The sequence below is a fragment of the Paraburkholderia sp. JHI2823 genome (assembly GCF_038900695.1).
In the GTDB taxonomy this organism is placed as follows: Bacteria; Pseudomonadota; Gammaproteobacteria; order Burkholderiales; family Burkholderiaceae; genus Paraburkholderia; species Paraburkholderia mimosarum.
Genome location: NZ_JAYMRY010000025.1, coordinates 1 through 57,671, shown reverse-complemented (window position 1 = coordinate 57,671; position 57,671 = coordinate 1). Strand labels below are relative to the sequence as shown.

Here is a 57,671-nt window from a genome sequence, read left to right as displayed (position 1 = left end):
ACGCGCGGCTCGTCGACCAGCTCGCGAAGGCGGGCGCGGCTGCCGTCGTCTACGATGTGCTCTTCACCGAATCGTCGCCTGACGACGCGCGTTTCGCTCAGGCACTGCGCGCGCGGCCCGCGTTCCTGCCCATCCTCCTCACGCCGGCCGACGATGCCGGCCAGCGCGACGCCGTGCGCCCGGTCGCGCCGCTTGCCGAGGCGGCGGCGGGCATGGGCCACATCAACCTCGAAGTGGACAGCGACGGCATCGTGCGCAGCGTCGCGCTCTTCGAAGGCGATGCGCGGCAGCGCTGGCCGCAACTGATGGTGCCGCTCTGGCGCGCGGTGCGCAGCGGCGCCGTCGAGCTTGCACACGGCACGCCCGCGGCCGCGCACGGCGACGAGGTCCTGCGCGCGGGTGCGCCCGGCAGCGAGTCGCGCTTCCTGATTCCGTTCGGCGCGAATTCGCAAACGTACCGCAAGGTGTCGTTCGCCGACGTGCTCGAGGGCCGCGTACCGCCCGAGCGGTTGCGCGGGCGTGTGGCGGTCGTCGGCGTCACGGCCTCGGGGCTTTACGATCGCTTCGCCACCCCGCTTTCGGGCACGCTGGGGCCGCTGCCCGGCGTCTACATTCACGCGGTCGTGCTCGATACGCTGCTCAACGGCACAGCCATTCAGCCCGTTGCGCCGCTCGCCGTCGTGCTCGCCTCGTTCGTGCCGCTCGCGATCCTGCTGGCGGGTTTCCTCGTCCTCTCGCCGCTGCGCACGCTGCTGCTGCTCGCGCTCCTGATCGCCGTCTCGCTCGGCACGAGCGCTGGCATGCTGCATGGGGCGCGGCTCTGGCTTCCGCCCGTGCCCGCGATCGTCGCACTCCTCATCGTCTATCCGGCGTGGAGCTGGCGGCGCCTCGAAATGACCATGGCGTATCTGCGCAAGGAGTTGCGCCAGCTCGCCGACGAACCGTACTTGCTGCCCGAGGCGAGCGCGCCGCGGCGCGAATTCGCGGGCGACGCGCTCGCCCAGCAGATGGCGCTGATGGCGCAGGCCGCGCAGCGGCTGCAGGACATGCGCCGCTTCGTATGGGACAGCCTCGATTCCGTGCCCGAGCCGATTCTCGTCGCCGATCTGCGCGGCGTCGTGCTGATTGCGAATCACGCATCGCGCGAGTATTTCGCGCGTCTGAACGTGGGCGCCGCGGAAGGGCGCGCGATGCAGGATGTGTTCGGCGACCTTGCAATTGTCAAGCCGATCGACCCGGGCCCCGAAGCCATGACGTTAGCGCACGCGAACTGGCCCGCGCCGCTCGACCCGGCGCGCAGCGAGTTCGCGGAGCTGATGGAACGGGGTGTCGAAGTGCGCGCGCGCGACGGCAGCGACTACCTGCTGCGCTACGCACGCTGCACGAACGCACAAGGGCAGGCGGTGGGCTGGATCGCGGGTCTCGTCGACGTGACGGCGCTGCACGACGCCGAGCGCCAGCGCGAGGATGCGCTGCGCCTGCTCTCGCATGACATGCGCTCGCCGCAGGCCTCGATCGTCGCGCTCGTGGAAACCGAGCGGGAGCGCGGCGCGCTGGCCTCGGAGCCCGTGCGCGGCGTGATGGAGCGCATCGAGCGCTATGCGCGCCGCTCGCTCGAGCTCGCCGACGACTTCGTTCAGCTCGCGCGCGCCGAGTCGCAGGTCTACGCGCTCGAACCCACGAGCCTCGCGGAACTCGTGATCGACGCGAGCGACGAAGTCTGGCCGCAGGCGCGCGCGAAGCGCATTCATATCGACACGGCGTTCGAAAGTGAGCAGATGGGCTGGATCAACGCGGACCGGTCGCTGATGACGCGCGCGCTCATGAACGTGCTGAACAACGCCGTGAAATACAGCCCCCCCGATACGCGCATAGTCTGTACCATCGCGCTTGACGAGCGTCAGCCCCCGCACGTGATCTGTTCGATCCGCGATCACGGCTATGGCATTGCGCAGAAAGACCAGGCGCGGCTGTTCGAGCCGTTCCGGCGCTTTCACGCGGGCCCGCGCCCGGAGCTGAGCGGCGCCGGGCTCGGCATGGCGTTCGTGAAGACAGTCGTGACGCGACATGGCGGCGACGTGCACGTGGAGAGCGAGCCGGACAAAGGCACCACGGTGACGATGTCGCTCCCGGCGTTCGACGCGCCGGTTTGAGCCACGCGGGTCGAGTCACGGCGGCTCGAACCGCACCCGAGCCGCACCCGATCCGCGCTCGAATTGCCCAACCGCACGCTGCAGGCCGCCCGCCGGCGGCAACCCGATGGAGTGTTCCGTGAAGACCCTGTTGTCGATATGCCTCTTACCGCTGCTCGGCGCCCTGGCCGGATGCGCGGGCGTGACGACCGATATCGCGGCGAGCGGCGGACTGCCCGGCCAGGGCGTCGCTGCCGCGAACGCCCCTGCGACCTACCATCTCGCGCCGACGCCGGCGCAGGCCGAAGCGGGCGAGATACTGCCGTATCAGACGCTGCTGCGCGACGGCCTCGCTCAACGCGGATTCCAGGCTGGAGCGCCCGAGGCGGCACGCTATCTGGTCTCGGTGGCCTGGGCCACGCGTCCCGCCGACGTGAAAGTCATCGCCAACGATTGCAATGGTGGCTGCGAGTCTGCGGAAGGGCCTGCGTTCCCCTGGTTCGGACGGCCCTACGTTCACACGCTCACGCTGCGCTTTTTCGCACTGCCCGATGGCGCCGAGGTCTACAAGGTGAGCGCGATCAAGCGCGACCGCAATGCCGACGCGCAGCAGGCGCTGCCGTATCTCGTGGCGGGCGCGCTGGCACGTTTGCCGTACGCGGGCGCGCAGCAATGGCGCGTCAAGCTGAAGAGCCCGGCTGATGCGGGCGCAGCAGCGCCGCAGATGCCCGAAGTGCTCTCGGTCTCGCCGGTCGTTCCGCAATAGCCGAGGGGCGTGGCGCAGGGTCAATTTTCCCCAGGTCGCGCCGTTGCCGCGAGCGCTATGCTGACGCCCGTATCTGCCGCAACGGCTGCGCGCAGACATCACCGGAGTCGCTCATGTTCGATCACATTGGATTGCGCGTGCAGGATCTCGCACGCAGCGTGCAATTTTACGAGGCGCTGCTCGCGCCGCTTGGTATCGTGGTGTGCATGCGCGACGACACCTATGCGGGACTCGGTCACCCCGACGAGCCGAAGCTCTGGCTGCATGCCGTACCCGCCGACTCGGGGCTCGCGCCGCGCGGTGCGCACGTGGCGTTCGCGGCGCCGAGCCGAGCGGCAGTCGTTGGCTTCTACGAAGCTGGCCTGCGCGCAGGGGCGAAGGACAACGGCAAGCCCGGCCTGCGTCCCGACTATAGTCCGGACTACTATGCGGCATTCCTGATCGACCCCGACGGCAACAACGTCGAAGCCGTGTGCTACGCACGCGAAGCGTGAGCTAGCGTCATGTGCCGGGCGTTGCGTTCGCCGCCCGGGCGGTTTCGGAGGCCGTGTCGTCTTGCGGCCAGCGATTCTCGAACACACATTCGCCGAGCGCCCGGCGCTGTGCCCACTTCTCCATTTCGAGCATCGGCTGCGGATAGAACGCGTCGACCTGGCCCACGCACAGTATCGCCACGGGCTTGGCGCCGGGCGGCATGGCGAGCAGGGCGCGCACCTCGTCGACGTCGAAGATCGAGACCCAGCCCATGCCGAGCCCTTCGGCGCGCGCCGCGAGCCACATGTTCTGGATCGCGCATGCCACGGATGCAAGGTCCATCTCCGGCAGCGTGCGCCGCCCGAAGACGTGGGCTTCGCGCCGGTCCATGAGCGCGACCACGAGCACCTCGGCGCACTCGCGCATGCCCTCCACCTTGAGCTTCATGAACTCGTCGCGGCGTTTGCCCAATGCATCCGCAGTGGCGATGCGCTCGCGCTCGACCGTATCGTGAAGCTGCTCGCGCAACGACTTGTCGGTGATGCGCAGGATGCGCCACGGCTGCATGAAGCCCACGCTGGGCGCATGGTGCGCGGCGTCCAGCAGGCGCGCGAGCGTTGCGGGATCGACCGGTCCGGGCACGAAGTGCCGCATGTCACGCCGCTCGTAGATGGCGCGGTAGACCGCCGCGCGGTCGGCTTCGTCAAAGGGCTGTGCCATGAAAGAGTGCGGCCGCGAAAGCCGGGTTGGAGGGCAAGTAAGCGTGCATATAGGTCGCCGCGATGGAGCCGTGGCGATAGAGCGCCTCGCCATGCGCGCCTGTTTGCGCGTGACGCGCAACGAGCGCGGGTGCGACCGGCGTGGTGACGCGCGAGTAGTGAAACGTGTGCCCGCGCAGCGCGCCATGTGCCCCATCGAGCTGCTGCATGCCGAGCGCCGCGAATCGTTTTTGCATGACCGCCTCGCCGGGCAACAGGCCGAGCATGGGCGTGCGCGTGCCTGCCACGTCGGTCAGTGCGTCGAGCAGATACAGCATGCCGCCGCATTCGGCGACGAGCGGCTTGCCCGCCGATACATGCGCACGCAACGAAGCCGCGCTCTGCGCATTGCGCGCCAGCATCGAAGCATGAAGCTCCGGGTAACCGCCTGGCAGAAAAATCGCATCGGCGTTGGCGGGAGCGGGCTCGTCAGCGAGCGGCGAGAAGTAGCTCACGCTCGCGCCCATCGTTTCGAGCAACGCGATGTTTGCGGGATAGAGAAACGAAAACGCGGCGTCGCGTGCAATCGCGATATGACGGCCGTCGAGCAGGCGCGGAATCGTTACGTTATCCGAAGGATAGGTGAATGCGATCGGGGGCGGCAAATCGGCGAGCGTGGTTTGCGCGAGCGCGTCGGCGGCGCGCTCGATACGCGCGTCGAGGTCGTCGATTTCATGGGCCTGATGCAGGCCGAGATGACGATCTGGCAGTTCCATCATCTCAGCGCTTGCCACGTGTCCGAGCCAGGGCGCATCGGCGGGCAGCGCTTCCTGCAGCATTTGCGCATGGCGCGCCGAGCCCACGCGGTTTGCCAGCACGCCGTGAAACGGCAGCCCGGGCCGAAAACGCGCAAGGCCGAACGCGATCGCGCCGAACGTCTGTGCCATCGACTTCGCGCTGACGACAGCCGCTACTGGCACGCCGAACGTGGTGGCAAGATCCGCGCTGCTCGGCGTGCCGTCGAACAGGCCCATCACGCCTTCGATGAGAATGAGGTCGGCTTCGCGCGCGGCCTGTGCGAGCAACTTGCGGCACGCGTCTTCGCCCACCATCCACAGGTCGAGCGAGAGCACGGGCGCGCCGCTCGCACGCGCAAGGATCATCGGATCGAGAAAGTCGGGGCCGGTCTTGAACACGCGCACGCGTCGCCCCGCGCGCAGGTGCAGGCGCGCGAGGCCCGCCGTGAGCGTGGTCTTGCCCTGGCCCGAGGCGGGCGCGCTGATGAAGAGGGCGGGGCAGGCAAGCTTTGCGCCCATGCGCCTAGAACTCCACGCCCTTTTGCGCCTTCACGCCTTGCTCGCGATACGGATGCTTGACGAGCCGCATTTCCGTGACGAGATCGGCGGCCTCGATGAGCGCCTCCGGGGCATGGCGGCCCGTGATGACCACGTGCACGTGCGGCGCGCGCGACGCGATCACGCCGAGCACTTCGTCGAGCGGCAGGTACTCGTACTTGAGCACTGTGTTGAGTTCGTCGAGGATCACCATCGCGTACTCGCCGCTCTCGATCATGCGCTTCGCCTCGTCCCAGCCCTTGCGCGCGGTGGCGATGTCGCCGTCGCGATTCTGCGTGTTCCAGGTGTAGCCGTCGCCCATCGTCACGAAATCGCAGTGCGCGACGCTGCCGAGAAAATCGCGTTCGGCCGTGTGCAGCGCGCCCTTGATGAACTGCACGACGCCGAGCTTCATGCCGTGGCCGAGCATGCGCACGGCCATGCCGAACGCGGCCGTGCTCTTGCCCTTGCCGTTGCCCGTGTTGACGATCAGAAGGCCTTTTTCGAGCGTCGCGGCGGCCTGCTTCTTCTCGTGGCCCTCGCGGCGGCGTTGCGTCATGCGTTGGTGCGATTCGGGGTCGGTTTTCATCGTCGGGTGTCGGCTTTTTGTGATGTGAATGAGGCGGTGTTCGATGGCACATTCGCGATGCGGTGCTGCGCGATCGCGACCGTTACGCCATCGAGCGCGATCTTGCTGCGCACGAGGGGACCGCCGTTGGCCGCGAGCCTGGCGCACGGTTCGCACACACCGTCGACACCGTACCGTGCTTGCGCGGCTGCGCAAGGCGGCGCTTGCGTGCATGTCGCGGCGATTTGCTCACGCGTGTAGGCGCACAGCGGTAGTGCATGCGCCGCACAAAATGCCTGCAATGCCGACTCGCCGGCTTTGGCGTCGAGCGTCGCAACGGCCGTTACCCGCTCGAGCGGCCACTCGCCGAGCGCGGCGCGCACCGCGGCCTCGACTTGCGCTAGCGTCACGCCGCGCCGGCAGCCGATGCCGACCACGAGCAGCGGCGCGCCATCTGCGGTTTCGACTGGAGCGGACGGCGAGGCGAGATTCACAGGCGAGAGCGTCGATCGAAGGCGTGAGTCGAACAGAGAAGACAGGCGGCAAGGTGAGCGTGCCCGGCCGCTGCCGGATGCGCGCTACGATAGCACAGGCCCTGCGGCCCACGCCTTCCTTGACGCGCAGACGCCCCGCGCCTACACTCGCACGCACTCTGGTGCTCGCGTGCGCGATTCAATACTGCGCGCGCAGTTAAACGGGAATCAGGGAGCCATCCCGCCTCGGGCACGGCCAACCTGAACTGCACCCGCAACGGTACAACGAGCGCGGCGTTCGAACGAATGCCGCAAGCCGCTTCCATGCTTCAAGCAGTCCACGCCACTGCGCGATGCAGCCGCAAGGCCGCTCGCGCGGGAAGGCGAAGCGGCGTTTCGTCAGTCCGGATACCGGCCAGATACGTGGGATTCGCGCTGCGGGGATGCGGTGCCGGGTCCGTGATTTTCATACGTCAGCCGGGCGTGGCCTGGTGCGTCTCTGGCCGTTCGTCCCTGCAGGGTTGTCTGAATCGTTACGCGTGACCGCACATGCAGGCAGACGTGCGTTCTCGCAATACGACGCCCTCATGAACGGCCAACGCGACGCACACATAGCCCCGCTTGTCGCCTGGCGGCACAGGAGCACTTCATGCAAATGCGCAAGACTCCGGTCACGATCGTGACGGGCTTTCTCGGCAGCGGCAAAACCACGCTGCTGCGTCACATTCTCCAGCACGCGGATGGCTTGCGCGTGGCGGTCATCGTCAACGAATTCGGCGAACTCGGCATCGACGGCGAAATTCTGCGTGGCTGCGGCATTGGCTGCGACGAGAACGGCAACGAAACGCAAGGCCAGCTCTACGAACTCGCGAACGGGTGCCTGTGCTGCACTGTGCAGGAAGAGTTCTTTCCGGTGATGGAGCAACTGCTCGAGCGCCGCGGTGAGATCGATCACGTGCTGATCGAAACCTCGGGTCTGGCGCTGCCCAAGCCGCTCGTGCAAGCGTTCAACTGGCCGTCGATCCGCAACGCGTTCACCGTCGATGCGGTCGTCACCGTCGTGGACGGTCCCGCGGCGGCGAGCGGCCAGTTCGCCGAAGATCCGCAGGCCGTGGACGCGCAGCGCCGCGCCGACCCGAATCTCGATCACGAGTCGCCGCTGCACGAGCTGTTCGAAGACCAGCTTTCGTCTGCCGATCTCGTCATCCTCAACAAGACCGATCTGCTCGACGAAGCGGGCCAGGACGCGCTCGTCGCCGCGCTGCGCGAAGAACTGCCGGCGCAGGTGAAGATCGTGCGCGCGCAGCACGGCAAGCTCGACCTGCATACGCTGCTCGGGCTCGAATCGGCTGCGGAGGAGAGCATTCATCTGCGCCACGATCATCATGGTTCCGCCGACGATGCCGATCACCACCACGACGAGTTCGATTCGGTCGTGGTGTCGGGCGCGGCGGCTTCGCGCGAGACCGTGATCGAGGCGCTGCAACAACTCGTCGACGCGCACACGATCTATCGCGTGAAGGGATTCGCCGCGCTGCCGGGCGCGCCCATGCGTCTCGTCGTGCAAGGCGTGGGCCGCCGTTTCGACAGCTATTTCGACCGCCGCTGGAACGCGCAGGAAAGCGCGGCGCAGCCGCTCGCGAGCCGCTTCGTGCTGATCGGCGAAGACCTCGATGGCGCGACGCTGCAGCAGGCGTTCGACGCGGCACTCGCGAACGTGCAGACCGCGGGCGCCAAGTGAGCGCACATTCGCGCGCACATCGCGCAATGCTTCGTACTTCGAAACGCTGAGCGACACGAGGCCGCAACATGCATTTGCTGCGCACCACGCCGGGCGGTTTCGTCGACGACACGCAGGGCGTCATCCGCATCGATCAGCAGCCCGCCGAGATCGTCGTGCTCAGTTCGGCGGACACGACGCTCGCGCTGCTCGCGAGCGTCGTGCCGCGCCTGCCCGCAGGATTCCCGGGCGTGCGGCTCGCGAACGTCACGTATCTGCGCCAGCCCGCCTCGGTGGACTTCTACGTCGAGGACGTCTTGCAGCACGCGCGCGTCGTCGTGGTCGACCATCTGGGCGGCGAGACGTACTGGCCGTACGGCATCGAGCAGGTCGTGTCGCTGGCGGAGCGCCGCGGGCAGCTGCTCGCGATGTTTTCCGGCGACCTTCAGGAAGACCCCAATCTCATCGCGAAGAGCCGCGCCGAGCCCGAATTTTGCCGCCTGCTGTGGCGTTATCTTCGTGAGGGTGGCGCGGCCAACGCCGAATCGTTCCTGCGCGCGCTCGCGTGGCGCGCATTCGAATGGGGCAGCGAGCCCGCGCCGCCCGTCGTGCTGCCGGCCGCCGCGCTCTACTGCCCGCAGCGCGACGTCGCGACCATCGACGAATGGCGCGCGCGTTGGCAACCCGGCGCGCCCGTCGTCGCGCTGCTGTTCTACAAGGCGCACTTGCAGGCCGCCAACACGGCTGCATTCGATGCGCTGATCACAGCGCTGATCGAACGCGGCATGAATCCGCTGCCGCTCGCGATCACTTCGCTCAAGGACACGCTGAGCCGCGACGTGCTCGATCAACTCGCGGCCGAGCACGATGTTGCGCTGGTTTTGAACACGACGGCCTTCGCGGCCTCGTCGCTAGACGACCCCGAGCCGCTCGCCCTGGCCGGCGACGCCCCCGTGCTTCAGGTGATCCTGAGCGGCGGCAATCGCGAAGACTGGGTGAAGGACAACCACGGTCTGAACTCGCGCGACATCGCCATGCATATCGCGCTGCCCGAAGTGGACGGCCGCGTGATCACACGCGCGATCAGCTTCAAGGGGCTTGCGTACCACTGCAAAGAGACGCAAGTCGATGTCGTGCGCTATCAGCCCGATATCGAACGCGTCGCGTTCGTCGCGGAACTCGCGCGCCGCTGGTGCCGCTTGCGCAGCCTGCGCAACGAAGAGAAAAAACTCGCGCTCGTGCTCGCGAACTACCCGATGAGCGAAGGACGCATCGGCAATGGCGTGGGGCTCGACACGCCGGCCTCGGTGGTCGGCATCTTGCGGATGTTGCGCGACGAAGGCTATCGCGTGGCCGACGTGCCGGAAGACGGCGACGCCCTCATGCGCATCCTCACGCAGGGCGTGACCAACGATCCCGATACGCGTGCGCTGCGTCCCGCGTGGCAAAGCCTGCCGCTCGACGACTATCGCGCGCGCTTCTCGCGGTTGCCCGTCGAGGCGCAGAACGCGCTGATCGCGCGCTGGGGCGCGCCCGAAGACGATCCCACGGTGCGGCGCGGCCGCTTCATGATTGCGGGCTGGCGCTGCGGCCAGGTGTTCGTGGGCATCCAGCCTTCACGCTCGCGCGGCGACGACACCTACGCGAACTATCACGACGCCGAACTCGTGCCGCCGCACGCGTACCTCGCGTTCTACTTCTGGCTGCGCGAGACGTTCGGCATCGATGCCATCGCACACGTGGGCAAGCACGGCAATCTCGAGTGGCTGCCGGGCAAGAGCGTGGCGCTCTCCGACACCTGCTGGCCCGACATGGCGCTCGGCCCGCTGCCGCATCTCTATCCGTTCATCGTCAACGATCCGGGCGAGGGCAGCCAGGCCAAGCGCCGCGCCCAGGCCGTGATCGTCGATCACCTGATGCCGCCGCTCACGCGCGCGGAGAACTACGGACCGCTGCAAGACCTCGAACGGCAAGTCGATGAGTATTACGAAGCATTGATGGTGGACCCGCGCCGCGCGAAACTTTTGCGCCGGACCATACTCGCGACGATCATCGAGCATCGCCTGCATGAAGAACTGAGCGTGGCGGCACCGCAGGATCAGGCGGGCGAGGACGAGCTGCTCACGCGCGCCGACGCCTACCTTTGCGAGCTGAAGGAAGCGCAGATACGCGACGGTCTGCATACGTTCGGCGCATCGCCGCAAGGGCAGCAGCGCCGCGACACGCTGCTCGCGCTCGGCCGCTATGCGTGCGGCGACGGGCAGGGCGCGAACGCGGGCCTCATCGACGCACTGGCGCGCGACATGCGCATCGATCATCTGCTCGATGCGGCCACCGTGGATTGGGCCGCACCCTGGAGCGGGCCGCGACCGCCGCTGCTCGCCGGTGTGAGCGACGCGCCGTGGCGTCACGCGGGCGACACGCGCGAGCGTCTGGAAATGGTCGCGGCCACGCTGATCGAAGGTATCTGTTCGGTCGATCGAGACGATGCGGCAACGCTGGCGCTGCCGCACGCGGCCAAGGTGCTCGCGCGTTTGCGCGACGACGTGCTGCCTCGCCTCGACGCTTGTGGCCGCGAGGAGATGCGCCAGCTGCGCCGAGGCTTCGAAGGCCGCTTCGTGCCGCCGGGGCCGAGCGGCTCGCCTTCGCGCGGCCGTCCCGACGTGCTGCCCACGGGCCGCAACTTCTATTCCGTCGATACGCGCGCCATACCGACACAAGCCGCGTGGGCGCTCGGCATGAAATCGGCGCAGCAACTCGTGGAGCGGCATCTGCAGGAGCACGGCGATTATCCGCGCGCGGTGGGGCTCTCCGTGTGGGGCACGGCGACGATGCGCACGGGCGGCGACGACATCGCCCAGGCGTTCGCGCTGATCGGCGTGCGGCCGAAGTGGGCCGCCGGCAGCCAGCGCGTGTCCGACTTCGAGATCATGCCGGTCGAGGCGCTAGACCGGCCGCGCATCGACGTGACGCTGCGCGTATCGGGCTTCTTCCGCGACGCGTTTCCGAACGTCATGCATCTGTTCGACGCGGCGGTGCAGGCCGTAGCAGAACTCGACGAGCCGGCGCACCAGAACCCGCTGCGCGCCCGCGTGCAGCAGGAACGCGACGCGCTCCTCGCGAGCGGCATGGCGGCGGACGAGGCGCGCCGCCGCGCGGGCTGGCGTGTTTTCAGCGCGCGTCCCGGGGCGTACGGCGTGGGCCTGCAGTCGATGATCGACCATCGCCAGTGGCAAACCGACGCCGATCTCGCGAACGCGTACCAGGCTTGGGGCGGCTACGCGTACGCGCAAAAGAGCGCGGGCGACGAAGCGGGCGACGCGTTTCGCGCACGTCTTTCGACGCTCGACGTAGTCCTGCAGAACCAGGACAACCGCGAGCACGATCTGCTCGATTCGAACGACTACTACCAGTTTCAGGGCGGCATGGCCGCGGCGGCGCGCCACTTTTCACAGGCGCAGCCCACGCTCTATCACGCGGACCACAGCAATCCCGCCGCGCCGCGCATCCGCCCGCTGCACGAAGAGATCGCGCGTGTGATCCGCTCGCGTGTGGTGAACCCGAAGTGGATCGACGGCGTGAAGCGCCATGGCTACAAGGGTGCCGCGGAAATGGCGGCGACCGTCGATTATCTGTTTGGTTATGACGCGACTGCGCGCGTGGTGGGCGACCATCAATACGCACTGGTCGCGAACGCCTACGTCCACGACGACGACACCCGCGCGTTCATGCAGCGCCACAACCCGCACGCGCTGCACGCGGTGTGCGAGCGCCTGCTCGAAGCGATCCAGCGCGGCCTCTGGCTGGAGCCCGGCGAGCATCGCGCGCAACTCGAACAACGTCTGCTCGAAGCCGGGCAACAACTGGAAGGATCAGGACCATGAGCGCAGCGTCCCAGCGTCCCGCGTTTCCCTTTACCGCACTCGTTGGCCAGGCGCTGCTCCAGCGAGCGCTGCTGCTTGCGGCGATCGACCCCGCGATCGGCGGCGTGCTCGTGAGCGGGCCGCGCGGCACTGCGAAATCGACGGCGGCGCGTGCACTCGCGGCGCTCTTGCCCGAGGGCGCGTTCGTCACGCTGCCGCTCGGCGCGAGCGAGGACAAGCTGATCGGCACGCTCGACCTCGAAGCCGCGCTGCGCGAGAGCGCGGTGCGCTTTGCTCCCGGGCTGCTCGCGCGCGCGCATGGCGGTGTTCTGTACGTGGACGAAGTGAACCTGCTGCCCGATGCGCTCGTCGATGTGCTGCTCGACGCGGCGGCGAGCGGCGTGAACACGGTGGAGCGCGATGGCGTTTCGCATACGCACGACGCGCGTTTCGTGCTGGTCGGCACGATGAATCCCGAAGAAGGAGAGTTGCGCCCGCAACTACTCGATCGCTTCGGCCTGATGGTCGAACTCGGCACACCGCACGCGGCAGCGGAGCGGCAGCGCATCGTCAAGGCGCGTCTTTCGTTCGACGCCGATCCGCAGGCCTTTTGCGCCGCGCATGCGCCTGAACAGCACGCGCTCGCGCAACGCATCGCGGCGGCGCGTGGGGCGCTCGGCGCGCTCGCGTGGAGCGATGCGGTGCACGAGCGTGTAGCGCAGCGTTGCATCGAGGCGGCGGTGGACGGCTTGCGCGCGGACCTCGTGATGCTGCGGGCGGCGCGCGCGCTGGCCGCGTTCGAAGGCGCGGATGCGGTGAATCCGGAACATGTCGATCAGGTCGCGGATTGCGTGCTCGCGCATCGGCGGCGTGCGACTGCTGAGCCGCAGCGCTCGTCGTCTGCTGGCGAGCCGCCGCCCGCGCGCGGCGAAAAACAGGCGCAAGCCATGGCCGCACCGGATTCCGATTGGGGCGAGCTAGCGCCCCAGCCCGTCGCCGCGAGGCCGGTCAAGGGCGTCATCCCACTGCCCGCAAAAAAACGCTGAGCCGTCGGGCAAAGGCCGCCGCCTTCTCACAGGGCGGCGCTCGACGGCGAGAAGGCCCGGGAAGCGGCGCCGCACGAATGGCGCGGCACGGCACCCGTATCGCCTGGCCGCCCACCCTGGCGGCCAGGCGCGCCGACCCGTTGCAAGCGCAGCATTTTCGCTTCGCGAAGCGCGACACGGGTACCGGCGCGATCCATTGCTTCGTGCTCGATTGCTCGGCCTCCATGCTGGCGCGCGGCCAGCTTGCGCTCGCCAAGGGCTTGCTGATCGCCTTGTTCGATCGCGCCCGCGCCGAGCGGGTGGAAGTGGCGTTGATCGCATTCGGCGGCGCGGGCGCCGAACTGCGTTTCGGGCCCGCGGTGCCGCGCTGGTGGAACGAGCGCTGGATCGAGCCCATCGGCGGGGGCGGCGGCACGCCGCTCGAAGCGGGCATGGCCCGCGCGGCGCAATTGCTGGAGGCGGCCGCGCGCCGCGATCCGGCGCGTGCGCGCCATCTCTGGCTCTTCAGCGATGGCCGAACGACGCAGTGGCCTGCACGGCCGCGTCGAGCGGACCACGTCACCGTGATCGACTGCGAATGTGGCGCAGTACGTGTGGGGCGCTGCGAGGCACTCGCGCAGGCATGGGCCGGGGAGTGCCTCGACGCGCAGGCGCTGCTCGCCTGAAGCGAAAAAAAGCGAGCGCCTGAAAACGCGCGTCAGCGCATGCTGCCGGTCCAGTAGAGCACGTCGTCCTGACGATCGAACACGTAGACCTTCATCGCCATCTGCTCGGCGGGCGTGAGACGGTCCAGTTCGAGTCCGAGCGTCGCGGGCTCGCGATCACCCGTCTCCGTCTGCAGATTGCGGATGATCGCCGTGGTTTCGATCCGCGTATCACCTTCGCCCGTCTGCAACTGGAATGCGATCCGCAGCCGTTCGCCGACCTTGCCGAGCGCCCACGGCGCGCTGATCGAAAGGCCGAGCGCGCTGATGCCGCGCGCGAGCGCCACACCGTCATAGCTCGCGCCGGTCTCGCCGATGCCATAACGCACGGGAAACCGCGCTCGTACGCGAATCGAGCGGCGTTCGCGCAGGCGGCGAATGTTGGCGGGCTTCGAAAGCACGAGATAGTGGAGCGGCGACGGGCAGATGGCGTGCACGGTGCATACGAAGCGATACACGGCCTGGCTCGCGATCGCGACGATCTCGACGTTTTCGCCAGGCGTGATGGCGAGCGGGCGCCCGTCCGCATACGGCGTCGTGACGAAGAGCGCTTCGTTCGGCGCGAAGCCGATCAGACGGCACTGCTGCATGGGCGCGCTGCTCGAACCCATTTGCGGACGCAGGCCCATTAACGCGCCGATCGTCAGATGCAGGTCGCGCGTACCGGTGGGAGCATCGGCTGCGTTGGCGGTTGCCGCGTCGTCAGGCGCCGCGTCGGCTCGCTGCACGTCGCCGCGATGCGGCGCGAAGTGCAGGAACAGGAAGTCGCGCTCGGCCTCTCCCACGAGCACCGATCCGGCATCGAGCAGCAAGGTGCCGTCGCCGTCGACAACGGGCCAGACGAGCGGCGCGCCCACCGGGACGGCGTCGGGCGTGAGCGGGGCGATATCGGTTGCGGCAGGGGTGGCTTCGGTTTCGGCTTCAGCTTCGGGGGTGACGTTGGTCATCGGCGCTTGGTATGGCAATCAGGTTGACTTTGCGGGGTCACATGCTTTTACGGCGCGCCAGCGCCGAAATTGAGGGTGTGCCGCACGAGACGAAGGCATGCGTATTGAGCGAGGGCCGACGGCCCCGTTGTTCGTGCCTGACTTGAACGTTGAACGCGTGCGCGCGAGCTTTTATTCGCCCCCGGCTTCGCGCTTGAATTGCACATCGTCCCGATACCAGCGCGGCGTATAGATCCACTCGCCGCCGTCGCCGCGAGCGAACCCGCGCGTAGTCGACGAGCCGACGATCACCATCGTGCGCATGTCGACGTCCGCGGAACGCAGTTCGCCGAGCGTCATGGCGCGCAGCGTCCCGCCGGGGCGGCCCACGTCGCGGCCCAGCACCACGCGCGTCTGCGGCGCTCGCTCGCTGCGCACGATCTCCAGCGCGCGGTCGAGCTGCCAGGGCCGCGCGCGCGAAATCGGGTTGTAGAACGCCATCACGAGATCGGCCTGCGCCGCATGCAGCAGGCGCTGTTCGATCACGCTCCACGGTTTCAGGTTGTCGGAAAGCGAGAGCATGCAGAAGTCGTGGCCGAGCGGCGCGCCCGCCTGCGCCGCTGTAGCGAGCGCCGCGGAAACGCCCGGCACGATCGTCAGCGCGACGGCGTGCCAGCGGGCGTCGTCCGAGCCTTCGAGCGCTTCGAGCACGGCGGCCGCCATGGCGAACACGCCGGGGTCGCCCGACGAGACCACGGCCACGCGCCGTCCCTCGCTCGCCATCTCGAAGGCGTGACGGGCGCGCTGCAGCTCTTCGCGGTTGTCGGTGGCGTGGCGCTGCTGGTCCGCGCGAAACGGGCCCGCCATGTCCACATAGGTTGCGTAGCCAACGATATCGGTGGCGTCGTCCAGCGCCGCGCGCGCGGCGGGCGCGAGCAGATCGGCGCGGCCGGGGCCGAGACCCAGCACCGTGAGCTTGCCGCGTGCTCGACCCAGCGTGTGCGGGTCGAGCGGCGCGGCGGCGCAGGCTAGTGCAATGCCGTCTTCGTTCGACGTGTAGCGCTCGATGTCCGCGCCGAGGTCGAGCGCGGAAAGCACGGCTTGCGGCGTAGGGTCCGCGCCGTCGACGAAGCGCAGCGGCACGCCGAGTTCCGTGGCCGCCTGCGCAAGCGACGCATCGCGCATGTGCGACGAAGGCGCGACGAGCGCCGCGAGCGCGAGCGGCGCGAGGCCGTGTGCGGCCAGCGCACGGCGCACGCGTTCGGCGATCGCTTCGCGCGGCGCGCCGACGGCCGCCACGATGCTGCGCGGATGGATCACGAGGACGGCGGGATTGCCGTCCCAGGCCTGCGCGCTCACGCGGATGGCATGGCGCGCGTCCCCGTCGCGCGGCAGATCGACGTTTTCGAGCCACGGCGCATTGCCGGCGACGCGCGTGGACGCGCCCGCGAGCAGGTCGGACACGAAGCGCTTGCCTTGCGCGAGGCTCGCGAGCGCATAGCCCGCGGGCGGATTGAGCAGGCAGGTGCCGAAGCGCAGTTCGCCGCTCGTCGTGATGGCGGGCGCGACGGCGAGCGCCGCGCCGATCTCGCGCGCCATGACGTTCACGCCGGTCAGGCCGCCAAGCAGCGGCACGACGGCGCTGCCGTCCTCGGCGAGCGCGAGCACAGGCGGCTCCGCGCCCTTGTTGGCGAGCAGCGGCGCGAGGCAGCGGATCACGATGCCCGCCGCGCACAGTGCGACGATGGGCGCACCGCGCGCGTAGCATTCGCGCAAGTGCGCGCCGAGTTCGCTGAACGCAACATCGCCCTGTACGCGGCCTTGCAGCGCATGGACCCGCGCGCCCGCATAAAGCGCCTGCACGCGCCGCGCCGTGGCGAGCGCGCCGGGGCCGAGAATTACGATGGCGGGCGGCGTCACGACTGCCATTTCACCCCCGGTACGACGAGCAGCGAGAAGTAGGGCGAAGCCATCGGATCGACTTCGTCGAGCGGCACGATGCGCTGGTTCGACATCGTTGCGCGCTCAACATAGTGCGCGCGGTGCGCGAGACCGAGCTCGCCCAGCACGCGGCGGACTTTTTCGAAGTTGCGGCCCAGCTTCATGATGACGGCGGCGTCCGCGTCGGCGAGGCGGCGGCGCAATTCGTCCTCGGGCAGCACGCCCGAGAGCACGGCGAGGCTCTGGTTGCGGTAGACGAGCGGCACGCCCAGCACGGCCGTGCCGCCCAGCATCGAGCACACGCCGGGCACGACTTGCGCCTCGTAGCGCGCCGCGAGCCGGTCGTGCAGATACATGTACGAGCCATAGAAGAACGGATCGCCTTCGCAGATCACGGCCACGTCGCGTCCCGCGTCGAGATGGCGCGACACCATTTCCGCCGCGCCGTCGTAGAAGTCCGCGATGATCGCTTCGTAAGAGAGCGGCGGCTCCAGGGCTTCGGTCGTCACGGGGTACACGAGCGGCATGCGTTCCTGCTGCGCTTCGAGATGCGCCTCGACGATGCCGAACGCGTTGCCCTTCTTGCCCCTGGCCACGAAAAAGGCGACCACGGGCGCGGCTTTGAGCAGCCGCACTGCCTTGAGCGTGAGCAACTCGGGGTCGCCGGGGCCGACGCCGATGCCGTGCAGAACGCCTTTGCGGTTCATTTATTCGGTCTCCGAAGCGAGTGCGTTGACGGCGGCGGCGGCCATCGCGCTGCCGCCGCGGCGGCCGTGCACGACGACGAAGGGCAGGCCATGGCTTTCGGCGGCGAGCTGCGCCTTGGACTCGGCCGCGCCGACAAAGCCCACGGGAAAGCCCAGGATGAGCGCGGGACGCGGCGCGCCCGCGGCGATCATGTCGAGCAGATGAAAGAGCGCGGTGGGCGCATTGCCGATCGCGACCACGCTGCCCGCGAGGTGCGGCCGCCACAATTCGAGCGCGGCCGCCGAGCGCGTGTTGCCCATCTCGCGCGCGAGGGTGGGCACGGTGGGGTCGTCGAGCGTGCAGATCACGGCGTTATGCGCGGGAAGGCGGGCGCGCGTGATGCCGTAGGCGACCATCTTCGCGTCGCAGAGAATCGGTGCGCCGTTCGCGAGGGCCGCGCGGCCCGCGAGGCCGGCGCCCGTGGAAAACGCGAGGTCGGCGACCACGTCCACCATGCCGCACGCATGAATCACGCGCACGGCGAGTTTTTCGAGGTCGGCGGGAATGCGCGAGAGGTCGGCTTCTGCGCGGATCGTCGCGAACGACTCGCGATAGATCGCGTGGCCGTCGCGGATGTAATCAGACATCGTGGGTGCTCCGGGGCTGCTGGGCGAGTGCAAGCGCAGCAGCTTCGATCGTCAGGTTGGGCGCGAGGAGTTGACCAAAGCGCGGGCCAAGGCCGGCTTTGCTGTCTTCACGCCGGTAGAGGTCGTAGCGCTCCGGCGCGCTTGCGAGCAGCGTGAACGGCGCGCGATGCGCAGCCGCGCAGGAGCGCTCGCAGCCGCTCAGGTGGACTTCCGTATCGTCCGGCAAGAGCGTGGCGAGACGCAGTGCGTCGGCTTTCGTGTCGGCGCGGCTTTTCGCGCAGCCCGTCGAGCCGGTGCAGGCGACGAGGCGTGCGAGCGGGTCCGCGTTCGCGCAGACGAGGCCGAGCGCGCGCAGGCGTTCGAGCGTGGCGGGCATGGCGTGTCCGGCCACGTTGGGCAGCAACAGGCCCTGCCAGGGCGTCACGCGCAGCGTCGCGTCGCCGTGTTCAACTGCGAGGTCGGCGAGCGCATGCAGTGTGTTCGAGTCGATGCGGCCGAGTACGGGCTGAGCGCCCACGTAGCCGCTGCCGTCGGCGTGGAGCGCGTGAGCGCCGAGGCGCAAGCGGGCATCGCTCGTGGCGCCTCGCCATGCGTGCGACGGGGCGTCGTCGCGCATCAACGCGAATTCGCCGTGCTCGCGCGCGCGTTGCAGCAGCGCTTCGAGCGAGTGTGCGGCCAGTACGTCGCGCATGCGTGTGGCGTTCGCGTTAGCGAGATCGAGGAACGCATGGAGCAGCGCGCGGATCGATGTGCAGACTTCTTCAACAGCGAGCGCGCCAACCGGCGGCTCGCTTGGGCAGCCTGCAAGGCCCAGAACGAAGCGCACCGTCGCGCCATGCTTGCGCGCGGCGAGCCAGATGTCGTGCGGATGCTCGAGCATCGCAAGACGCTCGCCGCCGTCCAGTTGCAGCGCGAACTTCGGCGAGAGCGCGGCGAAGCGCGGCTCGCGCTGCATCATGTCGATGAGCGCCTGGGCGAGCGCTGTGGTGTCGCTCGCGGCGTTCGGATCGAGCCCCGCGAGCGGGCTCAGCATCACGTTGCGCAGTTCGTCGGCGGCGCAGGCGCGCTCGACCGGGCTCGTGGCGTCGATGCCGGCGGGGCCAAGGCCCGCCACGATCAGCATCGCGCTCAACGCCGCTTCCTCGCCCGCGCGCACGCCGCGAATCTGCACGTTCGCGCGATTGGTCAGTTCGAGCACGCCGCTTGCGTGCGCCCGCGCGGCATCGGCGAGGGCGCGCGAGTGCGCGGCGTTCAGCACGCCGCCGGGGAGACGGATGCGGCACAGGCCGCCGTCGCGCGCGGCGACCACGCGCACGAGCCCGGGGCACGCCGAAGGGCGGACCGCGGCGAGCGCAGCGAGAGGCAAGACGGGCTTCGTTTCGTGTTTCAAGGGAATACCGGGTAATCGACGCGCGAGAGCGGCGCGCTGCCCGCGGGGCATGCGGGCAACGGCTGCGGTATCGGTACACCCCGCCCGATATGGCTTCGCACGAATAGTCGGCCGGCAGGTCTCCTGGCTCGCAGGTCGTGGACCGCATCGGCCTTCCCGGTGAAGCCAGTGGCTCGGGTGGATGCGGTCTCGCTGCTCACAGTCGCGGGGGCGGCCACAGCTTGCTGTGTTCCCTTTTATGCCTCAAGGCTTTTGGGCCTTAAAGGCGCCGGCGGACACGGTATTATGCCCGTTTTCAGGCGCGCTCCGCCCCGCAATCGGGTCGCGGGGCCGTGGCTGCGCAGAGAATCGGGCAACAGCGCGAGCAAAGGCGGGAGAACGAATGCAGGGCATGCAGGCATGGCTGACTGTGGTGGGCATAGGCGACGACGGCTATGCGGGGCTCGGGCGCGACGCGCGGCGCGCACTCTTCGACGCGGCCATCGTGACCGGCGGCGCGCGCCATCTCGCGATGCTGCCGGCGCGCGTGCGCGCGCGGCGTGAGCCGTGGCCGCAGCCCTTCAACGTCGAGGCGCTGCTCGCGCATCGCGCGTCGAACATGCCCGTATGCGTGCTCGCGAGCGGCGACCCCATGCTGTTCGGCGTGGGCGCGACGCTCGCGCGGCGCCTGGCACCCGGCGACATGCGCGTGTTGCCCGCGCCGTCGTCGCTCTCGCTCGCGGCGGCGCGCATGGGATGGGCGTTGCAGGACACGGCGATGGTTTCGCTCGTCGGCCGCCCGCTCGATGCGCTGCGCCGTCATCTCCATGCGCGCTCGCGCGTGCTCGCATTGAGCGCGGACGGGCGCACGCCGGCGGCGCTCGCCGCGCTGCTCACCGAGGCGGGCTTCGGCGCGACGCGTCTTGCCGTGTTCGAGCACGTGGGCGGTCCGCTCGAGCGCCGCGTCGAAGGCCGCGCCGATGCCTGGCACGTCGACGAAACCGCGGCGCTCAATCTCGTCGCGTTCGAATGCGCAAGCGACGCTGCCCACACCGGGGCGCGCGGCTGGACGCTCACGCCCGGCCTGCCCGACGACGCGTACCGCCACGACGGCCAGCTCACGAAGCGCGACGTGCGTGCGCTCACCCTGGCGCGTCTCGCGCCCACGCCCGGCGCGCTGCTTTGGGACGTGGGTGCGGGCAGCGGCTCGATCGGCATCGAGTGGATGCGTTCGCATCCGGCTTGCCGAGCGATCGCGATCGAAGCGCACGCCGGGCGCCAGCGCTTCATCGAGCACAATCGCGCGGCGCTGGGCGTGCCCGGTCTGCAACTCGTGGCGGGCCGCGCGCCCGAGGCGCTCGCGGGGCTCGCCACGCCCGACGCGGTGTTCATCGGCGGCGGCGTGACTGCCCCTGGCGTGCTCGAGGCATGCTGGGCGGCGCTCGCGAGCGGCGGCCGGCTCGTCGCGAACGCGGTGACGCTGCAGAGCGAAGCGACGCTGGTCGCGTGGCGCGCGCAGCATGGCGGCACGCTCACGCGCATCGGCATTGGCGAGGCTCAGCCGTTGGGTGGCTTCGACACATGGCGTCAGGCCTTGCCCGTCACGCTCTACGAAGTCGTCAAGCCATGACGGCGCGCATCCTGCTGCTGGGGGGCACCGGCGACGCGCTGGCGATCGCCCGTACGCTCGGCGCGCCGCACATCTACTCGCTCGCGGGCCTGGGACGCGTGCCCGCTGATCTCGCCTGCGCGGTGCGCGTGGGCGGTTTCGGCGGGGCGCTGGGGCTCGCACGTTTTCTCGCAGAAGAAGATATCGCGCTCGTTCTCGATGCCACGCATCCCTACGCCGCGCAGATCAGCGCCAACGCGGCGCGCGCCTGCGAAGCCGCGCACGTGCCGTACTGGGCGCTGCGCCGCGCGCCCTGGCAGCCGCAGCCAGGCGACGACTGGCGCATGGTGAACGGCTGGGCCGGCGTAATCGAAGCGCTCGCGCCGTTCGCGCGCCCGCTCTTCACGCTCGGGCGCGAGCCGCTCGCGCATCTCGACGAAGTCCCCGAGCGGCAGCACTGGACGATTCGTTGCCTCGACGCTCACCCGGGCCATGCGCGCGCCCGCGTGATCGACGCGCGCGGGCCGTTCACGCCGGAAGGCGAGCGCAAGCTCTTCACCGAGGCGTGCATCGATGTGGTGGTCAGCAAGAACAGCGGCGGCGCAGCGACCGAGGCGAAGCTCGCGGTCGCGCGCGAAATGGGTCTGCCCGTGGTGATGATGCGGCGGCCGCCGCTGCCCGATGCGCAGCGCGAATTCGCGTCGGCGCAACAGGCGATCGACGCGCTTGCGAACGACATTCAGCGGAGTCTCAACGCATGACAGTATTCTTCATAGGCGCGGGTCCGGGCGATCCCGAACTGATCACCGTGAAGGGCCAGCGTCTCGTGCGCCATTGCCCGGTCATCCTTTACGCCGGGTCGCTCGTGCCGCCCGCCGTGCTCGAAGGCCACCGCGCGCACAAGGTGGTGGACACCGCGCCGCTCACGCTGGACGAGATCGTCGGCTTGCTCGAAGATGCCCACGCCCAGGGGCTCGACGTGGCGCGCGTGCATTCGGGCGACCCGTCGCTCTATGGCGCGATCGGCGAGCAGATCCGGCGCTTGCGCATGCTCGGCATTCCTTACGAAGTCGTGCCCGGCGTGACCGCGACCGCCGCATGCGCGGCGGCGCTCGGCAGCGAGCTCACGCTGCCCGGCATCTCGCAAACGCTCATTCTCACGCGCTACGCCACGAAAACGTCGATGCCCGAAGGCGAGCAGCTAGGCGACCTCGCGCGGCACAAGGCGACGCTCGCGATCCACCTGGGCGTGCGCCATATCGCGCGTATCGTCGAGGAGTTGCGGCCGCATTATGGCGAGGATTGCCCCGTGGCGGTGATCTATCGCGCGAGCTGGCCCGACGAGGAACGCGTGACCGGCACACTCGCGGACATCGCCCACAAGGTGCTGGCCACCGATATCGAGCGCACGGCGCTCATTCTCGTGGGCCGGGTGCTCGCGGCGGACGGGTTCGCGGATTCGACGCTGTATGGGGCGTCGAAGCGGTAGGCGCTACGAAAGCGCACGCAAGTGATCGCGCAGCTTGTCCACTTCGCCTTCGGCAAAGTCCTTCTCGATTTCAGCATGCGTTTGCTGCCATAGCGGGAACGCCTCGTTGAGCAACTGATGCCCCTCGGGCGTCAGGCTCAGCAGGCGACTGCGCTTGTCCTGCGGATCCGACTCGATGACCACGAGCCCGCGCCGCTCCAGCGGCTTGAGCGCGGCCGTTAGCGTGGTGCGGTCCATGGCCAGCAGCGACGCCACATCTTTCATGCCGGGCGGATACGGCCGGTTCAGCGACATCAGCAGCGAAAATTGGCCGTTCGTGAGATCGAGCGGACGCAGCACGTCGTCGAAGATGCGCGCAAGGTTGCGCGCCGCCCGCTGCATATGCAGACACAGGCAGCAATCGCGCACCAGTAGCGTGGTTTCGAAGGGAAGTTTCTTTGCGCGTGCCATGTTGAAATTATGTTGATATCAACCTATGCTGTCAAGGCCGGACGGGCGACATGGCGTTGCTCCCGGTTTTCAGACGAGTAGACGGAGGACACATGAGCGATCAGAAGCTGTTTCTCGCTGTTTTTCTCGGCAGCAAGGATAACGCGCGCATGAAGGCGTGGTCGGCGCTTCCCGAAGCAGAGCGGCATGCACGAGAGAAGGAGGGCATTGCGGCGTGGCATGCATGGGTCGAAAAACACAAGGAGTCGATCACCGACTTTGGCGGACCGCTCGGCAAGACGAAGGCGATCGGCGAAAACGGCATCGTGGATGCGTCCAATGCGCTGACGGGCTTTACGGTCGTGCGTGCCGCATCGCATGAAGCGGCGGCGAAGATGTTCGAAGGCCATCCCCATTTCTCGATTTTTCCGGGCGAGTCCGTCGAAGTGATGCCGGTTCTCCCGATACCGGGCGCATAAGCCTTCGGAGACTCGCGATGAAGCTCTACGGATTTGCCGGCACCCGTTCGCAACGCGCGTTATGGGGCCTCAAGGAAGTCGACGCCGATTTCGAATTCGTCTCGGTCAATCTGCTCGAAGGCGAGCACAGGCGGCCCGAATACCTGCGCCTCAATCCAGCTGGCAAGGTGCCGGTGCTGGTCGACGGCGACCGCGTGATTCCCGAATCGGCCGCAATCGTGCTGTATCTCGCGGACAAATATCCCGGGAAGCGGTTGATGCCCACGGATCTCGACGAGCGCGCGCAGGTGTATCGCTGGACGCTGTTCGCGGTTACCGAACTCGAACAGCCGCTCTGGCGAATCACGCGGCACTCGTTTCTCTATCCGCCGGAAAAGCGTCTTGCAGCCGATATCGAACTGGCGCGTGAGGATTTCAGGAATATGGCCACGGTGCTCGAAAAGCATCTGGAAGGGCGCGAGTTCCTCGTCGGCAACAGGCTTTCGGCTGCCGATTGCGTGACCGTCTACCTGATGGACTGGGCCAACGAGGTGCAGCTTCTCGATGGGTTCCCGCGTTTGCAGGCCTATCTCGAACGCTTGTATGCAAGGCCCGAAGCGCCGCAACGCATTGCCGAAGCACGCAAAGCTGCATAACAAAAAAACAGCCCAATCGGCACATGCCGATTGGGCTGCTTCGTGATGCGAAGCGTTGTTCAATGCGCCCGCGCTTGCTCCACATGCGCGCGTGGCTGCGTCACCATGCTCACCACGGCCAGCACGATCACATTCACGAACAGCGCGAGGAACCCGATGTTGATGTCCTTGAGCGCATCGGGTGCGAACGGAATCAACTGGGCCACGCTCAAGTGGGTCAGTGTCGTGACGATCACGACGAGCACCCCCGCCACGATGCCGCAGAACGCGCCTTGCTTCGTCACGCGGTTGCGCGTGGAGAGGCTGCATATCATCGCCGGGAACAACTGCGTGACGAAGTTGTAACCCATCAGCAGCAGCGCGACGATGGTCTCGCCGCCCCTCAGCGTGAAGCCTACCGCGACGAGCGCGATCACCGGCACGAAGCAACGCGCGAGTTTCGCGACTTGCGCATCGTCAGCGCTTTTCGCGAGGCCGCCGCGATAGACGTCGTTGGCGAGCAGCGTGGAAGCCGTGGTGAGGATCATGGAGCCCGGCACGAGCGCGGTGAGGACGCCCGCCGCGCCGATCACGCCCACGAACCACGGATCGAACGTTTGCAGCGCGAGGCGAAAGAGCGAGAGGTCGATGTCGGAGCCCTTGAGGCCCGGCACCTTGAGCACGGCCGCGAAGCCGCAGAAGAACACGAACAGCAGGATGAGCTGGTAGAGGGGCAGGATCATCGCGTTGCGGCGGAAGATGCGCGCATCCTTCGCGGTGTACACCGACATGAACGTGTGCGGCCACATGAAGAAGCCAAGCGCCGTGAGCAGCACGGTGGACTGGAACCAGGTCACGCTCTGGCCGCGTGCCGGGAAAGTGAGGAAGCCGGGCTTGGCCGCGTCGATGGCGCGGAACATCTCGCTCAGGCTGCCATAGTGGTGAATCGGCAGATAGATGCCGAGGAACACCGCAATGGCGAGAATCATCGTGTCCTTGACGACCGAGTTCCACGCGCAGCCGCGCACGCCGGAGACGATCACGTAAGACGTGACCACGGCCGCGCCGATCCAGATGGCCGCCGTGGAGGAAATCGCGCCATAGGAGGCCGTCGTCACGATGATGCCGAGGCCCTTCAGTTGCAGCACGAGATACGGCACGAGGGCGAGCACGCCCACGCACGCCACCAGCACGCCCAGCGCGGGGCTTTGATACTTGCGCGCGAAGAAGTGCGGCTGCGAGACGAGCCGGTGCTGCTTGGCGAAGCGCCATACGGGCGGCAGCATCCAGTACGAGAGGATGTACGCGAGCGTGCCGTAGGCAAGAATGTAGTAGACGGGCGCGCCCTTGCCATACGCAAAGCCGCTGCCGCCGAGGAACGTGAACGTCGTGTAGATCTCGCCCGCCATCAGCAGGAAGACGAACGCGGTGCCGAAACTGCGTCCGCCTACCGCCCACTGCTCGAGACTCATGTCGTGCCCGCTGCGAGCGCGCATGCCGAGGAAGAGCGCCACGACCGTGATTGCCGCGATGATGAAGAGGGCACTCATGAGCGCACCTCCGCGTCCGCCTCGCCCGAAAGCCGGTTGGCCGGATCGAGCCGGTAGACGATCCCCATGATCGCCGCGGCCAGCACGACCCACATGACGATCCACGCCAGCACGAGCGGCATGCCGAGCACGAGCGGCTCGGTGCGGTTGACGAACGGCACCCCTAGCAGGATGCCGATAAAAGGCAAGGCAGCGAGCAACCTCAGTGACATGGCAACTCCTCTTGTAATTGAGAAGAAAAGAAACGTCGCGCCTGGGTGCGAGGCAGTCCACACTACGCTTGCGAACGCGCCCCGTAAAGTTGCCAAAATTAATGAAGACAGGAGCGGAAGGTCGCCGAAAGCATTGGTGCATTGCGCCATTTTTTCGATCCCGCGCAACATCGTCGAGCCACGCCTGGCGCCGATCCGGCTACACTTCTCGCCAACCCGGCGCGCCGGTTGCGCATGCCTTCAACGGATCGACTTCATGATCGAAAGCCTGATTTCAGACATCCTGTTCGGTTTCATCGGACTCATCAGCATCATCAATCCCTTCAGCGGTGCTTTTGTTTTTCTCGATCGCACCGCCACGCTCGACGACGAAGGGCGCCGCCTGGTTGCGAGGCGCGTGGCGATCAACGCGTTCTTCGTGCTGCTCGCGGCGTTTTTCGTCGGCACGCCCATCCTGCATTTCTTCGGCATCTCCATGGAAGCGCTGCGGATCGGCGGCGGCCTCGCCGTGGCCGTGGCCGGCTGGCAGATGCTCAACGCGCCCGAGCCCGAGCCGGCGCCGGTCGATCATCCCGTCAAGCCCATCAGCCCGGGCGCGGCCGCCGGCAAGGCGTTCTTTCCGCTCACGATTCCGCTCACCACGGGGCCAGGCTCGATCGCCACGGCCATCGCGCTCAACGCCAACCGTACGCACAAGCTTTCGGCGTGGCTGCTGTCGAGCGTCGCGTCGATCGTGATCTCCACGCTCGTCATGTTCGTCATCTATTACGTGTACAGCCGCGCCGCGAGACTTTCGCAGTACCTCGGTGTGGATGGCACGCGCGTGGCGATGCGCGTGTCCTCGTTTCTGCTCCTGTGCATCGGGGTGCAGATCATACTCACAGGCCTCGACGGCTTTCTCACGCCCATCGCCGACCTGCACGCCGCGAAATAGCGGTCATCAAGCAGGGCACGAAGCAGGGCATGAAGCCGGCCGACTCATAGAGGCGTCTTGCCGAAGGAGACCACGATGTGCCGCTGGCTCGCCTATACCGGGAACCCCGTGCAGCTCGAAACCGTGCTGTTTCACGCGCGCCATTCGTTGATCGATCAGAGCCTGCATTCGACCAAAGGCGCGACCACCACGAATGGCGACGGCTTCGGGATGGGCTGGTTCCAGGACCCGCACGACATTCCGTTTCGCTACCGCAGCGTGCATCCGGCATGGAACGACCGCAACCTGCGCGAACTCGCGCGCGCGGTTCACGCGCCCATGTTCATCGCGCATATCCGGTCGGCCACCGACACGCCTGTGCAGGAGACGAACTGCCATCCGTTCCGCCACCGGCGCTGGATTTTCGCGCACAACGGGCTCATTCGCAGCTATCCGCTCCTGCGGCGCGACCTGCTCGTCGCGATCGATCCGGAGCGTTTCAACGCGCTCGAAGGTTCGACGGATTCGGAAGCGATGTTCTATCTGGCGATGACGTTCGGCCTCGAATTCGACCCCGTCGCCGCACTCGAACGCATGGCGGGCTTTGTCGAGGCCACGGCGAAAAGGCACGGCGTCGAGCCGGCGCTCAATATGACCGTCTGCGCGTGCGATGGCGAGCAGATCGTCGCCGCGCGCTATTCGAGCGAGCGCAATTCGCGCTCGCTCTTTCACACGACGGCGTTCAGTCATCTGCGGGAGCTTTATCCCGACGATCCGCGCATCGCGGCGGCGGGCGACGACGCTTATCTGCTGGTTTCCGAGCCGCTGGGCGACCGGCCCGAGGTATGGGCCGAGGTGCCCGAATCGACGGCCATCGTCGTGCGCGGGCCCAGGGTCGAATACCGGCCATTCGTGCCGATCGCGCCGTAGCCCGACGTGAGGCGACGTGACGCGACGCAAGGCAATGTAAGGCGCTTCAGGCGCTCCGGCGCCGGAGCCTCGCCGCCGCGAGAGCGAGCACCTCGTCGAACAGCGTGACATCCACGGGCTTCACGAGATGCATCTCGAAGCCGGCCTCGCGCGTGAGTTCGATGTCGGCGGTCTGGCCGAATCCCGTCATCGCGGCGAACAAGGTTTGCGAGAGCGGGGGCAGCGCGCGCAGGGCGCGGAGGGTTGCATAGCCGTCGATTTCGGGCATGGCGATGTCGATGAGCGCCACATCGGGTGTGAAACCGTCGACTTCGTTGCAGGCCTGTGTGGCGCCATAGGCCACTCTTACGTCGTGCCCCTTGAGTTCGAGCAGCATGGCGAGGCTGTCCGCCGAGTCGCGGTTGTCGTCCACCACGAGCACGCGCAGCGGCGGGATGCCGGCCTCGGCCAGCGCGGCAAGCTCGGCCGTATCCGGCGCGAGCGGCGGCTGATGTGCGGCATGCGTGGTCTCGCGCGCGAACGGCAGGCGGATCGTGAACGTGCTGCCCTTGCCGGGACCGTCGCTCCGGGCGGAAATCGTCCCGCCATGCAACTCGACGATCGAGCGGCACAGCATGAGGCCGATGCCGAGCCCGTTGTCCGTGGGGCCCGGCACTGCGCGGTCCTGGCTGAAGAGGCCGAAGATCGACTCGTAGGTTCCGGGCCGCAGCCCGCGGCCTTCGTCGCGCACCTCGATCTGCACGGCGCGCGCGACGGGGCGCACGTCCACGACGATGCGGCTGTCGTCGGGCGAAAATTTCGAAGCGTTGTGCAGGAGGTTCTGCAGCACCTGCACGAGGCGCGTGTGGTCGCCCATCATGACGAGCGTCCCGGCGGGCATCTGCACGTCAACTCGCTGGCCGCGCGACGCGGTGAACGGCCGCGCGGCGTCGATCGCGTGCGCGACCACTTCTCGCAGGTCGAGCGGCGCCTCGCGCAGTTCGATCTTGCCCGACGTGATGCGCCCGACATCGAGCAGGTCGTCCACCAGCCGCGTGAGATGCGCGATCTGGCGGTCGATCATCTCCTGTGCCTGTTCGATTTCGGGGCTCGGCGCTTTCGCGAGGCGCATCGTGGCCACCGCGTTGCGCACGGGGGCGAGCGGGTTGCGCAACTCGTGCGCGAGCATCGCGAGGAACTGCTTCATCTGCTCACTCGAATGCTCCAGTTCGGCGGTGCGCCGGCTTTCGGTCATGTCCCGCGTGACCTTCGCGAAACCGGTGTGCCGGCCGCTGCTGTCGTGCACCGCGGTGATCGTGACATTGGCCCAGAACATCGACCCGTCCTTGCGCACGCGCCAGCCTTCCGTCTCGACGCGGCCCAGTTCCTTCGCGCGGCGCAGTTCGCGTTGAGGCCGGCCGGCGGCAATTTCCTCGGGTGCGTAGAACACGGAAAAATGCTGGCCGACGATCTCGGCTGGCCGATAGCCCTTGAGGTTGGTCGCGCCGCTATTCCAGCTCACCACGACCCCTTGCGGATCGAGCATGAAGATCGCGTAGTCGCTCACGCTTTCCACGAGCAGGCGAAAGCGCTCTTCGGAAAGGCGCAGCGCCTCGACCTGGCGGCGCTCGGCGGTGAGGTCGCGCGTGACCTTGGCGAAGCCCGAAAGCGAGCCGTCGCGTTCGTGCAGCGCGGTGATGACGACGTTGGCCCAAAATGTCGTGCCGTCCTTGCGCACGCGCCAGCCTTCGTCGTTGAAGCGGCCATGCAGCGCGGCCTGCTCCAGCTCGTGCTCGGGCCAGCGGCGTGTCCTGGCTTCCTCGGTATAGAAGCGGGAGAAATGCTGGCCGATGATTTCGTGCGCCTCGTAGCCCTTGATGCGGGCCGCGCCGCGATTCCAGCTCGAGACGTAGCCGCGCGTATCGAGCAGGAAGATCGCGTAGTCCTCGATCGGCTCGACGAGCGCTTCGAAGCGGCGTTCGCGATGGGCTTCCGGTGTGGTGCGATGCGGGGTGGCGCGGGCGTCTAACGTCGTCATGGTCCTCGGTTCTGTCATGGGGCCTGGTCCTCGGTAACAGGCGCTGGCCGCCTGAACGGACGGCGGCGCGGCGGAACCTGCGCTTACCATGCGCGCTGCCCGGAGCGGTCATACTTTTCGGCCATTGCCGGGATGCCTGCGCGCACGTGGCGTTCCGCGCGGCGCACCTGGCGCGTGAGCAGCACGACGTGCTGCGGCACCACGCGGCGGGCGCGCAAGGTCCAGAACGCGCCGCGCAGCAGCGCTACGCCTGCTGGCCCGAGCGAGCGCTGGCGCGCGAAGACGGCGAGTGCGCGGCCGGTGGCGGCAATCGCGTCGCGCACGGGCAGGCGCATCCATGCGACCCACGCGGCGTTGCGCGCAAGCGCGCATTGCTGCTTGCGCGTGAACCAGCGATACAACGGCTCGCGATGCGCGAGCGCCTGCTCGCAATATACGATCTGATGCCCGGCCGAGAGCATGTCGAGCGCGGCGAGTTCTTCCGCGCCGCCGTGCGAGAGCCGCTCTTCGTAGCCGCCGAGCGCGCGGAAAACGCCTGCGCGGAAAATGCACGCGCCGCCCATGAAGTTCGCAAGCGCCGGGCCGGCGAGACCTTCCGCGCCCGGCGAGGTCGCGGCGAGCATCAGGCAGGCCGGGTGGATCTCGCGCTCGTCTCCGCTCACCACGCGCGCGTTGAGCACCGCGACTTGCGCGTGCGCGTCGAGCAGTTGCGCCGCGCGTGTGAGCGCGCCCGGCGCGAACCAGGTGCTGTCCTCACAGCAGGCTACATATTCGGTGCGCGCGAGCAGGACGGCGCGATTGAAGCCGGCCATGCCGTGATCGCCCAGCGACTGGACGATGCGCACCTGCGGAAACAGCGAGCCGAGCAGGGACACGGTCAAATCAGTCGAGCCGTTGTCCGCCACGATGACGTCCGGGTGCTCCGGGAGCGCGGTGAGGCGCGCAACGGTATCGACGATTTGACGCACGTGGTTGCGCGTGAGGACGACCACCGTCACGCGGGGCGCGCTGGAGGGTCCGGGGGCAGGGGCGGAGTCGTTCATCGCAACAGGCGGCGCGAGCCGGTCGGTGGAGTTGTCGAGCTGACCTGTGTCAGCATACGCCGATGGCGTGCCATATGCAGCACAGGCTGTAACGCCCGCGGTGGCTGGGCGCAGCAGCGCTGCTGCAGGGCACTGCGCAGGATTGCGCAATTTTCGCGCCCGCTGGACAGTGTGGGCGGCATTCAAGGGGGCGCGTTCAGCGCCCTGTCCAACCGCTGATGCCGCTGCTCAATCGCGAGCGCAGACCTCGTCGAGGTGGCCGAGCAGGTCGGCGGGATCTTCGTACACGCGCAGCGCGCCCGCGCGTTCCAGCTCCTCGGTGCCGTAACCGCCCGACAGCAAGCCGATGCCCAGCGCGCGGCAGCGCTGGGCCGCAAGCATGTCCCAGACGCTGTCGCCCACCACGAGGCAGCGCTCGACCGGCACGTTCAGCCGCAGCGCCGCCGCCACGAACAGGTCGGGGTCGGGCTTGGCATGGCGCACTTCATCGCGGGTGACGACGGTCGTCACGGCGGGATCCACGCCGAGCGCCTGCAGATTCACGGACGCCGTGGCGATGCGCCCGCTCGTCGCGATGGCCCACGGCACCTGCGCGGCGCTGAGCGTATCGAGGAGCTCGCGCGCACCGGGCAGCGGGCGCACCTGACCGGCGTAGCGGCGGTAAGCTTCGGCGTGTAGTTTCTGCAAATGCGCAATGCGCTCCGGCGAGATGGCCGCATGCGTCTCGCGTAGCAACTGGTTCATGAAGAGCCCGCCGCTCATGCCGATGCGGCGGTGGATGCGCCAGACCGAAAGCTCGATGCCGTCCGCGTCGAGCGCCTCCTTCCATGCGAGCACGTGCTGATAGACGCTGTCGACGAGCGTGCCGTCGAGATCGAACAAAAAGGCCGATTCGTTGCGCATGGGAAGCTCCTGAGCCAGCACGAGGATGAGGCTGCGGTGACGCAAAAAGTGTACGCCGGAGTCCGTCTACCCGCGCCGAGGCGGGCGCTCTCACAAAGCGTCGAGAGTCAAGGGGCGCTCGCGGGCGCGCCCGACGACGCTTGCGCGCCTTGCGCGGCCGCGGCTCGCGGATACATCTGCAGCAGCACGCGCAACACGCCATTGGTCCAGCCAAAGCCATCCTGCAGCGGATATTCGCCGCCACCCGCCGAAGAGGCCTGGGTCGCCGAGGCGCTCACGTCATACTTTTCGACGAGCTTGTGCGTGCGCTGATAGTAGGCGAGATTCGTCGCGATCCAGCGCGTGGCGATTTCCTGCGCGAGATCCTGCTCGCCGTAGCGGCGCAGCCCCATGATCGCGAGATATTGCAGCGGCGCCCAGCCGTTCGGCTCGTCCCATTGCTGGCCCGTCGCGATCTGCGTCGTGGCGAGCCCGCCTGGACGCAGCAGCCCGTCGCGCGCCGCGGCGGCCACCTCGCGCGCCTCTTGCTTCGTCGCGACGCCGGCGTAAAGCGGGTAGACGGTCGCCGCCGTGAGCCGGTGCGTGAGCGTGTGGTGCGCGACGTCGTAATCGCTGTAGGCATGCAATTGCGGATCCCACAGCACGCGGTGGATGGCGTCGGCGCGTTGCTGCGCGCGCTTCGTCATCGATGCGGCCTCGCGCGCGTCGCCCTTCAGGCCGTAGGCCTTCGCGAGCGTGCGTTCGAGTATCGCCATCAGCGAATTGAGGTCCACCGGCGCGAGCGAGGTCACCTCGATGGTCGCGAGCGTGCGGCCGTCGGCGAGCCAGCGCGAGCTATAGTCCCAGCCGGTTTCCGCGCCCGCGCGCAGGTTGCGCCAGAGATCCGGGGCGTCGCGCTGCGGCGTGGCCCGCGCCGTGAGGAGGTCCTCGCGATACGACTCGTCGCGCGGCCGGTTGCGCGCGTCCCAGTAGCGGTTGAGCAGCGTGCCGTCGGGCAGGCGCACGACGTGGCGCGTGGCCCGGCCGGGCGCGAGCGTTTGGGCGCCGGCCATCCAGTAGTCGTATTCCTTGCGCAACTGCGGCAGGTAACGCAGGTAGACGGCGTCGCCGTCCTTGTCGGCGATGAGGCTCACCATCTGCGCAAAAAACGGCGGTTGCGAGCGGCTCAGGTAATACGTGCGATTGCCGTTGGAGATGTGTCCGTAGCGGTCGATCAGCGCGGCGAAGTTGTTCAGTTCGTCGAGCGCGAGTGCGTGGCGGCCGCTTGCCTCGAGCCCCAGCATGATGAAGTACGAGTCCCAGTAGTAGACCTCGTTGAAGCGGCCGCCAGGCACGACGTACGCATGGGGCAGCGGCAGCAGCGACGAAGCGTGGTTCGTCTGCGCATCGGGGCGGCGGCTCAGCACGTTCCAGAGCGTGTCGATATGGCCGACCGCGTCCTGCTTCGGATCGGAAACGTAGTGATCGTCGATGTGCACCGGGGCTGCGAAGTATTGGTTCACGAACCGCGTGAGCGCCGCCTTGCGCTCATCGGCGTCTCGCTCGCCCGCGTGCTGCTGTCGCCAGCGGTCGTAGGCCGCCGTGATCTGGGCGGGGTCCGTGTTGGGCACCATGTCGGCAAACGTCTTGCTGTCCGGAAAGACCCGCGCGAGCTGGACATCGTGATAGAGGCGGCCGTAGAGGTCGGCGGGCGTCGCGGGTTGGCTGTCGTTCGTGGCGGCGTGCTGCGCCGGTGAGCGGACCGGTTTCGCCGATGTCGATGAGCTTTGTAATTCCGGCCCGCTGTGCACGGGTGCGGACGCAGCCGGTGCATCGACGGCATGAGCGATTGGCGCGGGAGGCGCCGCGAGGCAGAACACTGCCGCGAAGGTGACGGCGAAGGAGGCGGGTTTCGTTGCGAATGCAGGTGGCTTGCAGCGGAACGGAAAAGGCATGGGCTGGAGGGTCGTGGTGGGCGAGGCGCGCGCTTGCGGCGGATGATCGAGCGAGGCAAAGCGTGCCGATGGAGCAATTGCCATTCCGCGCGGTCTGGCGGTTTTTGATGGGCTATTCGAAATCGGGATAGTTCTTATTCGTCATATTGCGTTGCGCGATAACGGTGTCAGCGGTGAAACTTGCGAAAAATCAATTCAACGCCGCATCAGGAGACATGACATGCGCACCCAGGTTGGCATCATCGGCGCGGGGCCCGCGGGCCTGCTGCTTTCCCATCTTTTGCATCTGCGCGGGATCGACTCAGTCGTGCTCGAACTGCGTGGCCGCGAGCAGATCGAATCGACCATTCGCGCCGGCGTGCTGGAGCAAGGCACGATGGACCTGCTGACCGAAGCCGGCGTTGGCGAGCGCATGAAGGCCGAAGGCGCACTGCATCACGGCTTCGAGCTCGCGTTCGAAGGCAAGCGCCGCCGCATCGATCTCACTGGTCTCACGGGCAAATCCATCACCGTCTACGCGCAGCACGAAGTGCTCAAGGATCTGGTGGCCGCGCGCGCGGCGGCGGACGGCAAGCTCTTCTTCAACGTCTCGAACACGTCGATTCACGGCATCGAAAGCGATACCCCCTCGATCCGCTTCACGCACGAAGGCGAAGCGCACGAACTGCACTGCGATTACGTGATTGGCTGCGATGGCTTTCACGGCGTCTCGCGCGCGGCCATTCCGGCGTCGCTGCGCCAGGACTACGAACGCGTGTTCCCGTTCGGCTGGTTCGGCATTCTCGTGGAGGCGCCGCCCACCTCGGACGAACTGATCTACGCGCGCCACGAACGCGGCTTCGCGCTGATCAGCACGCGCTCGCCGAACGTGCAGCGCATGTACTTCCAGTGCGATCCGAAGGACAACGTCGAGAACTGGTCCGACGATCGCATCTGGGCCGAATTGCATGCGCGTGTCGATTCGCTGGAGGGGCACCAGGTGGTGGAAGGCAAGATCTTCCAGAAGAACATCGTCGGCATGCGCAGCTTCGTTTGCACGACGATGCAGCATGGCCGTCTCTTTCTCGCGGGCGATGCTGCGCACATCGTGCCGCCCACCGGCGCGAAGGGCCTGAATCTGGCGGTGTCGGACGTGCGCGTGCTGACCGCCGCGCTCGTCGCTTTCTACAAGGAGAGCCGCACCGATCTGCTCGACGCCTATAGCGAAACGGCGCTGCGCCGCATCTGGCGCGCCGAGCATTTCTCGTACTGGATGACGCGCATGATGCACCGTCTCGACGATGCCTCGCCGTTCGAACAGCGTCTGCAGGTCGCCGAACTCGAGCACGTCACGACGTCGCGCGCCGCCGCGACGGCGATGGCCGAGAACTACGTGGGCGCGGTGGCGGTGTGATGTCCGCGGTCTGAGCCGGGATTGCAGTCAACGCAATGGCCGCGCGAGTGTTGCACTCGCGCGGCCGCTGCGCGTTGAGGTTGCCTGCGAGGACGCCCGGCCCTCCCTTCAAATCGCCGTGAGCGGTGCAACGCGCAGTTCGTTCGCGAGCCGATGGAGACGCCCGGCAGGCGTCTTTGCCGATCCGTCACGGGGCCGAGTTCGCGCAGCGCGGCCGCGACGCCTTGCTTGCCGCCCGCGATCACGTCGGCCGCGGGCGGCTACATCTTCGGCACGATGAAACGCAGCGTCACCGACACCACGATTGCCCACGGTGAGCAGATGTGCGCGGCGGCGGTCCGTATGCCGACGTGTCGCGGGAGACGCTCAGCGCTGCAACGCGCGGACAGCGGTTGCACGAAGGCGGGGAAGCGGCGGAGGTCGAATGCGTTTCAACCGGCGCTGCGGCCGGTCAAAACGCGACGCGGGAGACCGCGATGGTACGAAAACCCGAAAACCCGTGAAAAACCGGGGATGACGCTCGATTATTGGCTGGCGCCAGCGGCGGCGTTGGCTTTCTTCTGGGCGTCCTGCAGATTCTGCGGATAGTTCGGGTCGTTCTGCGACGGCTTGTAGCCCGCATCTTCCAGCTTCTTCAACTCGGCGTTGTTCTTCGCGCGAGCGGCCTTGCGTTCGGCCTTGTGCTGCGCTTTGGCTTGCGCCTTGGCCTGTTGCTTCTGTTCCTTGGTGAGCGGTTGCGAAGCCGCTGCGGCGGCCGGTGCGCTGGCCTCCGTCTGTGCGAATGCCGGCGCGGCGACGCCGATCAGGTATGCGGCAGTGGCCGCGGCGAGAGTCAGCTTGCTGGTGATGGAGCGCATCGATTTCCCTAATGATTGGTTTGAACGGCTTGCCCAGGGCTGGGCGGATGGGCGCCGGTGCGACTGCGAGCTTGCATCGGTACGCCCGTCGACCAATGTAAACGATCCGCGCCGGGGACGGTAGCAAGCGCTGACCCTGGCTAGACGGCGATCGTGGCAACGCCGGGCGCCCGGGCTCAGAGCCTCGCGGCGGCCGCCGCGACGATGCGTGCACGTTCGGCCAGCGACGCAGCTGATTGCGCGCGCAACCGTTCCACGACTGCGGGCGGCGCGCTAGCCGGATCGCCCGCATCGAACGGCGGGGCGGGCGCGTATTCGAGCTGGAGCTGAAGCGCCTGGGCGGCTTCGTCGCCGATCAGTTCGGCCGCGAGCGTCAATGCGAAATCGATGCCCGCCGTAATGCCGCCGCCGGTGAGCACGTTGCCGTCGCGCACCACACGCGCTTTCACGGCGATCGCGCCGAGCGGCTCGAGCAACTCGTGGAAGGCCCAGTGCGTGGTCGCCCGCTTGCCGCGCAGCAGGCCCGCCGCGCCGAGCACGAGCGAGCCCGTGCAGACCGAGGTGACATAGCGCGCCGTGCTCGCCTGGCGGCGCAGGAACGCGAGCGTGTCGTCATCGGGGATGAGCTGGGAGACGCCGCTGCCTCCCGGCACGCAGATCACGTCGAGCGGCGGGCAGTCGCCGAAGGTCGTGTCGGGCTTGAGCACGAGGCCGGTGCTCGAGCGGACCGGATCGAGCGTCTTCCAGACGAGCCGGGCCTGGGTGTCCGGCATCGAGGCAAGCACGTCATACGGACCGGTGAGGTCGAGCTGTTGCACGTTGGGAAAGACGAGAAAGCCGATTTGCAGCGCCATGAGGATCCCCGGGTCAAGGTGTGAGCATCGAGAAAACCGGCGGCGTGCCGGTTTGTCGATCACCAATGTAGCCTTGCGCGCATGCGCGACCCTGCCAAAAGCCGCGCAAAAACTGTCGCCCGAAAGATGTGCAAGCGGCCAGGAAGCCACACTCGGAAAGTGTCCAGCGAGATGCGCGGCGCCGCGGGTTTGAAACTCAGGCGGGCAACTTGCGGAACGTCACCGCAATGCGGTTCCAGCCATTGATCGCGATGATCAGCAGCGTGAGGTCGGCGATCTCCTGATCGGTGAAATGCGGCTTCACGCGTTCCCATACCTCGTCGGGCACGTGGGTTTGCGCGAGCAGCGTGACCGATTCGGTCCATTCGAGCGCGGCGCGCTCGCGCTCGGTGAAGAACGGGGTTTCCCGCCACACCGAAACGGTGGCGAGCCGGCGATCGGTCTCGCCTCCCTTGCGGGCATCCGCGGCATGCATGTCCACGCAGTATGCACAGCCGTTGATCTGCGACGCGCGCAGCCGCACCAGCTCCGCCAGCGGCTTTTCGATCGAGCCTTTGCTCGCGCGCTCTTCGAGCGCGATCATCGCCTTCGTGCCTTCCGGGCTGGCCTTGAAGAAATCCAGACGTGCCTGCATGACCGTTCACCTCTCCAGTTGAATTGAGTTGCGCCGACGCAATGGATCGAAACCTGCGCATTGCATCGACCACGGCTGCACTTTAGGCGTGACGCTGGCGCGTTCATATAGCCATTCTGGCAATATTTCGGGTGACCACTTTCCTTCCCGCAGTCCGCTACCTGCCGCGTCATCATGGAACTCCACGTCACCGTGTCAGGCCGTCGCGATCTAGCCGGCCAGATCTACCGCCAACTGCGCGACAGTATCGTCGATGGCCGGCTTGCGGGCGGCACGCGCCTGCCGTCCACGCGGGATCTCGCGTTGCAACTCGGCGTTTCGCGCAAGACGACGCTCGACGTTTTCGAACGGTTGCTCGCAGAAGGCTATCTGAACTCGCGGCGCGGCTCCGGCACTTTCGTGGCCGATACGCTCGAACGCCTGCCCGCGCGCGAGCGCGGTCATCCCAATGGGCAGATCCGCGCGGCCACCGCGGCTTCCATTGCCGCCCGCACAGCGGCGCCCGGCAAGCGGGCGCCGCGCGCCGTGCAGGCCACCCCGTGGTGGCATGCACAGGCGCGCATCGACGCGCTGCCGCGCCGCGATGCGCGGCTCGCTTGCGACTTCGCGGGCGGCATCACCGACAAATCGCGCTTTCCCTTCGACATCTGGCGGCGCTGTATCAACGACGCGTTGCGCGTGCAGGCGCGCGGCCTCGGGATGTATCGCGAGCCGGCGGGCGAGGAGAAACTGCGCCTCGCGGTGTCGCGCTATCTTGCGTTCAATCGCGCGGTGCAGAGCCCCTGGCAGGACGTGATCGTCACGCAGGGCGCGCAGCAGGCGCTCGACCTGCTCGCGCGCGTGATGCTCGCACCGGGCGACGTGGTCGCCGTCGAAGACCCGGGCTATCCTCCCGCGCGCGACATCTTCGCCGCGCTCGGCGCGAAGGTCGTGCCGGTGCCCGTGGATGGCGAGGGTCTCGTCGTCGAGCGGTTGCCGAGGGCCGCGCGGCTCGTCTACGTGACGCCTTCGCATCAGTTTCCGCTCGGCATGCCGATGAGTCTCGAGCGGCGCGTCGCGCTGCTCGAATGGGCGCAGGCGCACGGCGCGCTCGTGATCGAAGACGACTACGACTGCGAATACCGCTTCGAGGGGCGCTCGCTGGAGCCGCTCAAGAGCCTCGACAACGCCGGTCTCGTGGCCTACGTCGGCACGTTTTCGAAGACGATGTTCCCCGAGCTGCGCGTGGGCTACATGGTGCCGCCCGCAGCGCTTGCCGGCCCGCTCGCACGCGCGCGGCAGATCGGCGACGCCTACGGCTGCGTGCTCACGCAGACGGCGCTCGCCGACTTCATGCTCGACGGCCATTTCGCGCGCCATTTGCGGCGCATGCATCAGACGTATGCCCAGCGCCGCGACGTTTTGCTCGCGCACCTGCGTGGCCCGCTAGCGCCGTGGCTCGAAGCGGTCACGCCGAACACGGCCGGGCTGCACCTGGCGGCGCGGCTCGTCGCGCCGCTCGACGCCGCGACGGTCGTGCAGGCCGCGCGCGGCGCATCGGTCGGACTGCATCCGCTCGCTCCGTTTCATCTAGAAGCGCCTGTACAAAGTGGTTTTCTGTTCGGTTACGGCGGCGTCGACGCCGAGCGTATCGATGCTGCGCTGACGTCGCTCGCCGCGCTGCTGCGTTCGCTTTGACTGCATCGTGTCGGCGCGCTGCCGCCGGCATGGCAGTCGGAATCGTGCAAAAACACCCTGCGCAAAGCACTTTTCTGACGACGAGCTTGCGCGCGGCGCGGGCGAAAGGGAGGCATTCGAGCCGCTTGCGCGTGTCGCACGTGCACGTTTACCCCTGTAAACAGGCGTCGAAATGTGATCGGGAGTCTGCGCCGCGCAACAAAATCGTAACGACAACGCAAAAGCTTCACGCAAAACGCTTGCGCGTATGTAGAATCCGCCGTTGAAGCACGTGCATTCCGCAGTGCTTCTTCGATTCACTGACCAACACTGGTAGGAGAAACATGCCGACTTCCGCAAAGAAAGTGGCCGCAAAAAAGGCAGCAGCCCCGGCCAAGAAGGTTGCCGCAAAGAAAGCGCCCGCCACCAAGACGGCCGCAGCTAAGAAGGTCGCCGTGAAGGCGTCCGGCGCACCGACGCCGATCAAGGACACCTTCACGAAGGCCTCGCTGGCTACCCACGTCGCTGAGCGTGCAGGCGTCGAGCCGAAGGCAGCCAAGGCTGTGCTCGCCGCGCTGGAAGACACGATCCTCGGTTCGGTCCACAAGAAGGGCGCCGGCGAGTTCACGCTGTCGGGCCTTCTGAAGATCGTCGTGCAGGCCGTGCCGGCGAAGAAGAAGCGCTTCGGCAAGGATCCGTTCACGGGTGAAGAGCGCTGGTTCCCGGCCAAGCCCGCATCGGTCCGCATCAAGGCGCGCGCCCTGAAGAAGCTGAAGGACGCAGCAGCAGCCTGATCGCGCTGAGTGCGCTGGAGCCGCGACCTTCGGTAGCGGCTACCGTCAGTACCCAAAAATCCCCGTCGGCGACGAGCCCGCGGGGATTTTTCGTTTGGTGCGTGCAACGGGTGCCGAAGTGTGCTGCTATGCTCTTATGTTATATAGCGATATCGATAAGATGACGCCAGATATGCAGCACGTAAGTCGCCGGAAATCGCTTATTGGCGGTGTCACCTTCCATAGACCCATAACATAACGATATGTCCGCAGCCGACCTCAGTTTGCGCCAGGTTGAAGCCTTTCGCGCGTTGATGCAGTGGCGCACGGTCACGCGCGCGGCGCAGTCGCTGGGCATTTCGCAGCCCGCGGTGAGCCGCTTGCTCGCCGATTTCGAAGCGAAGATGGAACTCGCGCTCTTCGAGCGGCGCCAGGGCCGTTTGCTGCCGACGGTCGAAGCGCATGCGCTGCACGACGAAGTCGAGCGCGCGTTCTTTGGCTTCGCGCGCGTGGCCCAGGCCGCGGCGCAGATTCGCGCGCAACGGCGCGGCGTCGTGCGCGTTGCCGCTTCAGCGGATCTATGCGCGGACTTCCTTCCGGGCGTTGCTTCTGCGTTCGCTAACGAGCACGAAGGTGTCGAGTTGGAACTGCTGACGGGAGATGCGGCGCAAATCGCCGAGCGGGTGGCCGCGCAACGCTGCGATCTCGGCTTCGTCGCGCAGGCTGTCGCGCATCCCGGCGTGCGCCTGGAGTGTCTCGGGGAATGGCCGCTGCGCTGCATCATGCCGCGTGGACACCGGCTCGCTCGCAAGCGCGTGATTCATGCCGAAGACTGCGCGGGCGAACGTTTCATTTCGTTTGCCGCTGCGAGCGAGTTGCGAATGGGCATCGACCGGCTGTTCGCCGAAAGCGGTGTGACACGCGAGCTTGGCGTCGAAGCGGCGCTGGCGCAATCGATCGTGGCGATGGTGGAAGCGGGAACGGGCGTGGCGCTGGTGGACGCGCTGACGGCCCAGCACGCGAGTGCACGCGTGAGCGTGAAGCGCTTCGCACCCGCGCTGCCGGCCGCACTCCATGTCGTGCGCGGTGCGCAGCGGACGGCGACGGCGCTGGGCGATGCGTTCGTGCGGCATGCGGTTGCTGCGCTGGCGCGCGTGCGTTGAATCGTCCGCTCGATTGTGCGCCTGTACGAGGCGCGGGCGAAGCGAGAGGCATTGCGGGCCCCTACGCGTAAGTCTTCTAAATTCCAGCGCCCATAAAAAAACCAGCCAGGGCTTGCGCCCGAGGCTGGTTGTGCAGCGTATGGTTTTTAGCTGCGTGGTCTCGCTCGCTTCGCCGGAACGGCTCGTCAGCCAGTTCCGGCGCCGGGCCGAAGCCCGGAGTAAAGCGTTGCTTAGAACTTGTGGCGGATGCCGAGGCTGACCATCGTCTGCGAGCTCGTAGCCGAGTTGTAGCCGTACGAGCCGATCGAAGCGCCTGCGATCGACGTCGTGGTCGCGCTGTCGCGCTGCGTGCCATTGGCGTGCTGCCAGGCCGCCACAGCGTACAGGTCGGTGCGCTTCGACAGGTTGTAGTCCGCGCCGAGCGAAATCTGGTTGTACGTGTTCGACACGTCGCCAGCGCCGTGCGTCCAGGTGTAGCCGAGGCCGAGCAGCGTGGCCGGGTTCAGCTGGTAGCCGACGAAGCCGGCTGCGACGTTGAATCGTTCGTTCGACGGGAACGCGGAAGCGCTGTCACGACGCATTTGAACGTTGCTGTAGCGGCCGCTGAACGTGAACGGACCAGCGACGTACTGCGCAGCGATCTGGCCGGTGCCGACCGACTTGGCCGAAGCGTAGGCCGCGTTGATCTGGCTGCCGTTCCAGAAGACGTTATCCGACGTTGCGCTCTGCGACCAGCCGCCGAAACCCTTGGCTGCGCTGGCTGCGCGGGCTGCCGGCGACGACGAGTTGTCCATCATGAAGTAGCCGCCGGCTACGTTGAACGAGCCGATGCCGTACGTGGCGGCTGCGCCCCAGCTCTGACCCGAGCCCGTTGAGCCAGCAACGCCGCCCAGCGCGTACATGCCTTCGAACTGGAAGCCCTGGATGTTCGGCGAGACATACTTGATGGCGCTGCTCGTACGCGAGGTGTTGTCGTTGTTGTCGACGTCACCGGGGGTTGCGAACGTGCTGCCGAAGTAGTTGTCGGCGGTCAGCGGCTGGACCAGATCGACCAGCGGGTCGTACTGGCGGCCCAACGTGACCGTACCGTACTGATCGTGCGTGACGCCAACGAATGCTTGACGGCCGAAGATCGCCTGGTTGCCGTTATAGCTGCCCATAGCGCCGCTGTTGATGTTGAAGCCGCTTTCCAATTGGAAAATTGCCTTCAGGCCGCCACCCAGATCTTCCGTACCCTTCAGGCCCCAACGGTTGCCAGACAGGTTACCGCCAACGAGGGCGACCAGGTTCTTGTTTTGACCTTGGCTGTTCATCGTGTGGTTGACGTACTGGATCGATTCATCGATCACACCATAGAGCGTCACGCTGTTCTGGGCGTGCGCGGTGCCGGCTGCGGCCAGCAGGGCCACCGAGAGGGTCGAGAGAGCGACTCGTTTCATTCTGTTTTCTCCACGCTGAAGATTGTGTAGTTGTTGCGCGATGGAGAATAACGCAGCAGGCCAATGCACCAGAACTGAAAAAAAAAGTTTGTAGCAAAAAGCTGACACCACCCACGATCCCTTGCCAGGCGGGCGCTGCGTCGATTATGGCAATTTAGGAAATATTGGATTGTTGATCGCCCATTATTGCTGGTTTTGATAAAAGTTCCGCAAATGGGCGTTATTTTTTAGGCTGGGCGCGGCCAGCGGCAGCCTGCGCGGCCGGGCCGGCGATCGTCCGAGGGTGGCGTCCGCCGGCAACGGTCATGGCGAAGGCGGCGCTCGCGGCCAGCAGCACCGAGCCCCACGGATGGCGCTTGACATAGCGGTCGGCGGCCGCCACGCTGCGGCCCGCCTGCACCAGCGTGAGCGCGGCGGCGTAAGTGGCCGTGTCCTCGATCCTGATGACTGAGCGGCGGATTCGCAAGCCCGATCCGGGCCGCTCGACGCCTCCTCCATGCGCGCTTGCGCGCCCGACTGAGGAAAGCCGCGTTTCCGATAGTGTCGATTTGTCTGCTGAAACGACGGCGGCAGGGCGACGCGTCCCGGCCATTCTGGACGCGGCATGGCTTCCGATCGGCACGGCCGGTGCCGGCGACGTAGCCGGATCACTGCTCACCCGCGCCCCATCTTGCCGCTGGCCAATGGTCGAGGCAGCGAGGACCGAAGCGAGCTTGGCGCGGCTGCCGGGCGGCGTTTCCGTCAGGAAACCCCACGCGCCGCGCGGGTCGTGAATCCGTGCGCGCGCCGCCGAGAACTCCGCGCCCAGCAGCAGCACCGCCGCCGAAAAATACAGCCACATGAGCAGCACCGCCAGCGAGCCGGCGGCGCCGAATGCCGTCGCCATGCCTGCGTGCGCGAGATAGAGCGCGAAGAGTTTCTTGCCCGCCGTGAACAGCACGGCCGCGACGGCGCCGCCCACCATCGCGTCGCGCCACTGCACGCTGGCGTCGGGCAGGAAGCGCAGCAGCGCGGCGAACGCCACGGCCAGCACGGCGAGCCCCACGGTGAGTTGCAGCAGGTTGCCGATGATCACGAACGGCGAGTTGCCCCAGAGCCATTGGCCCGCAAAAATGATCGCCGTGTCGAGCACGAGCGAAACGATCAGCAGGAACGCCACACCCAGCACGAGGCCGAATGAAACGAGCCGCACGCGCACCAGCGCCATCACGCTGGAGGTGCGCGCCGCGTCGGGTGGCCAGACGATGTTCAGGGCGGAATGGAGCGATGAAAACGTTGCGGACGCGCCAATCACGAGCAGTGCCAGCGAGACGATCGCGGCGACGCCGCCCGTGCTGCCGGCGCGGTGCGCGTGCTGCACGATGGTGGTGACGGCCGCTGCTGCGTCGTCGCCCAGCACCTTCTGGACCTGGCCAAACAACTCGCCGCGCGCGGTGGCGTCGCCAAAGAACCAGCCCGCCACCGCGATCACCATCACCAGGGTAGGCGCCAGTGAAAATGCCGAGTAGAACGCAATGCTCGCCGCAAGGGACGGGCAGCGGTTGGCGATGAACTGGCGCAGCGCGCCGACCACCCACGACGCTTCCTTGCGCGCGGCGGACTGCAGTCTTTCGGTGGAAAGCGTTGACATGATGGCGCGCCCCGCGGTGGCTTCGTTGCGTTAAGAGATGGCTGGTTTGTCCGTCTAATATTAGCAAGCACGGTTCCCGGGCCAGGTCGCCGGTACATCGGGTTGCGCACCCTCAAGCTTGCCGGCATCCTGCGCGATCCGTCTCCCAAAACGTCATATACTTAAAAAACCCACAACCAGAAGCCGAGGACGAATCATGCTGCAAATGTCCCGGCGTCAGTTCCTCAAGGTCACGGCAACGTCGCTGGCGGGTTCCAGCCTCGCGTTGATGGGTTTCGCACCCGACAACGCGCTTGCCGAAGTCCGACAATACAGACTGGCGCGCACCACTGAAACCCGCAATACCTGTCCGTACTGCTCGGTCGGTTGCGGGATTCTCATGTACGGTCTCGGCGATGGCGCGAAGAACGCGACGGCGAGCATCATCCATATCGAGGGCGATCCCGATCACCCCGTCAATCGCGGCACGCTGTGCCCGAAGGGCGCGAGCCTGATCGATTTCATTCATAGCGAGAGCCGCCTGAAGTATCCCGAGTACCGGGCGGCCGGCTCGAACGAATGGAAGCGCATTTCGTGGGACGAGGCGCTCGACCGTATCGCGAAGCTGATGAAGCAAGATCGCGACGCGAACTTCGTCGAGAAGACCGCCGACGGCAAGACCGTGAACCGCTGGTTGACCACGGGTATGCTGGCCGCATCGGCGAGCAGCAACGAAGTCGGCTATCTCACGCACAAAGTGGCCCGCAGCATGGGCCTGCTCGCATTCGACAACCAGGCGCGTGTCTGACACGGCCCGACGGTGGCAGGTCTTGCCCCGACGTTTGGCCGTGGTGCGATGACGAACCATTGGGTCGACATTCGCAATGCGGACGTGATTCTGGTGATGGGCGGCAACGCGGCCGAGGCGCACCCGTGCGGCTTCAAGTGGGTCACGGAGGCGAAGGCGCACCGCAAGGCGCGGCTCATCGTGGTGGATCCGCGCTTCACGCGCACGGCATCGGTCGCGGACTTCTACGCGCCGATCCGCACTGGCACTGACATCGCGTTCCTTGGCGCCGTGATCAACTATTTGCTCACGAACGACAAGATCCAGCACGAGTACGTGAAGAACTACACCGACTTCACGTTCATCGTGCGCGAAGACTACGCGTTCAACGACGGCATCTTTTCCGGCTACGACCCGCAGAAACACGCGTACCCGGACAAGTCGTCGTGGAACTACGAGATCGGCGACGACGGCTTCGTGAAGACCGACGACACGCTGCAGGACCCGCGCTGCGTGTACCAGTTGCTCAAGCAGCATTACTCGCGCTATACGCCCGAAATGGTCGAGAAGGTGTGCGGCACGCCGAAGGACAAATTCCTCAAGGTGTGCGAAATGCTTGCAAGCACGGCCGAGCCGGGCCGCGCGGGCACGATCTTGTACGCGCTCGGCTGGACCCATCACTCGACCGGCTCGCAGAACATCCGCACCGGCGCGATGGTGCAACTGCTGCTGGGCAACATCGGCATTGCGGGCGGCGGCATGAACGCGCTGCGCGGCCACTCGAACATCCAGGGCCTCACCGATCTCGGGCTGATGTCGAATCTGCTCACGGGCTACATGACGCTGCCGTTCGAGGCCGAGCAGGACTACGACGACTACATCAAGAAGCGCGCAGCGCAGCCGATGCGGGCCAACCAGCTCAGCTACTGGCAGCGCTACGGCGCGTTCTTCGTGAGCTTCATGAAGTCGTGGTGGGGCGACGCGGCCACGAAGGACAACAACTGGGGCTATGACTGGCTGCCCAAGCTCGACAAGCCGTACGACCTGCTGCAAACGATCGAGCTGATGAATCAAGGCAAGATCAACGGCTACATCTGCCAGGGCTTCAACGTCCTCGCGTCCTCGCCGAACAAGGCCAAGACCGTCTCGGCGCTCAGCAAGCTCAAGTGGCTCGTGATCATGGACCCGCTCGCCATCGAAACTTCCGAGTTCTGGAAGAAGTATGGCGACTTCAACGATGTCGATACGGCTTCGATCCAGACCGAGGTGTTCCGCCTGCCCACCACTTGCTTTGCCGAGGAAAACGGCTCGCTCGTGAGTTCGAGCCGCGTGCTGCAGTGGCACTGGAAGGGCGCGGAGCCGCCGGGCGAAGCGAGGAGCGACCTCGAAATCATGTCGGGCTTGTTCCTGCGCATACGCGAGGCGTACCGGAAGGACGGCGGCAAGCTGCCCGACCCGATCGTCAAGCTCGACTGGCCCTATTCGGATCCGGCGAGCCCCGCCCCGGAAGAGATCGCGCGCGAGTACAACGGCAAGGCGCTCGCCGACCAGACCGACCCGAAGGACGCCACGAAGGTGCTCGTGAAGAAGGGCGAGCAGCTTTCGGGCTTCGCGCAGCTCAAGGACGACGGGACGACCGCGAGCGGCTGCTGGATCTTCTGCGGCGCGTGGACCCAGGCGGGCAACCTCATGGGCCGGCGCGACAACTCGGACCCCACGGGCATTGGCCAGACGCTCAACTGGGCCTGGGCCTGGCCGTCCAATCGCCGGGTGCTTTACAACCGTGCGTCGTGCGATGCGGCGGGCAAGCCCTTCGATCCTTCCCGCAAGCTGATTGCGTGGAACGGCAGCGCGTGGACCGGCCCGGACGTGCCCGACTTCAAGATCGACGAAGCACCGGACCAAGGCATGGGCCCGTTCATCATGAATCCGGAGGGCGTGGCACGCTTCTTCGCGCGCGACGGCATGAACGAAGGACCGTTCCCCGAGCATTACGAACCGTTCGAGAACCCGCTCGGGTATAACCCGTTCCACCCGAACAACCCGCTCGCCACCAACAATCCGGCCGCGCGCGTGTTCCCCGACGACCGCAAGACGTTCGGGACTGCGCAGCAGTTCCCGCATGTCGCGACCACGTACCGCCTCACCGAGCATTTCCACTTCTGGACGAAGCACGCCCGCCTGAACGCGATCATCCAGCCGCAGCAGTTCGTCGAGATCGGCGAAGTGCTGGCGAAGGAGGTGGGCGTGGTGGCGGGCGACCGCGTGAGGGTGACGAGCAATCGCGGCTACCTGATCGCGGTGGCGGTAGTGACCAAGCGCATCCGGCCGCTCAACATCGACGGCAAGACCGTGCACACGGTCGGCGTGCCGCTTCACTGGGGCTTCAAGGGGCTCACGCATCCGGGCTATCTGACGAATACGCTCACGCCTCCCGTTGGCGACGGGAACTCGCAGACGCCCGAGTTCAAATCGTTCCTCGTGAAGGTCGAAAAGGCATAGGGGGACGCGAACCATGGCATTGCAATCACTCGACATCAAGCGCGTGTCCGCCACGACCACGCCGTCGCCTGGCGTGCGCGAGCCGGCTACCGGCACGGTCGCGAAGCTCATCGACGTGACGAAGTGCATCGGTTGCAAGGCGTGTCAAACCGCGTGCATGGAGTGGAACGAGCTGCGCGACGAAATCGGCTTCAATACGGGCGTCTACGACAACCCGCACGATCTCACCGAGCACTCGTGGACCGTGATGCGGTTCGCCGAACGGGAGAATCCGGACGGCAACCTCGAATGGCTGATCCGCAAGGACGGCTGCATGCATTGCGAAGATCCGGGCTGCCTGAAGGCTTGTCCCTCGCCGGGCGCGATCGTGCAGTACACGAACGGCATCGTGGATTTCCATCAGGAAAACTGCATTGGCTGCGGCTTTTGCATCGCGGGGTGCCCGTTCGATATTCCGCGTCTTTCGCGGAAGGACCGCCGTGTCTACAAATGCACGCTCTGTTCGGACCGCGTGGCCGTGGGGCAGGAACCCGCTTGCGTGAAGACCTGCCCGACTGGCGCGATCGTGTTCGGCACGAAGGAAGACATGAAGCAGCATGCGGCCGAGCGCATCGTGGATCTCAAGGAGCGCGGCTTCCAGAACGCCGGGCTCTACGATCCGCCTGGCGTGAGCGGCACGCACGTGATGTATGTGCTCCATCACGCGGACCAGCCCTCGCTCTATCACGGCCTGCCCGAGAACCCGCGCATCAGTCCGATGGTGCGGCTGTGGAAAGGCGCGGCCAAGCCGATTGCGCTAGGCATCATGGCGCTCACGGCGCTGGCCGGATTCTTCCATTACACGCGGGTCGGACCGAACGAAGTGACCGACGAGGATGAAGCCGCGGCGCGCGACGAGGCGCGGCGCATGCGTGGCGAATCACCCGAGGAGCGCAGCGATGAAATACGATGAACCGCAATTGATCGAGCGCTACACGCCCAACGAGCGCAGCAATCACTGGATCACGGCGATCAGCTTCATCCTGCTCGCGCTCTCGGGCCTCGCGATGTTCCATCCGTCCATGTCCTTCCTTTACGCGGTGCTCGGGGGCGGGCAGTGGACGCGCATTTTGCATCCGTTCATCGGCGTAGTGATGTTCGTGTCGTTCCTGATCCTCGCGCTGCGTTTCTGGCATCACAATTATCTGGATCGCGACGACATCCAGTGGATGAAGCAGATGGGCGACGTGCTCAACAACCGTGAAGACAGACTGCCCGAAATCGGCCGCTACAATGCGGGACAGAAGCTGTTATTCTTTGTGATGGTGGTTTGCCTCGTGCTGTTGCTCTTGAGCGGCATTGTGATCTGGCGGCGATATTTCTCGTTGTATTTCCCGATCGAGATCATCCGGCTCTCCTCGCTGGTGCATGCGATAACGGCTTTCGTGCTGATCTGCGGCATCATCATCCACATCTATGCTGCTTTGTGGGTAAAGGGATCGATCGGCGCGATGACGCGCGGTTACGTGACCTGGGGCTGGGCCCGAAAGCATCATCCGCGCTGGTTCCGCGAGAGCATCAAGTAACGCACAGGCTGCGCGCCGCCTGCCGCGCCGTTTGGCGCTAAGGCAGCGGCGGCGCGAGCGGCAAACCGCCGGCGCCCGCGAGGGCACGGCGGTTTTTTATTTGCGAAGCCGTTCTGGAGCAGACCGTCGTGACGCAACGCATTCTCGACCCGCAGCAAATAGAGACGCTCGATCCCTCGGCCATACCGCGCATCCGCCTGCCCGAGCGTTCCGCCTTTTTCAGCACGCGCGCCGCGCGGCTTCGGCACCTCGCTGACCATAATCCCATCGGTGGCTATGTGCGGCTGATGGCAGTGCTCGTCGACGCGCAGCAGCAAGCGCTCGAACACGTGAACGCTGCGTTGCCCGTCCGCGAATCGATCGAAAGCGCGCAACGCCATTCGATGCCGATCCTACCGGCGCTTGGTGGCGAGCGTGATCCGCAATGGCGCGAGGTGCTGTACCGCCTCGCCGATCGCATCGAAGCTGCCGGCGCCGTCACGCCCGCGCTCGCAAACGTGCTCGACGCATTGCGCGCCATGGACCAGGCGCAGCTCGACGCCCAGGCCGATGCGATCCTCGCACAGCGCTACACCGAAATCGCGCCCGCCACCGCGCCGTTCATCATGGCCGCGCTGCAGGTGGTGTGGACCGACCTGGCAAGCCGCATCGACGCGCGGGACGTGCCCTACGTCGATGCGCCCGGCGTGTGCCCCGTGTGCGGCTCGCCGCCCGTGGCCAGCATCGTGCGCATCGGCGGCGCGTATCAGGGCTATCGCTACGCGCAATGCGGCCTGTGCGGCACCGAGGCCCACGTCGTGCGCGTGAAGTGCACGAACTGCGATTCGACCAAGGGCATTGCGTATCACGGCATCGAAGGCGGCAATCCCGCACTCAAGGCCGAATCGTGTGACGAGTGCCATACATACCGCAAGATCGGCTATCAGGAGAAAGATCTCGACTTCGAGCCGCTTGCCGACGACCTGGCGAGCCTCACGCTCGATCTGCTGATGAGCGAAGCGGGTTACCGCCGCGCGAGCCCGAATCCGTTGTTGTGGCCCGAAGTGCCACGTGACCAGTAAGGAGCCGCGTGCGCCATGAGTGAAACCGTGGGACGAGCAACGGAGCACGATGCGCGGGCGCTCAACACGCTGCTCGCAAAGATGCCGGCGGTCGAGCGCGTGATTGCCTCGGCCCACGCGCAACCGCTGATCGCGCAGTACGGGCGCACCCAGGTGCTCGATGCGATACGCGCCGCTCAGGACGCCTGGCGCCGCGATGTGCAGGCCGGGACCTTCGAGCATGAAAACAAGGACATCGAACCATTTGCGCTGGAGCGCGTGATCGCGGCCGCCGCCCAGCGCCTGGCCGATCGCGCGCAAAGCCGTCTGCGCCCCGTATTCAATCTGACGGGCACGGTGCTGCACACGAATCTCGGCCGCGCGCTGCTTCCCGACGAGGCAGTCAAGGCCGTGGTGCAGGCGCTCACACAACCCGCGAATCTCGAATTCGATCTGGCGAGCGGCAAGCGCGGCGACCGCGACGACCTGATCGATGCGCTGATCTGCGAGCTGACCGGTGCGGAAGCCGCAACCGTCGTGAACAACAACGCGGCGGCGGTGCTGTTGCTGCTGAGTGCGCTCGCCACGCGTAAGGAAGTCGTCGTGTCGCGCGGCGAACTGGTCGAGATCGGCGGGGCGTTTCGCATACCCGACATCATGAGCCGCGCGGGTGCGCGGCTGCGCGAAATCGGCACGACCAACCGGACGCATCTCAAGGACTACGAAGCGGCGATCAATCCACGCACGGCGCTGCTGATGAAGGTGCATTGCAGCAACTACGCGATCAGCGGCTTCACGAAAAGCGTCGGACTCGATGAACTCGCGCCGCTCGCGCGCCGTCATGGCCTGCCGGTTGCGGTCGATCTCGGCAGCGGAACGCTCGTCGATCTCGCGCAGTGGGGGTTGCCCGCGGAGCCCACGGTGCGCGCGACCATCGAAGCGGGCGCGGACCTCGTGACATTCAGCGGCGACAAGCTGCTGGGCGGCCCGCAAGCCGGGCTGATCGTCGGGCGCAAGGACATGATCGCGAAGATCAAGAAGCATCCGCTCAAGCGTGCGCTTCGCGTGGGCAAGCTCACGCTCGCGGCGCTCGAACCCGTGCTGCGCCTCTATCGGGCGCCTGAATTTCTGCAGGAGCGGCTTACGACATTGCGCCTTCTCACGCGTCCCGCGATGGAAATACAGGAGGCCGCGCAGCGCGTGCTGTCGCCGTTGCAGCGCGCATTGGGCGAAACGTATGCCGCGAACATCGAGCCGATGTTCAGCCAGATCGGCAGTGGCGCGTTGCCCGTTGACGTGCTGCCGAGCAGCGGGCTCGTCGTGCGCCATGCCGGTAAGGGCGGCAGCGGCCGCGCGCTGCTCAAACTCGAGCGCGCTTTATACAGCCTGCCGCGACCGGTGATCGGCCGCATTGCCGACGACGCCTTGCGTATGGACCTGCGTTGCCTCGAGAGCGCGGATGAGCCGGCGTTCGTCGCTCAACTCACGGAGCTGCGTCTGTGATCGTCGGTACGGCGGGGCATATCGATCACGGCAAGACCACGCTGGTCCGCGCGCTGACCGGCGTGGACACCGACCGTCTGAAGGAAGAGAAGGCACGCGGCATTTCGATCGAGCTCGGCTACGCCTACTTGCCGCTCGCCAACGGCGACGTGCTCGGCTTCATCGACGTGCCGGGTCATGAAAAGCTCGTGCACACGATGGCGGCGGGTGCGTGCGGCATCGACTTCGCCTTGCTCGTGATCGCCGCCGACGACGGGGTCATGCCGCAAACACGCGAGCATCTCGCCATTTTGCAGTTGCTGGGTGTGCGGCAGGGCGCCATCGCGCTTACGAAGGCCGATCGCGTGGATGCGGCGCGGCTGGGAACAGTGCGTGCGGAAATTGCCGCGTGGCTCGCGAAAACGACGCTTGCGGACGCACCGATTTTCGAAACCCGCGCGACGCAATCCCAGGACGCAGGCGTGGCGTGCCTCGACGCCTGGCTGCGCGAGCGCGCCGCCGCATGGCGGGCGCGCCGTGACGATGGCCTCTTTCGCCTCGCCGTCGATCGCGTGTTCACGTTGACCGGCCAGGGAACGGTGGTGACGGGCACCGTATTCGCCGGACAGGTGCAAACGGGCGACACGCTCGTGCTCGCGCCGGCTGGCGCACCGGTGCGCGTGCGCGGACTTCATGCGCAGAATCGCGCGGTCCAGACGGGGCGCGCGGGAGAACGTTGCGCACTCAACATTACCGGCGTCGACAAGGAGAAGATCGCGCGTGGCGACTGGATTGTCGACGCGCGCCTGGCCGAGCCTGCTGTGCGCCTCGACGTCGAACTGCAATTGCTCGGCGATGCAGGCATCACACTGCAGCACTGGTCGCCGCTTCATGTGCACCTCGGCACCACGCACCGCGTTGCGAACGTTGCGTTGCTCGAAGGCGAGACGCTTGCGCCCGGTGCGGCTGCGCGCGTGCAGCTCGTCTTCGATGCGCCGTTGCACGCGTTGCCGGGAGACCGTTTCATCGTCCGCAATGCGCAGGCGACTCGCACCGTGGGCGGAGGGCGCGTGCTCGATCCGTTCGGACCATCGCGGCGGCGCAGAACGCCTGAACGGCGCGCATGGCTCGACGCGTTGCGCGCGTGGCTCGACGAAGCGAGTCTTGCGCCGCTGATCGGAGAAGCGCCGCGCGGCATTTCGCGCGCGACGTTGATGCAATTGACGGGCTACGACGATGCCACACTCGAACTGCCCGCGAATGCGATACCCATCGCGCCGCAAGGGCGCGACGATGAAGGCGCGGTGATTGCACACGCGCACTGGACGCGGCTCAAGGAGCGCGTTGTCGAAGCGCTCGCCGAATTTCATGCTCGCTCGCCCGATGAACAGGGGCCCGATTCAGCGCGCTTGCGGCGCATGGCGGCACCGCTCGTGAGTGACGCCGTGTGGCGCGCCGCGATCGAGTCGCTCGCGGCAGAGGGGAGGGTGGCGCGCAGTGGGCCGCGGCTGCATCTGCCTTCGCATGCGGTGACGCTCGACGCCGGCGAGGAAGCGCTGGCTGCGCTTCTCACGCCGTTGATTGCGCAGGGACGCTTCGATCCCCCCTGGGTGCGCGACCTTGCGCGCGAAACGCGGCAACCGGAAGAGAAGGTGCGTGCCTTGTTGCGTAAGCTCGCCCGGCTCGGCAGGGTGTACCAGGTCGTGCGCGATCTCTTTTACGATCGCGACGTGGTGCAAATGCTCGCGCGTGTCGTCGCGCAGGTTGCTATCGAACAGGGCGGCGCTGTGAGCGCCGCGGCATTTCGCGACGTCACGCAGTTGGGCCGCAAGCGCGCGATCCAGATTCTGGAGTTCTTCGATCGCGTTGGATATACTCGCTTCCAGCGTGACACCCATCTGCTGCGGCTCGATAGCCGAATGCGCGAATGGTTGTAGGCACATCGGCATGTGCCTGTATTTTCAGTTGCAACTGAAGCAGGGTTTGACGAAGGAAGGCATTCGTATCCGGTGGTACGGCCGGGCTTCAAACCCGGTTGGGGGCGTCAGCCGCTCCCGGGTCAGTTCGACTCTGGCTGCCTTCCGCCAATTTCGCCGAGCAGGGTGTTTGCGAAAAAAATGTAGAGTTCATCAATTAATGTCGTTTACGACAAGAATTGGTTGTCCTTGGTGTGTCCCGATTTTTCGAACGAGGCTTATCCGTAGCATCCCCGGCATCCTTGATGGCCGCTGATAGCCGCGACGCCCTCTTCTGAAACTTTGAAGCTTCAGACCGGTTGAATTTTCTTCCTGTTCTCTGAGACACTAGCGACGAAACTCTACCGCTCGTTGGTTGTATGTGCTGTGAGCGTAGCTCCGGGTAGCATTGCCAATAGTTGTTAACGTTGGCTTCTTCTCGTTCAATCTTTTGCCTGTGTCTGTCCTCCCGTCCAGTTTTCACTATTCGAGCGACGATATCTGGCGCCAGATTGCGCAAGCGATCCTTATTTACGTCAAGAAGCCTGCAGGTTTGATTGAGGTTTTTCGCCATCCCCACGCTTTCAAGCCTCTTTAGTTCTACGCGCAAGGAGTCTGAAGATGGCTTTGCCACTCCCAAAAGCAGCCTCGAAGATGTCGCTTTATACATGGTCCGCCGCGTGCGCGAAGCCAGGCAGCTGACCCAGGCAGAACTCGCAGGACTGCTGAACACGACGGAGACCGAGGTCCGCCGCCTCGAAAACGGTGAGGGTGACAGCGGCGCGAGCCTGGAGATGCGCATGGCACTGGCCCACGCGCTGGGTTCCGCGCTGCTCTCGCCGACTGAACACCCGTGGAACCAGGCCCGCCTTCGCATCAAGAACGTGATCGAAGGGCCCAACACTGATATTGACCGCATCATCGAGGCCGTGCTGGAAACTGGCACGCTTCCGGCCGAGCTGAAGGCGGAATTCCCGCCGCTCGCCCGCGACGAACTGGCCCAGCGCGTGGTGGCCGCTGTACGCGCGGCCATTCCGTCCTGACGCCTCGCCGATCATGATGGGAAAACTGGATGAATGCTGGTGGGCAACGCGGAAGGCGGGTCGACAACCACTGCCTTGCGAAGCAATGGGAGGGCTACGGCAGGTCGCAAACGGGACAAGTCATTTGCGCGGCATCCCGGGCGGCGAGTTGTCGGCCGAGCCGACACTCACGGGTCGACGTTTGTAAGGCGGCTTTGAGCTCCATTTCTGCCATCCAGACGTCTTCGACCGCGAATGTCAGATGCCGACCTCTGTCCTCGCACGCACCTGAAAGTCGTATACTGCCCGGCATTATCAGCGCGGAACCCAGCAAATGCAGGTATTCACTTATCGAAGTTCCGGACAGTGGGAAAAGACTCGACCACCTGGCGACAATGGTGAACCCGTGTCAGATCCGGCGCTTGACGAAATCCAGCGCAGTCTGTCCGACTGTTTCCGGTGCAGTAACCTTGTTGTTCTCACAGGTCTCGGGACATCGTTGCACGTGAATGTTGACGAGGCAAAAAGTGCAGAAGGTCGTAAACCAGTCGAGGGCAAAAGACTGGCGCCGACCATGTGGGACTTGTGGTCGAAAGTGCATGAGGTGACCGGCGACGATTTCGAGCGGGTTCTTGTGCTTTCACGTTTGCCAGAGGATGAGCAGCGAAAAGGAAATATTGAGGCGCTGCTTTCTCACTGCAAGATCGCCGCAGAATTCTTGGTTGATCAAAATGAACGGGAGACCGTCCGCCGGTTCATTCACACGGCCGAATCGACGGTTCGGAACGCCGTGCGTTTCCTCGAGCCCGATGACGACGTAACCGTGCGATCTGTGTTTTGAGTACGCTGCGCGCAAAGGACGCTATGTTGTGATCGACGGCTTCTCGCACGCCAGCCCACAGGTCGTTGACAGCCTTTACTTCACATACGACATCGTCAGACGCGACAGCAACCCCGATAGCCATGATTTCATCTCGAACGTCTTTCTGCTCTACAAGCTGCATGGTTCGATTGACTGGATGAGAAACCCGGCAACAAACGAGATTGAGAAAAAGGCTGACTGCGACAGTCCCCTGCTGGTTTATCCTCGTAACACAAAATATGAACTCGCATTCGAGCAACCCTATTTCGAGATGATGTCGTCGCTTCAGGCGGCACTTCGCCAGGCCGACACCGGCCTGCTGATCCTCGGGTTCGGCTTTAACGACAATCACATTGCGGAGCCGATACTGTCGGCAATCAACTCGAACCTCAGTCTCAAGGTAGCCGTATGTGATCCGGGACTCGGACCGCGCACGGACGATCCAAAAAAATCGGGAATAGATGCAACGAATGCGCACTTGAAGAAGATTCGTTACCTCATCGAGCACGGCGATGCCCGCCTTGCGCTGATCAGCGCGACGTTCGAGGAAATCGTGCCCCACCTGCCCGACATTGCTGCCGAAACGGACCTCGAGCAGCACTTTGAACGTATCCGGCGTCTTCGAGGCGAAAAGGCATGAACAGGCGCCTGCCCACAAGCCCGTTCGATCCGAGCAGATACGTCGGCTCGGTGTCGTACGTGAGTCCAGACGCTGTGAAGATCAATCTGCCTTTTGCGGCAAGCGTGTCGGCGCGCCAGTATTCGGGCTACGCAGTTCTTGGCGGGCAGGTGGGTGAGTTTGTCTTCATGGAGGGCGAAGGACTTGCCGTGCTTGGCCGGATTACCGAGGTCCGGCTGCCGGACAATGAACGGCTCAAGGCAGAACCCGTGCTGGGTGAGCGCCCCGACGCGCATCCGATCGGGTTCGTGCAATTGCTGACGACACTTGAGCTGGCAACCGGCAAGGTGATTTCTGGCATTCCGGTTCATCCCCGTATCGGCCAGCAGGTCTATTCGGCACATCCGCTTCTGGTCAAGCACATCGTCGAAGGCAACAACGCCGGCGTTGCCGGGCTCATTGAACTGGCGACGATCTCACAGGAATCGGGTACCCAGGTCAATGTCAGCCCCACGCATATGTTTGGCAGGCACTGTGCAGTGCTTGGTGCGACAGGCGGGGGCAAGAGCTGGACCGTGGCACGGGTCGTCCAGGAGGCCGCCCGCATCGGCGGCAAGATCATCCTAATCGATCCGACGGGAGAGTTTCACACGTTCGCGGAAGGTGTTCAGGCGATCCATCTGGGAGGCGAGCGAGAAAGCAAAGACGACTCTCGTCAGTTCGTTGCCTTTCCATACTGGCAGCTCACCGAACCCGATCTTTTCGCCATCTTCCAGCCAAGTCCTGGGGCGCAGGTCCCCAAGCTGCGCGAAGCCTTGCGTAGCCTCAAGCTCAACTACGTTCTGAACGGCGAAAACGAGCCCCTTACCGTCAAAAAGGCAGGCACCGTCCGTCGGGAGTTCAACGTGGCCTGGGCCCGCCATGAAGGAGCCGTCGAGGCCGAAGGCGCCAAATACCTGATTTCGCAGCTTGGAAAGCAAATCTTTGAGGAGTGCGTGTACGAAAACGGCGGCTCCCTAGCGAAGCCCGACTATTCCGTGTGGGGCGGGTACGACGAACGCACCAAAGGCTATTGCGAGACACTCGTCGCGAAGATCTATTCGATTACCCGCGCGAAATCGCTGCGCTGCCTCTTCCATCCGGAAGTATTCGAGTCGTCGCTCACTGAGCAAATTGACGCGTTTCTCAAATCCGGCAACCGGGTTCTCCGGATTTCGATGGAGTTCCTGCCGTGTGATCACAACGCCCGTGAGCTGCTGGCGAATGCCATCGGACGCTATCTGCTCGGTATAGCCCGTCAACGTGCCTTTGAAAAGATGCCCGTAGTCGTGGTGCTGGATGAGGCACACCAATTCCTGAACCGGAATATGGGCGGTGAAAACAACCGTATGCACCTCGACGCTTTTGGGCTGATTGCCAAGGAGGGTCGAAAATACGGTCTGACGACCATCCTCGCGACACAACGCCCGTGCGACGTACCCGAGGATGTGCTAAGCCAGATGGGTATGTTCATCGTCCATCGGCTCATCAATGAACGGGATCGCGACGTCGTCGAAAAAGCGTGCGGGAATCTGGACGGTTCGGCGGCAGCATTCCTTCCAACGCTTGGGCAGGGCGAGGCCATTCTGGTGGGTGTTGATTTTCCCATGCCCACGCCCGTCAAGATAACTGAACCGGAACACCCGCCAAAGTCAGAAGGGCCGGCTTACCACAGATTCTGGAAAGCGTAGCCACGCAGCGCGGCGGCAGGCCCTGCAACAGCGAAGACACGGTCGAAGGTGCCTACACGCTTCGCGGCACACTCACAGCCACGTGAATGAGGGCAGACGTCGAATAACCCTGACGCAAGTACGTACCCACAGTGCGGATTTCGGCGAACGTGACCGCCGATTTCGGGAACGTGACCGATTCGGCGGGGTTGGGCGTTGCGCGGTGTCGATTGTAGATTTCCTTGTCAGTTCTGGTCGAGTTCGGGCTCCAGGACGTTGG

General features: G+C 66.1%; 50 protein-coding genes, 1 tRNA gene and 2 riboswitches (1 of these 53 running past the window's edge). Of the genes, 29 read left to right on the top strand and 22 right to left on the bottom strand.

Going from position 1 to position 57,671, the window contains the following annotated elements; all coding sequences use genetic code 11:
- From VSR34_RS24280 to VSR34_RS24270, 3 genes are all read left to right on the top strand, one after another.
- A protein-coding gene (locus VSR34_RS24280; protein ID WP_342963756.1) for a CHASE2 domain-containing protein crosses the window boundary here: on the top strand, positions 1-2,153 show its 3' portion. The gene continues 253 nt to the left of window position 1, outside the view; only the last 2,153 of its 2,406 coding nucleotides appear in the window; its start codon lies off the left edge, out of view; its stop codon occupies positions 2,151-2,153.
- Positions 2,154-2,271: 118 nt separating this feature from the next.
- Positions 2,272-2,898, top strand: coding sequence for a DUF4136 domain-containing protein (locus tag VSR34_RS24275; protein ID WP_051381469.1), 627 nt, complete (start codon positions 2,272-2,274; stop codon positions 2,896-2,898).
- 113 nt (positions 2,899-3,011) lie between these two features.
- Entirely contained in the window at positions 3,012-3,392 is a 381-nt protein-coding gene (locus tag VSR34_RS24270) for a VOC family protein (RefSeq protein ID WP_028210809.1), read from the top strand.
- 7 nt (positions 3,393-3,399) lie between these two features.
- Here the strand turns inward: VSR34_RS24270 and bluB are convergent, their stop codons facing one another.
- The 4 genes from bluB to VSR34_RS24250 are packed head-to-tail and all read right to left on the bottom strand — an operon-like array spanning position 3,400 to position 6,415.
- Positions 3,400-4,092 carry a 5,6-dimethylbenzimidazole synthase gene (gene bluB / locus VSR34_RS24265; RefSeq protein ID WP_342963755.1) on the bottom strand — a complete coding sequence of 231 codons (693 nt, stop codon included), beginning with the start codon at positions 4,090-4,092 and terminating at the stop codon, positions 3,400-3,402.
- Positions 4,076-5,386, bottom strand: a complete 1,311-nt coding sequence (locus VSR34_RS24260) for a cobyrinate a,c-diamide synthase (protein ID WP_342963754.1) — start codon at positions 5,384-5,386, stop codon at positions 4,076-4,078. Before VSR34_RS24260 ends, bluB begins: the two co-directional genes overlap by 17 nt.
- A 4-nt stretch (positions 5,387-5,390) precedes the next feature.
- Positions 5,391-5,993: a cob(I)yrinic acid a,c-diamide adenosyltransferase gene (cobO, locus tag VSR34_RS24255; protein ID WP_342963753.1), complete on the bottom strand. Its 603-nt coding sequence runs from the start codon at positions 5,991-5,993 to the stop codon at positions 5,391-5,393.
- On the bottom strand, positions 5,990-6,415 hold the full coding sequence (locus tag VSR34_RS24250) for a cobalamin biosynthesis protein (RefSeq protein ID WP_028210812.1): 426 nt from the start codon (positions 6,413-6,415) through the stop codon (positions 5,990-5,992). Before VSR34_RS24250 ends, cobO begins: the two co-directional genes overlap by 4 nt.
- A 193-nt stretch (positions 6,416-6,608) precedes the next feature.
- Positions 6,609-6,880: riboswitch (cobalamin riboswitch) on the top strand.
- 214 nt (positions 6,881-7,094) lie between these two features.
- Between VSR34_RS24250 and cobW the strand changes: the two genes are divergently transcribed.
- The 4 genes from cobW (at position 7,095) to VSR34_RS24230 (ending at position 13,739) form a co-directional block, all read left to right on the top strand.
- Positions 7,095-8,186 (top strand): cobalamin biosynthesis protein CobW, encoded by a 1,092-nt coding sequence (cobW, locus tag VSR34_RS24245; protein WP_342963752.1) that lies wholly within the window; start codon positions 7,095-7,097, stop codon positions 8,184-8,186.
- Between the two features lie 68 nt (positions 8,187-8,254).
- The gene (gene cobN, locus VSR34_RS24240; RefSeq protein ID WP_342963751.1) at positions 8,255-12,049 is read left to right on the top strand and encodes a cobaltochelatase subunit CobN; all 3,795 of its coding nucleotides are present in this window, start codon (positions 8,255-8,257) and stop codon (positions 12,047-12,049) included.
- The gene (locus VSR34_RS24235) at positions 12,046-13,074 is read left to right on the top strand and encodes an ATP-binding protein (protein ID WP_342963750.1); all 1,029 of its coding nucleotides are present in this window, start codon (positions 12,046-12,048) and stop codon (positions 13,072-13,074) included. Before cobN ends, VSR34_RS24235 begins: the two co-directional genes overlap by 4 nt.
- 77 nt (positions 13,075-13,151) lie before the next feature.
- The gene (locus tag VSR34_RS24230) at positions 13,152-13,739 is read left to right on the top strand and encodes a VWA domain-containing protein (protein WP_342963749.1); all 588 of its coding nucleotides are present in this window, start codon (positions 13,152-13,154) and stop codon (positions 13,737-13,739) included.
- Between the two features lie 32 nt (positions 13,740-13,771).
- Here the strand turns inward: VSR34_RS24230 and VSR34_RS24225 are convergent, their stop codons facing one another.
- The 5 genes from VSR34_RS24225 to cobG form a co-directional block, all read right to left on the bottom strand.
- Entirely contained in the window at positions 13,772-14,725 is a 954-nt protein-coding gene (locus tag VSR34_RS24225; protein WP_342963748.1) for a flagellar brake protein, read from the bottom strand.
- A 171-nt stretch (positions 14,726-14,896) separates the two neighbouring features.
- Positions 14,897-16,633, bottom strand: coding sequence for a precorrin-3B C(17)-methyltransferase (gene cobJ / locus VSR34_RS24220; protein WP_342963747.1), 1,737 nt, complete (start codon positions 16,631-16,633; stop codon positions 14,897-14,899).
- Entirely contained in the window at positions 16,621-17,352 is a 732-nt protein-coding gene (locus tag VSR34_RS24215; protein WP_028231764.1) for a precorrin-2 C(20)-methyltransferase, read from the bottom strand. Before VSR34_RS24215 ends, cobJ begins: the two co-directional genes overlap by 13 nt.
- Entirely contained in the window at positions 17,353-17,979 is a 627-nt protein-coding gene (locus VSR34_RS24210) for a precorrin-8X methylmutase (RefSeq protein WP_028210819.1), read from the bottom strand. It lies immediately after the preceding gene.
- On the bottom strand, positions 17,972-19,369 hold the full coding sequence (gene cobG, locus VSR34_RS24205; protein WP_342963746.1) for a precorrin-3B synthase: 1,398 nt from the start codon (positions 19,367-19,369) through the stop codon (positions 17,972-17,974). Before cobG ends, VSR34_RS24210 begins: the two co-directional genes overlap by 8 nt.
- 95 nt (positions 19,370-19,464) lie before the next feature.
- Positions 19,465-19,657, bottom strand: a riboswitch (cobalamin riboswitch).
- A 103-nt stretch (positions 19,658-19,760) separates the two neighbouring features.
- Between cobG and VSR34_RS24200 the strand changes: the two genes are divergently transcribed.
- The 3 genes from VSR34_RS24200 to cobM are packed head-to-tail and all read left to right on the top strand — an operon-like array spanning position 19,761 to position 22,446.
- The gene (locus VSR34_RS24200) at positions 19,761-20,978 is read left to right on the top strand and encodes a bifunctional cobalt-precorrin-7 (C(5))-methyltransferase/cobalt-precorrin-6B (C(15))-methyltransferase (protein ID WP_028210821.1); all 1,218 of its coding nucleotides are present in this window, start codon (positions 19,761-19,763) and stop codon (positions 20,976-20,978) included.
- Entirely contained in the window at positions 20,975-21,718 is a 744-nt protein-coding gene (locus VSR34_RS24195; protein WP_028231761.1) for a cobalt-precorrin-6A reductase, read from the top strand. The genes VSR34_RS24200 and VSR34_RS24195 overlap by 4 nt, the downstream gene beginning before the upstream one ends.
- Complete coding sequence (cobM, locus tag VSR34_RS24190) at positions 21,715-22,446, top strand: precorrin-4 C(11)-methyltransferase (protein WP_028210823.1); 732 nt, start codon at positions 21,715-21,717, stop codon at positions 22,444-22,446. Before VSR34_RS24195 ends, cobM begins: the two co-directional genes overlap by 4 nt.
- Before the next feature lie 3 nt (positions 22,447-22,449).
- Here cobM and VSR34_RS24185 read toward each other — a convergent pair whose 3' ends face one another.
- Positions 22,450-22,896 (bottom strand): MarR family transcriptional regulator, encoded by a 447-nt coding sequence (locus tag VSR34_RS24185; RefSeq protein WP_342963745.1) that lies wholly within the window; start codon positions 22,894-22,896, stop codon positions 22,450-22,452.
- 92 nt (positions 22,897-22,988) lie between these two features.
- Between VSR34_RS24185 and VSR34_RS24180 the strand changes: the two genes are divergently transcribed.
- Complete coding sequence (locus tag VSR34_RS24180) at positions 22,989-23,354, top strand: hypothetical protein (protein WP_028231760.1); 366 nt, start codon at positions 22,989-22,991, stop codon at positions 23,352-23,354.
- A gap of 17 nt (positions 23,355-23,371) precedes the next feature.
- Positions 23,372-23,989 (top strand): glutathione S-transferase family protein, encoded by a 618-nt coding sequence (locus VSR34_RS24175; protein WP_342963744.1) that lies wholly within the window; start codon positions 23,372-23,374, stop codon positions 23,987-23,989.
- Between the two features lie 59 nt (positions 23,990-24,048).
- Here the strand turns inward: VSR34_RS24175 and VSR34_RS24170 are convergent, their stop codons facing one another.
- Positions 24,049-25,518 (bottom strand): sodium:solute symporter, encoded by a 1,470-nt coding sequence (locus tag VSR34_RS24170; RefSeq protein WP_342963743.1) that lies wholly within the window; start codon positions 25,516-25,518, stop codon positions 24,049-24,051.
- Complete coding sequence (locus VSR34_RS24165) at positions 25,515-25,730, bottom strand: DUF3311 domain-containing protein (protein ID WP_233885047.1); 216 nt, start codon at positions 25,728-25,730, stop codon at positions 25,515-25,517. The genes VSR34_RS24170 and VSR34_RS24165 overlap by 4 nt, the downstream gene beginning before the upstream one ends.
- Positions 25,731-25,986: 256 nt before the next feature.
- Here VSR34_RS24165 and VSR34_RS24160 point away from each other — a divergent pair, with 256 nt between their 5' ends.
- Together VSR34_RS24160 and VSR34_RS24155 are read left to right on the top strand one after the other, a co-directional pair.
- The gene (locus tag VSR34_RS24160; protein ID WP_028210829.1) at positions 25,987-26,664 is read left to right on the top strand and encodes a MarC family protein; all 678 of its coding nucleotides are present in this window, start codon (positions 25,987-25,989) and stop codon (positions 26,662-26,664) included.
- A gap of 75 nt (positions 26,665-26,739) precedes the next feature.
- Complete coding sequence (locus VSR34_RS24155; protein WP_028210830.1) at positions 26,740-27,573, top strand: class II glutamine amidotransferase; 834 nt, start codon at positions 26,740-26,742, stop codon at positions 27,571-27,573.
- A gap of 46 nt (positions 27,574-27,619) precedes the next feature.
- Here the strand turns inward: VSR34_RS24155 and VSR34_RS24150 are convergent, their stop codons facing one another.
- From VSR34_RS24150 to treF, 4 genes are all read right to left on the bottom strand, one after another.
- On the bottom strand, positions 27,620-29,590 hold the full coding sequence (locus tag VSR34_RS24150) for a PAS domain S-box protein (RefSeq protein WP_342963742.1): 1,971 nt from the start codon (positions 29,588-29,590) through the stop codon (positions 27,620-27,622).
- Between the two features lie 83 nt (positions 29,591-29,673).
- Positions 29,674-30,588, bottom strand: coding sequence for a glycosyltransferase (locus VSR34_RS24145; RefSeq protein WP_028210831.1), 915 nt, complete (start codon positions 30,586-30,588; stop codon positions 29,674-29,676).
- A 273-nt stretch (positions 30,589-30,861) separates the two neighbouring features.
- Positions 30,862-31,536 (bottom strand): HAD family hydrolase, encoded by a 675-nt coding sequence (locus VSR34_RS24140; protein WP_028210832.1) that lies wholly within the window; start codon positions 31,534-31,536, stop codon positions 30,862-30,864.
- Between the two features lie 107 nt (positions 31,537-31,643).
- Complete coding sequence (gene treF / locus VSR34_RS24135; protein WP_342963741.1) at positions 31,644-33,554, bottom strand: alpha,alpha-trehalase TreF; 1,911 nt, start codon at positions 33,552-33,554, stop codon at positions 31,644-31,646.
- 136 nt (positions 33,555-33,690) lie between these two features.
- Between treF and pobA the strand changes: the two genes are divergently transcribed.
- A complete protein-coding gene (gene pobA / locus VSR34_RS24130) occupies positions 33,691-34,863 on the top strand; it encodes a 4-hydroxybenzoate 3-monooxygenase (protein WP_028231755.1) in 1,173 nt (390 codons plus the stop codon).
- Positions 34,864-35,387: 524 nt separating this feature from the next.
- Here the strand turns inward: pobA and VSR34_RS24125 are convergent.
- The 3 genes from VSR34_RS24125 to VSR34_RS24115 form a co-directional block, all read right to left on the bottom strand.
- The gene (locus VSR34_RS24125) at positions 35,388-35,720 is read right to left on the bottom strand and encodes a hypothetical protein (protein WP_028210834.1); all 333 of its coding nucleotides are present in this window, start codon (positions 35,718-35,720) and stop codon (positions 35,388-35,390) included.
- A gap of 176 nt (positions 35,721-35,896) precedes the next feature.
- Positions 35,897-36,574, bottom strand: coding sequence for a DJ-1/PfpI family protein (locus VSR34_RS24120; RefSeq protein WP_028210835.1), 678 nt, complete (start codon positions 36,572-36,574; stop codon positions 35,897-35,899).
- Between the two features lie 196 nt (positions 36,575-36,770).
- Positions 36,771-37,208 carry a carboxymuconolactone decarboxylase family protein gene (locus VSR34_RS24115; protein ID WP_028210836.1) on the bottom strand — a complete coding sequence of 146 codons (438 nt, stop codon included), beginning with the start codon at positions 37,206-37,208 and terminating at the stop codon, positions 36,771-36,773.
- A 174-nt stretch (positions 37,209-37,382) separates the two neighbouring features.
- Here VSR34_RS24115 and VSR34_RS24110 point away from each other — a divergent pair, with 174 nt between their 5' ends.
- The 3 genes from VSR34_RS24110 to VSR34_RS24100 all read left to right on the top strand — a co-directional run bounded on the left by VSR34_RS24110 (position 37,383) and on the right by VSR34_RS24100 (position 40,800).
- Entirely contained in the window at positions 37,383-38,885 is a 1,503-nt protein-coding gene (locus VSR34_RS24110; protein ID WP_342963740.1) for a PLP-dependent aminotransferase family protein, read from the top strand.
- Positions 38,886-39,208: 323 nt separating this feature from the next.
- Positions 39,209-39,658 (top strand): HU family DNA-binding protein, encoded by a 450-nt coding sequence (locus VSR34_RS24105; protein WP_028205533.1) that lies wholly within the window; start codon positions 39,209-39,211, stop codon positions 39,656-39,658.
- Between the two features lie 242 nt (positions 39,659-39,900).
- The gene (locus VSR34_RS24100) at positions 39,901-40,800 is read left to right on the top strand and encodes a LysR substrate-binding domain-containing protein (RefSeq protein ID WP_028210838.1); all 900 of its coding nucleotides are present in this window, start codon (positions 39,901-39,903) and stop codon (positions 40,798-40,800) included.
- 230 nt (positions 40,801-41,030) lie between these two features.
- Here VSR34_RS24100 and VSR34_RS24095 read toward each other — a convergent pair whose 3' ends face one another.
- Positions 41,031-42,239 (bottom strand): porin, encoded by a 1,209-nt coding sequence (locus VSR34_RS24095; protein ID WP_028231753.1) that lies wholly within the window; start codon positions 42,237-42,239, stop codon positions 41,031-41,033.
- 220 nt (positions 42,240-42,459) lie between these two features.
- Positions 42,460-43,869, bottom strand: a complete 1,410-nt coding sequence (locus VSR34_RS24090) for a YihY/virulence factor BrkB family protein (RefSeq protein WP_028210840.1) — start codon at positions 43,867-43,869, stop codon at positions 42,460-42,462.
- Positions 43,870-44,065: 196 nt separating this feature from the next.
- Here VSR34_RS24090 and fdnG point away from each other — a divergent pair, with 196 nt between their 5' ends.
- From fdnG to VSR34_RS24035, 11 genes are all read left to right on the top strand, one after another.
- Positions 44,066-47,137 (top strand): formate dehydrogenase-N subunit alpha, encoded by a 3,072-nt coding sequence (gene fdnG, locus VSR34_RS24085; RefSeq protein WP_081723488.1) that lies wholly within the window; start codon positions 44,066-44,068, stop codon positions 47,135-47,137.
- A gap of 13 nt (positions 47,138-47,150) precedes the next feature.
- On the top strand, positions 47,151-48,089 hold the full coding sequence (gene fdxH / locus VSR34_RS24080; protein ID WP_342963739.1) for a formate dehydrogenase subunit beta: 939 nt from the start codon (positions 47,151-47,153) through the stop codon (positions 48,087-48,089).
- A complete protein-coding gene (locus VSR34_RS24075; RefSeq protein WP_342963738.1) occupies positions 48,076-48,702 on the top strand; it encodes a formate dehydrogenase subunit gamma in 627 nt (208 codons plus the stop codon). Before fdxH ends, VSR34_RS24075 begins: the two co-directional genes overlap by 14 nt.
- A 128-nt stretch (positions 48,703-48,830) precedes the next feature.
- Positions 48,831-49,763 (top strand): formate dehydrogenase accessory protein FdhE, encoded by a 933-nt coding sequence (fdhE, locus tag VSR34_RS24070; RefSeq protein WP_342963737.1) that lies wholly within the window; start codon positions 48,831-48,833, stop codon positions 49,761-49,763.
- Positions 49,764-49,778: 15 nt separating this feature from the next.
- Positions 49,779-51,245 (top strand): L-seryl-tRNA(Sec) selenium transferase, encoded by a 1,467-nt coding sequence (gene selA / locus VSR34_RS24065; RefSeq protein WP_036045724.1) that lies wholly within the window; start codon positions 49,779-49,781, stop codon positions 51,243-51,245.
- The gene (gene selB, locus VSR34_RS24060) at positions 51,242-53,161 is read left to right on the top strand and encodes a selenocysteine-specific translation elongation factor (protein ID WP_342963736.1); all 1,920 of its coding nucleotides are present in this window, start codon (positions 51,242-51,244) and stop codon (positions 53,159-53,161) included. The genes selA and selB overlap by 4 nt, the downstream gene beginning before the upstream one ends.
- A gap of 54 nt (positions 53,162-53,215) precedes the next feature.
- Positions 53,216-53,311, top strand: a tRNA-Sec gene (locus VSR34_RS24055).
- A 425-nt stretch (positions 53,312-53,736) separates the two neighbouring features.
- Positions 53,737-54,222 carry a helix-turn-helix domain-containing protein gene (locus VSR34_RS24050; RefSeq protein ID WP_155836797.1) on the top strand — a complete coding sequence of 162 codons (486 nt, stop codon included), beginning with the start codon at positions 53,737-53,739 and terminating at the stop codon, positions 54,220-54,222.
- 313 nt (positions 54,223-54,535) lie between these two features.
- Positions 54,536-55,042, top strand: coding sequence for a hypothetical protein (locus VSR34_RS24045; protein ID WP_342963735.1), 507 nt, complete (start codon positions 54,536-54,538; stop codon positions 55,040-55,042).
- Positions 55,043-55,070: 28 nt separating this feature from the next.
- Complete coding sequence (locus VSR34_RS24040) at positions 55,071-55,703, top strand: SIR2 family protein (RefSeq protein WP_342963734.1); 633 nt, start codon at positions 55,071-55,073, stop codon at positions 55,701-55,703.
- A gap of 74 nt (positions 55,704-55,777) precedes the next feature.
- The gene (locus tag VSR34_RS24035; protein WP_342963733.1) at positions 55,778-57,412 is read left to right on the top strand and encodes an ATP-binding protein; all 1,635 of its coding nucleotides are present in this window, start codon (positions 55,778-55,780) and stop codon (positions 57,410-57,412) included.
- 52 nt (positions 57,413-57,464) lie between these two features.
- Here the strand turns inward: VSR34_RS24035 and VSR34_RS24030 are convergent.
- Positions 57,465-57,671 (bottom strand): hypothetical protein (locus tag VSR34_RS24030; protein ID WP_342963732.1); only part of this gene is annotated, 207 nt, incomplete at its 5' end.

Coding starts and splice junctions, on each gene's coding strand:
- VSR34_RS24260 (WP_342963754.1), bottom strand. CDS start 5,386: ATGGGCGCAAAGCTTGCCTGCCCCGCCCTCTTCATCAGCGCGCCCGCC.
- treF (WP_342963741.1), bottom strand. CDS start 33,554: ATGGCAATTGCTCCATCGGCACGCTTTGCCTCGCTCGATCATCCGCCG.
- VSR34_RS24175 (WP_342963744.1), top strand. CDS start 23,372: ATGAAGCTCTACGGATTTGCCGGCACCCGTTCGCAACGCGCGTTATGG.
- VSR34_RS24270 (WP_028210809.1), top strand. CDS start 3,012: ATGTTCGATCACATTGGATTGCGCGTGCAGGATCTCGCACGCAGCGTG.
- VSR34_RS24110 (WP_342963740.1), top strand. CDS start 37,383: ATGGAACTCCACGTCACCGTGTCAGGCCGTCGCGATCTAGCCGGCCAG.
- VSR34_RS24115 (WP_028210836.1), bottom strand. CDS start 37,208: ATGCAGGCACGTCTGGATTTCTTCAAGGCCAGCCCGGAAGGCACGAAG.
- VSR34_RS24105 (WP_028205533.1), top strand. CDS start 39,209: ATGCCGACTTCCGCAAAGAAAGTGGCCGCAAAAAAGGCAGCAGCCCCG.
- VSR34_RS24160 (WP_028210829.1), top strand. CDS start 25,987: ATGATCGAAAGCCTGATTTCAGACATCCTGTTCGGTTTCATCGGACTC.
- VSR34_RS24210 (WP_028210819.1), bottom strand. CDS start 17,979: ATGTCTGATTACATCCGCGACGGCCACGCGATCTATCGCGAGTCGTTC.
- cobO (WP_342963753.1), bottom strand. CDS start 5,993: ATGAAAACCGACCCCGAATCGCACCAACGCATGACGCAACGCCGCCGC.
- VSR34_RS24235 (WP_342963750.1), top strand. CDS start 12,046: ATGAGCGCAGCGTCCCAGCGTCCCGCGTTTCCCTTTACCGCACTCGTT.
- VSR34_RS24140 (WP_028210832.1), bottom strand. CDS start 31,536: ATGCGCAACGAATCGGCCTTTTTGTTCGATCTCGACGGCACGCTCGTC.
- VSR34_RS24100 (WP_028210838.1), top strand. CDS start 39,901: ATGTCCGCAGCCGACCTCAGTTTGCGCCAGGTTGAAGCCTTTCGCGCG.
- VSR34_RS24200 (WP_028210821.1), top strand. CDS start 19,761: ATGCAGGCATGGCTGACTGTGGTGGGCATAGGCGACGACGGCTATGCG.
- selA (WP_036045724.1), top strand. CDS start 49,779: ATGAGTGAAACCGTGGGACGAGCAACGGAGCACGATGCGCGGGCGCTC.
- cobN (WP_342963751.1), top strand. CDS start 8,255: ATGCATTTGCTGCGCACCACGCCGGGCGGTTTCGTCGACGACACGCAG.
- cobM (WP_028210823.1), top strand. CDS start 21,715: ATGACAGTATTCTTCATAGGCGCGGGTCCGGGCGATCCCGAACTGATC.
- VSR34_RS24230 (WP_342963749.1), top strand. CDS start 13,152: ATGGCGCGGCACGGCACCCGTATCGCCTGGCCGCCCACCCTGGCGGCC.
- VSR34_RS24155 (WP_028210830.1), top strand. CDS start 26,740: ATGTGCCGCTGGCTCGCCTATACCGGGAACCCCGTGCAGCTCGAAACC.
- cobW (WP_342963752.1), top strand. CDS start 7,095: ATGCAAATGCGCAAGACTCCGGTCACGATCGTGACGGGCTTTCTCGGC.
- VSR34_RS24120 (WP_028210835.1), bottom strand. CDS start 36,574: ATGGCGCTGCAAATCGGCTTTCTCGTCTTTCCCAACGTGCAACAGCTC.
- pobA (WP_028231755.1), top strand. CDS start 33,691: ATGCGCACCCAGGTTGGCATCATCGGCGCGGGGCCCGCGGGCCTGCTG.
- VSR34_RS24185 (WP_342963745.1), bottom strand. CDS start 22,896: ATGGCACGCGCAAAGAAACTTCCCTTCGAAACCACGCTACTGGTGCGC.
- fdxH (WP_342963739.1), top strand. CDS start 47,151: ATGGCATTGCAATCACTCGACATCAAGCGCGTGTCCGCCACGACCACG.
- VSR34_RS24095 (WP_028231753.1), bottom strand. CDS start 42,239: ATGAAACGAGTCGCTCTCTCGACCCTCTCGGTGGCCCTGCTGGCCGCA.
- cobJ (WP_342963747.1), bottom strand. CDS start 16,633: ATGGCAGTCGTGACGCCGCCCGCCATCGTAATTCTCGGCCCCGGCGCG.
- VSR34_RS24165 (WP_233885047.1), bottom strand. CDS start 25,730: ATGTCACTGAGGTTGCTCGCTGCCTTGCCTTTTATCGGCATCCTGCTA.
- VSR34_RS24215 (WP_028231764.1), bottom strand. CDS start 17,352: ATGAACCGCAAAGGCGTTCTGCACGGCATCGGCGTCGGCCCCGGCGAC.
- VSR34_RS24195 (WP_028231761.1), top strand. CDS start 20,975: ATGACGGCGCGCATCCTGCTGCTGGGGGGCACCGGCGACGCGCTGGCG.
- VSR34_RS24090 (WP_028210840.1), bottom strand. CDS start 43,869: ATGTCAACGCTTTCCACCGAAAGACTGCAGTCCGCCGCGCGCAAGGAA.
- VSR34_RS24170 (WP_342963743.1), bottom strand. CDS start 25,518: ATGAGTGCCCTCTTCATCATCGCGGCAATCACGGTCGTGGCGCTCTTC.
- bluB (WP_342963755.1), bottom strand. CDS start 4,092: ATGGCACAGCCCTTTGACGAAGCCGACCGCGCGGCGGTCTACCGCGCC.
- VSR34_RS24150 (WP_342963742.1), bottom strand. CDS start 29,590: ATGACGACGTTAGACGCCCGCGCCACCCCGCATCGCACCACACCGGAA.
- VSR34_RS24225 (WP_342963748.1), bottom strand. CDS start 14,725: ATGACCAACGTCACCCCCGAAGCTGAAGCCGAAACCGAAGCCACCCCT.
- VSR34_RS24045 (WP_342963735.1), top strand. CDS start 54,536: ATGCAGGTATTCACTTATCGAAGTTCCGGACAGTGGGAAAAGACTCGA.
- VSR34_RS24075 (WP_342963738.1), top strand. CDS start 48,076: ATGAAATACGATGAACCGCAATTGATCGAGCGCTACACGCCCAACGAG.
- VSR34_RS24180 (WP_028231760.1), top strand. CDS start 22,989: ATGAGCGATCAGAAGCTGTTTCTCGCTGTTTTTCTCGGCAGCAAGGAT.
- VSR34_RS24125 (WP_028210834.1), bottom strand. CDS start 35,720: ATGCGCTCCATCACCAGCAAGCTGACTCTCGCCGCGGCCACTGCCGCA.